Here is a 55,646-nt window from a genome sequence, read left to right as displayed (position 1 = left end):
ACGCTCATCACAGCGCTCCCATGATCTTGCCGTTGAAGCCGTAGACGATGCGCGCGCCGGCCAGCGCGACCAGTTCCACCGTGCGGCTCTGGCCCGGCTCGAAGCGCACGGCGGTGCCGGCGGCGATATTCAGCCGGAAACCGCGCGCGGCCTCGCGGTCGAAATCCAGTGCGGGGTTGGTCTCGTAGAAATGAAAATGCGAGCCGACCTGCACCGGGCGGTCACCGGTGTTGGCCACCGTCACGCTGACCGTGGCACGGCCGGCATTGAGTTCGATCTCGCCCTCTGCGGGCATCAGTTCACCGGGGATCATGCTGGGTTCCTTGTCGAGATCGAGATCAGGCGACCATCAGGCCAACGCCATACAGCGCCACACCGACGCCCGCCAGCCGTGCCAGCCAACCCGCCTGGCGGCGCAGCGCGCCGCCCAGGCCGATGCCCGCCAGATGCAGCGTCATGGTGGCGACCGTGAAGCCGCCCACATAGGCCAGCACCGCGGGCAAGGCGCCAGCCGTGGCCGGCAATTCGGCGCCATGCGCGTAGCCGTGGAAGACAGCGAAGCCACCGACGATGGCCATGCCGCCCCACGCCGGCAGCTTGGCGCGCAGCGCCACCAGCAAGCCGATTACCAGCAGCGAAGCGGCAATCATCGGCTCAACCAGCGGCAGGCCGAAACCGCCCAGCCCGAGCACCGCGCCGGCCAGCATCAGCGCCACAAACACGAAAGGCATGCACAATGCTTCGCGCGGCGAGCGCGCGCCCAGCGCGCTCCACACGCCCACGCCCGCCATGGCCAGCAAGTGGTCCATGCCGGTGAACGGATGCAGCAGGCCTGCCCACAGGCTGGCGCCTACCGTGCCGGCATCGTGGCCGGGGTGGGCGAAAGCCGCGGCGCTGGCAAGCGCCAGCGGGGCACCCATCATGGCGGCCCGGACGGCGCGCGAGCGATTGGATCGGTTCATGTCTTCACCTCGTGTTTTTCTGTTCGGCGGTTGGGAAGCGCTGGCGGGCGCAGGCAAGGCGCCCGCTCGTTTCAGACGATCGGATGGTGCACGGTGACCAGCTTGGTGCCATCGGGGAAGGTGGCTTCCACCTGGATCTCGGGGATCAGCTCGGCCACCCCGTCCATCACGTCTTCACGCGTGAGGACCGTGGTGCCTTCGTGCATCAGGTCGGCCACGGTGCGGCCATCGCGCGCGCCTTCCATGATGCTCGCGGTGATCAGCGCCACCGCCTCCGGATAGTTGAGCTTGAGCCCGCGCGCGCGGCGGCGTTCGGCCAGCAGCGCGGCGGTGAAGATCAACAGCTTGTCCTTCTCTCGCGGAGTCAGTTCCATCCTGGTATTCCCGTTGTTTCTTGTTTTGTACGTGCGGTAGGCGAACGACTGCGCTTACGTCGCCCACAGCCTCAGCGGCCGGGCGGCAACGCCATGGATGGGTTCGCGCAACGCGCTCCATGCCGCCACCATCAAATGCCTGACTGCCTCCATCTGCGCACCGAGCACCCGCAGCARCAGCATGGACTGTCCGTCCTGCTCGAAGCGCGTCACGCCGGCGCGCAGGTCCGGGCCATATGGCAATTGCCCCGCAAGCGCTTCGGCCAGGTCCTGCGTGGCGCCCTCGCCCACCGCCCACAGCGTGCCCATGACATTGAGCCCACCCAGCCCGGTCACCGCCTGGCGCAACGCGCTGCCCGCTTCCAGTTGCGCGCGCTCGATCCATAGTGGCCGCGTACCGCCGTTCACCACGGTATCCATTGCCAGCGACCCACGCGCCCAGGTCTCGCCGCTGGCCTGGCGGCCCAGCACCACGGCGTCCCAGCCGATCGCGCTGGCGCCGGGGGGCACCGTCACGGTGGTGGCAAGACGCCCATGCGCATCGTCGAATACGATGTTCTCCTGCGGCAGCCAGTCCACCCGCGCGCCGGCTTCCAGCGTCAGCGTGACCCGTTGCGCCGCCTCGCGGCCGAGCGACTTGTACCACTTGGTGGCGCCCGGTGTCGCCAGCACCGCATGTGCGCCCGCATCCACCGTCACGTCGATCTGGAGGCTGTCGCCACCGGCCACGCCGGCGGGCGGATGCAGGATCACCACATGGCAAATCGCACCGTCGGCACCCTCGGGATAGAGCGGCTTTTGCACCAGCAAGGGCCCGCGGTGGCGGCGTTCGATCAATACGCTGCGCTCGCCGCGCGCGGCAAACCGCAGGCGCAGGCTGGCTTCCCATGCGGGCGGCACGGCGAGGGTCGAAGGAAAGTCTGGATGACGCATGGAAATTGGGAGGACGGACGCCGCCAGTCTCCGGTGGAAGACCAAACCGGCGGCGCTTCATGATACCGCGCCTCTCGTGCCGGACAAAGCCGCAACCACGATCACACTGCGATCAACTCCCTCACCCCGTCCTCTTCCATCCTGGCCCCCTCGCCCCTCGCCACCACTTCGCCACGGCTCATCACGACATAGTGATCCGCCAGATGCCTGGCAAACTCGTAATACTGCTCGACCAGGAGCACCGTCATGCCGAATTCGTCCACCAGCATCCGCAGCGCGCGGCCAATGTCCTGGATGATCGAGGGCTGGATGCCTTCGGTCGGCTCGTCCAGGATCAGCAGTTCCGGCTCGCTCATCAACGCGCGGCCGATCGCCAGTTGCTGCTGCTGGCCGCCCGAGAGATCGCCGCCGCGGCGCTGGCGCATGCTGCGCAACACCGGGAACAACTGGTAGATCCGGTCCGGCACGCCGGTTGGGCGCTTCAGGCTGGCCGCGCCGATCAGCAGGTTCTCTTCCACCGTCAGGCGCGGAAAGATCTCGCGGCCCTGCGGGACATAGGCGAGGCCGGAAGCCACGCGCTCGTACGGCGGCTTGTTTTCCAGCGCCTGCCCCGCCCAGCTGATGCTGCCACTCTTGGTGGGCACCACGCCCATCAGGCACTTGAGCAAGGTACTCTTGCCCACGCCGTTGCGGCCCAGCAGGGTCGTCAGCTTGCCCTGCGCCACATCGAAGGTGACGTTGCGCAGGATGTGGCTGCCGCCGTAGAACTGGTTGAGTGCATTGACCTGCAACATAGTCTCGTTCCTCTTCTTTCTACCGGTGAGCGCTTATCGGCCGAGATAGGATTCGATCACGCGTTCCTCGCGCTTGACGGCGTCGAGCGTGCCCTCGGCCAGCACGCTGCCTTCAGCCAGCACCGTGACCTTGCCGGCATCGCCGGCCAGCGCCGCGACGAACTCCATATCGTGCTCGACCACCATCATCGAGCAGGTCCCGCGCAGGCTGTTCAGCAGCGTGGCCAGTTGCATGGTCTCTTCATCGGTCATGCCCGCCACCGGCTCGTCGAGCAGCAGCAGCTGCGGCTGCTGCATCAGCAGCATGCCGATCTCGAGCCGCTGCTTCTGCCCGTGCGACAGCAGCCCGGCGGGACGATAGGCTTCCTCCTCCAGCCCGGTCAGCGCCAGCGTTTCCTCGATGCGGCGATGCCCTTCGGCACCCAGGCGCGCCCGCAAGGAAGAGAACCAGCGCTTGTCGCCCTTCATCGCCAGCTCCAGGTTCTCCCACACCTCGTGCTGCTCGAACACGGTGGGCTTCTGGAACTTGCGGCCGATGCCGGTCTGCGCGATCCTGGGCTCGGTCATGCGCATCAGGTCGATGGTTTGCCCGAGGAACACGCGCCCGCTCACATTGGCATTGCGCGGCCCGGTCTTGCCGGTGATCACGTCCATCATGGTGGTCTTTCCCGCGCCGTTGGGGCCGATCACGCAGCGCAGTTCGCCATGGTCGATCGACAGCGTGAGCCGGTTGAGCGCGCGAAAGCCGTCGAATTGCACGGTGACGTCTTCGAGGTAAAGGATGGGACCGTGCGAGACATCGATGACGCCCGGCTCCATCACGTGGCCGAGACCGGTGGTGCCTCCGCTTTCCGCTTGTTGTGCTCCCAGTGCCGCGTTCATGCCTTGCCTCCGCTGCGGGTGACGGGCGCCGGCGCGTTCGCCTGTGCAACCGGTTCCGAAGCCTGCCTGCGCAGCTCGCGCGCGCGCTTGATCAGGCCGATCACGCCGTCCGGCAGGTACAGTGTGACCAGCACGAACATCGCGCCCAGCAGGAACAGCCAGTACTCGGCGAAATATGCCGTGAACATGGTCTTGGCGCCGTTGACGAGGAAGGCGCCGATGATCGGGCCGATCAGCGTGCCACGGCCGCCCACGGCCACCCACACCGCCATCTCGATGGAGTTGGCCGGCGACATCTCGCCCGGGTTGATGATGCCGACCTGCGGCACGTAGAGCGCGCCGGCAATACCGCACAGCACAGCCGAGAACGTCCACACGAACAGCTTGTAGCCAAGCGGGTTGTAGCCCGAGAACATCACGCGCATCTCGGCATCGCGCACCGCCGTCACCACGCGGCCGAGCTTGGACGTGACGATGTAGCGGCAGGCGATATAGCCGGCCAGCAAGGCCAGGAAAGTCAGCACGAACAATGCGGTACGGGTCTCTGGCGCAGCCACGGCAAAGCCGGCGATGCGCTTGAAATCGGTAAAGCCGTTATTGCCGCCGAAGCCGGTCTCGTTACGGAAGAACAGCAGCATCGCGGCATAGGTCATGGCCTGCGTGATGATGGACAGGTACACGCCCTTGATGCGCGAGCGGAAGGCGAAGAAGCCGAACAGCCATGCCAGCAGGCCGGGCACCAGCACCACCAGCAGCATGGCGTAGCCAAGATGCCCGGTGCCATGCCAGAACCACGGCATCTCCTTCCAGTCGAGGAAGACCATGAAGTCCGGCAGGTCGCTCTTGTAGACGCCTTCGCGACCGATGGCGCGCATCAGGTACATGCCCATGGCGTAGCCGCCGAGCGCGAAGAACACCCCGTGGCCCAGGCTGAGGATGCCGCAATAGCCCCACACCAGGTCCAGCGCGATCGCGGCCAGCGCGAAGCACATGATCTTGCCGACCAGCGTCAGCGCGTAGGCCGACAGATGCAGCGGATGGCCTTCGGGCAGCAGCAGCGCGCACACCGGCACGCCCACGCCCACGATCAAGGCGATCGCCAGCAGCGCCGCCCAGCTGCGGCCCGAGAACAGCGGCTGGCGTTCCGGCACGTTCAGCCGGAATCCCGTCGCGGATGGTTTCGAGGATTTCGAAGGGGAAGTCTGCATCATGCCTCCGCGCTGCGCCCTTTGAGCGCGAACAGTCCTTGCGGGCGCTTCTGGATGAAGAGCACGATCAGTACCAGGACAAGGATCTTGGCCAGCACCGCGCCGTAGAACGGCTCGATGAACTTGTTGATCAGGCCCAGCCCGAAGGCGCCGATGATGGTGCCCGCCAGCTGCCCCACGCCGCCCAGCACCACCACCATGAAGGAATCGATGATATAGGCCTGGCCGAGGTCCGGCCCGACATTGCCGATCTGCGACAGCGCGCAGCCACCCAGGCCGGCAATGCCCGCGCCGAAGGCGAACGCGTAGCTATCCACTTTCCAGGTGCGCACGCCCACGCAGGCGGCCATGGTGCGGTTCTGCGTGGTGGCCCGCACGAACAGGCCGAGCCGGGTGCGGTTGAGCACGGCCCACGCCACCGCCACCACGGCCAGCGCGAACACGATGATGATCATGCGGTTGTAGGGCAGCACCATGCCCGGCAGAAACTCCACGCCGCCGCTCATCCACGAAGGATTGGCCACTTCCACGTTCTGCGCGCCGAACAGCGTGCGCACCGCCTGCATCAGCAACAAGCTGACGCCGAAGGTAGCCAGCAGCGTTTCCAGCGGACGGCCGTAGAGGTGGCGCAGCACCAGCCGCTCCAGCACGAAGCCGACCACCGCGGAGGCCAGGAACGAAGCAGGCAGTGCGAACAGCAGATACCAGTCGAAGGCGCTGGCGAAATGCGCGCGGAATACGCCCTGCACCATATACGTGGCGTACGCGCCGATCATCAGGAATTCACCGTGCGCCATATTGATGACGCCGATCAGGCCGTAGGTGATGGCCAGGCCCAGCGCGGCGAGCAGCAGCACGCTGCCCAGGCTCAGGCCGGCAAAGAGATTGCCGAAGAGTTCCGCGCGGCGCTGGTCGCCGCGCAGCGCGTCGAGCGCCTGCTGGGCGGCGCGGCGCAGTTCGGCATCGGGCTCGCGGTAGTTGCCGGCGGCATCGCGCTCCAGCAGCGGCTGCAGCTTCTGCCGGCTCTGCGGGTTGCTGTCGCGGCCAAGGATGCGGATGGCTTCGAGCCGGTCGTCGCGGCTGCCCTCGGCCAGCACGATATTGGCCCAGATCACATCGAGCTTGGTGCGCAGTTCCGCATCGGCCTCGGCCTTGCGGGCGGCTTCCACCACCTCGCGCGAGGCGCTGCCGGGCTGGTCCAGCAGCGTGTTGACGGCCTGCGTGCGCACCGCCGCGTCGGGCGATTGCAGCAGCGTGCTGCTGGCAGCACTGTCCACCATCGCGCGCAGGCTGTTGTTCAGGGTGAGGGCTTCAAGCGCATCGGGCTTGGCCGTGACCGGATTGCCGCTGATGGCGTCCACCAGCTTGTCGCCGTCCTGGCGCACCATGCCGACGCCGGGCGCGTATTGCAGCGCATCGTCCTGCAGCGCCTTGAGGATGGGGCCCGCCTGCGCCACCGGCGCCTTGGTGATCGCCGTGATGGCGGCAGTCTTGGCGTCGAAGTCGTCTTCGGCGAGCGGCTTGAGGTCGGCCTGCGTCAGCGGCGCGGCCCACAGCGGGCACGCGGCGAGCAGCAGCAACGCTGCCAGCATGGCGCGCAACCTCGAAGCGAAAAAAAGCGAAAAGGGTCGGTGCATAAGGTTTGCGACCGTGCGCAGGAAGCGCGCGACCACCTTGATCGGCGGGGTTTTGCTTTCCACCGCGGCACGAAACGCCTGCCGGCGGCAATGGAAAATGGAACGATGATGGCTGGCTCCCCTCTTGCGCATGCGGGAGAGGGAAGCCAACAGCGGACAGCTTGCGGGCAAAGCCTGCTCAATGCTGCCTGCAGGCCGGCCCGCAGGCCAACCCGCAGTCCGTCTTACATCACCTTGTCCGGCTTGCCTGCATTACCCGCGATGTACGGGCTCCACGGCTGCGCGCGCACGGCCGCCGGGGTCTTCCACACCACCGTGAACTGGCCGTCGCCCTTGACCTCGCCGATCATCACCGGCTTGTACAGGTGGTGGTTCTCGCCCATGGTCAGCGTAAAACCGTCCGGCGCCTTGAAGGTCTGGCCGTACATCGCGGCGCGCACCTTGTCGGTATCGGTGGTGCCGGCCTTCTTCACGGCCTGCGCCCACATATGGATGCCGACGTAGGTGGCTTCCATCGGGTCGTTGGTCACGCGCTTGTCGCCGCCCGGCAGGTTGTTGGCCTTGACCCACGCTGCCCATTGCTTCTTGAAGGCTTCGTTCTGCGGGTTCTTGACCGACATGAAGTAGTTCCAKGCGGCCAGGTGRCCSACCAGCGGCTTGGTGTCGATSCCGCGCAGYTCTTCCTCGCCSACSGAGAASGCCACCACCGGCACGTCCTTGGCCTTCAGGCCGGCGTTRCCCAGCTCCTTGTAGAAGGGCACGTTGGAGTCGCCGTTGATGGTGGAAATCACCGCGGTCTTGCCGCCTTGCGAGAACTTCTTGATATTGGCGACGATGGTCTGGTAGTCGCTGTGGCCGAACGGCGTGTAGACCTCTTCGATATCCTTGTCCGCCACGCCCTTGCTCTTCAGGAAGGCGCGCAGGATCTTGTTGGTGGTGCGCGGGTAGACATAGTCGGTGCCCAGCAGGAAGAAACGCTTGGCGCCGCCGCCCTCCTTGCTCATCAGGTATTCCACGGCGGGAATGGCCTGCTGGTTGGGTGCCGCACCGGTATAGAACACGTTCTTGGACATCTCCTCGCCTTCATACTGCACCGGGTAGAACAGCAGCGAGTTCAGCTCTTCGTAGACGGGCAGCACCGACTTGCGCGAGACCGAGGTCCAGCAGCCGAAGGTGACGGCGACCTTGTCCTTGGTGATCAGCTGGCGCGCCTTCTCGGCGAACAGCGGCCAGTTGGAAGCGGGATCGACCACAACCGGCTCGAGCTTGCGGCCAAGCACGCCGCCGCTCTTGTTGATCTCGTCGATGGTCATCAGCGCCACGTCCTTGAGCGAAGTCTCGGAAATGGCCATGGTGCCGGACAGCGAATGCAGGATACCGACCTTGATCGGCTCCTTGGACTGCGCCAATGCCAGCGGGCTCACACCTGCCGTTGCGAAGAGTGCCGCGGCGGCTACCGCCGACAACTTCAGCATGTCACGTCTTTTCATTGCAGCTCCCAGATTTGTCGTGTTTGATAAGGAACAACGCTCCCGGGGGAATACTTCTGCAACTAGCGTGCCATGGCATACAAGCTTGTATACATGCCGGCGTACACCACTTGGCGAGCCTCTGACGGCAGACATGCAGCCCATCGCACCACGATAGTGCGCATCTGTCACGCACCAAGCCTGTGCGGCGCCGGTGCCTGATTCACATTGGGGCATCGGACAGCGCGCAGCGCGCATGCTGCACCGTGACTTGCCCGAATCCGGAATCGGCCCTATGGTGGCCTATCGCTTGCGCCATGCCATCGCGGCATCCTTCTTGCAATCTGCATGCCCTCCGGCAAACCGATGAACACCCTTCCGTCCTACCAGCCGCGCAGCGCCTGGGCCATGGCCTCGATGCTGACCTGGCTCTCGCTGATCAATTTCCTCGACAAGATCGTGCTTGGCATGGTCGCCGTGCCGCTGATGGCGGACCTCAAGATGCCGCCGGCGCAGTTCGGCCTGATCGCCAGCAGCTTCTTCTGGCTGTTTTCGCTATCCACCGTACTGGTGGGATTTCTCTCCAATCGGGTGGCCACGCGCTGGCTGCTGCTGGCGATGGGCCTCGCGTGGGCCTTGCTGCAGATACCGCTGGCACTGGCCGGTTCCGCACTGACCATCCTGATGTGCCGCATGCTGCTAGGCGCGGCCGAGGGCCCGGCCTTCCCGATCTCGGTGCATGCGCTGTTCAAATGGTTTCCCGACCAGGAGCGCAATTTGCCGGTGGCGATGCTCAACCAGGGCGCGACGGTGGGCCTGCTGCTGGCGGGACTGACGATCCCGCTGGTGACGATGCACTGGGGGTGGCGCGCGAATTTCGTGATGCTCGCCGCCATCGGCGCGGTCTGGAGCGTCATGTGGCTATGCGTGGGACGCGAGGGGCCGCTGGCCAATACACCCGCCCAGGGATCCGGCACCGCCGCGGCAATGCCCGCGCGCCTGCCCTACCGCCGCATCTTTCTCGATCCGACCGTGCTGGCATGCCTGGCCATTGGCTTCTGCGCCTACTGGGCGTTGGCGCTGGGGCTGACCTGGTTGCCGGCCTACCTCGAACAGGGCCTGGGCTTCGATCCGGTCACCACGGGGCGCTGGTATGCCGCCATCGTGGCCTCCGCCATGCCCGTCACGCTGATCCTGAGCTGGCTGTCGCAGCGGATGCTGCGCGGGGGCGCATCGTCGCGGCTGGCGCGCGGCGTGATCATCTCGATCGCCGCGCTGGTGGGTGGCATTGTGTACCTGGTGATTGCGTCGGTAGCGCTGCCGCCGGTACCGAAGACCCTGCTGATTGCCGTGGCGGCCTGTTTGCCGCCCGTGGCATTCGCGCTGACGCCGGCCATCCTGGCGCAGGTCGTACCGGAGGCCCAGCGCGGCAGCGTACTGTCCATCCAGACCGCGCTGGTCACGCTGGCGGGCATCCTGGCGCCCGCCGTGGTGGGGCAACTGGTACAGCGCCACGGCATGCATGCTGGCTTCGAGACGGGCTTCACGATCAACGCCCTGCTGCTGCTGCTGGGCGGCGTGATCGGCCTGTGCTGGCTGAATCCGGAGCGTTCGGCAAAGGCGCTGGCGGCGGCCACGCACGAAGTGGCGGCCGCGCGCTCGCCCGCCTGACTTACGAGTAACGGCGGCTGATCGATTCCGCGACGCACACGGGACGATCGCTGCCTTCGCGCTCGATGGTGACTTCCCAGCTGGATTGGGCGCCGACCAGCCCGGGCGCGTTTGGCATCGGCTCGAGGCGCTCCACCGACAGCAGCTTCACGCGGGCGCGCAGGCGGCTGCCCACCGGCACCGGCGCGGTAAAGCGCACGCGGTTGAGGCCATAGTTGACGCCCATCTTGACGCCCGGCATGTCGATTGCATTGCCCATGAAGACCGGCAGCAGCGACAGGGTCAGGAAGCCATGCGCCACCGGAGCGCCAAACGGCGATTCGCGGCGGGCACGCTCCACGTCCACGTGAATCCATTGATGATCGCCGGTGGCTTCGGCGAACAGGTTGACCTGCTGCTGGGTGATCTCGATCCAGTCGCTGACGGCCACTTCCTGGCCTTGCAGGCTTTCCAGTTCTTCGAGCGAAGCGATGGTACGCATGGCGTCTCCTTGTCGTTTTTTGTGGCCGGGATGGCCGGGATTCAGCTGGGGTGATGCACTGCCTCCCGCTTGCGGGAGAGCAGCCGGGGAAAAGAAACAGCCATCGTCATGGCAGACGGTTCTGGCGCATCCTGTCGGCTTCGACCGGCGCCTCAGGCCGGCCGGCGGCCATACATGCCCATGCCCTTGACGGTGCATACCAGTTCGCCACGCTGGTTGGTGGCTTCCCATTGCGTCTGCACCACGCCGCGGTCCGGCCTGGACGCCGATGCGCGCGCATCCAGCACCAGCAGCGATACGCTCAGCGTGTCGCCAGCGTAGACCGGCTTTAGCCAGCGGATTTCATCGACGCCGGGCGAGCCCATGCTGGCGGCCTTGGCGTTCATGTTGTCCACCACCAGCCGCATCATGATCGAGCAGGTCATCCAGCCGCTGGAGATCAGACCCTTGTAGATGCTCTTTTGCGCGGCTTCCTTGTCGATATGGAAGGGCTGGGGATCGTACTGGCGGGCAAAGGCGAGGATCTCTTCCTCGGTCACCAGGTGGGCGCCAAGGTCGCGCTTGCTGCCAACGGTGAAATCTTCGAAATACAGGGTGGACATGGATCGCTCCGTCAACGATGAATCGAGCTCGTTACATGACAAAAAACCGCGCCTGGAACAACCGGCGCGGTTCTTTGCATCAACCTGGATCAGACCGCTTCCAGGAAGCCGGGCTGTGTCGCGAAGCGGCCCAGGTGATGATCGACATCACCGAAGGTGGTGTTGATCAGCGTCAGGCGCTTGAACATGTGCGCGGCCGGCAGTTCGTCGGTGACGCCCATGCCGCCGTGGATCTGCACCGCTTCCTGGCCGACCGAGCGGGCCGCCTGGCCCACGCGGGCCTTGGCCGCGGAAGCGACGCGACGGCGCTCTTCCGGGCTGGCCTCGTCGAACCTGGCTGCGGCCAGCAGCGTGATCGAGCGCGACTGCTCGGCGTGGATGAACATCTCCACCATGCGGTGCTGCAGCACCTGGAAGCGCGCGATCGGCACGCCGAACTGCTGGCGCGTCTTGGCGTATTCCAGCGTGGCGGCGTTGAGCGTATCCATCACGCCAACGGCTTCCGAGCACAGCAGCACGGCGGCGTAGTCGGCCACCTGCTCGATCAGCGCGAAGGCTGCGCCGGCGGTGCCCAGCAGTTCGCCCTGTGCGTCCTTGAAGGTGATATCGGCCGCGCGCAGGTTATCGATGGTGCGGTAGTCGGTGATGCTGACGCCGGCAGCCTTCGGGTCCACCAGGAACAACGAAATGCCGTTGGTATCGGCGTCGGCACCGCTGGTGCGGGCCGAGACCACGAGCTTGCCGGCTTGCCCGCCGTGAATGACCACGACCTTGCGGCCATTGAGCTTGCCGTCCTTGGCGCTCACGCGCACGTCGTTGAGCGCATAGCGTGCATGCGGCTCGTTGAACGCAACGGCCAGCTTCAGTTCGCCGGTGGCGACCTGTTCCAGCAGCGCGTCCTGGCCGCCGGCCAGCTTGAGCGCGTAGGCGGCCACCACGGTGGCGAAGTACGGCTCGACCACCAGGCCACGGCCCAGCTCCTGCATCACCACCATCATGTCGATGGGCGTGCCCGAGAAACCGCCCTGCGATTCCGGTACCGGCAGCGCGGTCAGGCCGAGCTCGACCAGCGCGCCCCAGGCTGCATCGCTGTGGCCGGCAGGCGACCTGATACCCTTCTTGCGGGTTTCGAAGTCGTAGTCCTTGTCGATGAAGCGGTGGACGGCGTCAGCCAGTTGCTTCTGTTCGTCGCTGAGATTGAAGTTCATATCGCGTATCTCCTCACAGCCCCAGGATCATCTGGCTGATGATGTTCTTCTGAATTTCGTTGGACCCGCCATAGATGGAGGTCTTGCGATAGTTGAAGTAGTATGCGGCCAGCGGCGCGGCATCGTCGTAGCCGGTCACGGCGTGCTCGTGTTCGCATTCCAGGTAGGCGGTGTCGAACGGCTGCGCATAGGGACCAACGGCCTCCACCATCAGCTCGGTCAGCATCTGCTGGATTTCCGTGCCCTTGATCTTGAGCATCGAAGCCTCGGGGCCGGGGCCCTTGCCGGCGCTCTCGCTCGACACCACGCGCAGCACGGTGAGTTCCAGCGCCATCAGCTCGATCTCCAGTGCGGCAACCTTGGCGCCGAACAGCGGGTCTTCCAGCAGCGGGCGGCCGTTCTTCTGCTGTTGCCTGGCAACGCGCTTGAGGAAGCCAAGTTCACGCTTGGAATTGCCCACGCGGGCGATGCCGGTACGCTCGTGGCCGAGCAGGTACTTGGCGTAGGTCCAGCCGCGATTCTCTTCGCCCACGCGGTTTTCCACCGGCACCTGGACGTTGTCGAAGAAGACTTCGTTCACTTCATGGTCTTCGTCGAGCATGATGATCGGGCGCACGGTGATGCCCGGCGTCTTCATGTCGATCAGCAGGAAGGAGATGCCCTCCTGCTTCTTGGCTTCGGGATCGGTGCGGACCAGGCAGAAGATCATGTCGGCGTGCTGGCCGAGCGTGGTCCAGGTCTTCTGGCCATTGACGATGTAGTGCTTGCCGTCCATGGTCAGTTCGGCGCGGGTCTTCACCGATGCCAGGTCGGAACCCGAGCCAGGCTCGGAATAGCCCTGGCACCACCAGTCGGTGCAATCCAGGATGCGCGGCAGGTAATAATGCTTCTGCTCTTCGCTGCCGTACTTCATGATCACGGGCGCGACCATGGCCACGCCGAAAGGCAGCACGCCGGGCGCGCCGACGCGGGCATTTTCCTCGTCCCAGATATGGCGCTGCGTGGCGTTCCAGCCCGTGCCGCCGTACTGGACCGGCCAGTGCGGCGCGGACCAGCCGTGGCCCGCGAGCAGCTTGTGCCAGCGCACCAGGTCGTCGCGGCTGGGGCGGCGGTGATTGAGAATCTTGCTGCTGATTTCGGCCGGCAGATTGGCCTCCAGCCAGCCGCGCACTTCGGCGCGGAAAGCATCGTCGGACGCCGAATAGTTGAGATCCATGCCCGTCTCCAGTGATGCCGGCGTGAGACCGGCAGATGTTCTAGCTAGCGCGTCATGCACCGGCAAGAACTCTGCCTTGGGCACAAGACGCTATTCAGTGAGCCGTCTGCTTGAGCGCATCCGGCACCACGAGCTGGAAAGTATCGATGCCTTCCTCGGCAAGCGCCTGCACCTCTTCCGGCGAAGCCGTCCCGCGGATTCCGCGTTCCGGCGCTTCGTCGTAATGCATGCGCCTGGCCTCTTCGGCAAAGCGTTCACCCACGTCCTCGGTCCGCGCCAGCACCTGCTTGACCGCCTTCAGGTAAAGCGACTGCAGCGTTGCCGGCGCCGGGGCTTTCGCCTCGGCTGGCTTGCCTGCCGGCGCGGCGGCCGCTCCCGAAATATTCAGGCGCGGCGCGCTGGGCAGCCGGGTGATGGCATGGTCCTCGCAAACCGGACATTGGACGAGATTCCGCGAAATCTGCGATTGCGCATCGTCCTCCGAAGCAAACCAGCCCTCGAAACGATGGTCTTGCGCACAGCGCAGGTCGAGCACCTTCATGATGTTTCCAGCCCGTCGAAAGCTATAGTATCCGCGAAACGGAATTTTGTGAACGGTCGTGCTAATTTTTTTGCAGCCTTACCGTCCCCGGCTGGCGTAGCCGCTGCGTCCGGGGGAAATGGAGGTATGGCCGCGATCACACGGCTAAGAATAGGGATTCTACGCGCTCGGCCGGCAGCACGCTGGCGGCGGGTCGACAGCCGGACACGGCCGGGGTAGCTACGCGCCGGCCTTGCTGGCGGCGAGATTGACTCAGCCCTGCCCAGGAAGTACCTGTTCGCCGGCTTGCCAGGTGCCCGCTATGATCTTTTCCAGCCAGAAAGCCCCGATGATGGTCTTGACGTCGGTAATCCGCCCAGCCCGTACCCAATCGATCACCTGCCCCGCCGGCACGATAAACGTTTCCAGGAATTCACCCTCGTCAAGCTGCGCCGGCCCGGCGCTCAAGTCGCGCGCCAGGAAGATATCGATGAACTCGGTGGAATAGGAAATGACAGGATGGATGCGCGTGAGGTAATCCCAACGCCGCGCGCTGTAGCCGGTTTCCTCGCGCAACTCGCGCTCGCCGCAGCGCTGCGCTCCCTCCTGGGGATCCAGCTTCCCCGCGGGAAACTCAAGCATCACTTCGCCAACGGGATAGCGATACTGCCGCTCCAGCAGCACGGTGCCATCGTCGAACAGCGGGATCATCATCACTGCACCGGGATGCAGCACGTATTCGCGCCCGGCATGCTTGCCATCGGGCAGCTTGACGATGTCTTGCTTGAGCGTGAGGAATTTGCCTGTGTGCAGCGTGGCGGATGCCACGCAGGTTTCTTTCAGGCCTTGATCGTCGCCTGGGGCGATTTCGCTGGCGTCCAGCGTGTCAATCTTGTCGCTCATGAAAGCTCCGGGTCCGGACGCGGCCGGCCCGGGTGCCTTCGCTACCCGGCCTCAGGCCGCGCGATGTTTGACGAGATATTGCCAGGTGAAGCCGGGGAAGGCGAACACCAGCATCATGCAACCGGTGATGGCGTAGAACTGCCAGCCCTGCGGGAAGGCGTTGCCCAGCCCCGCCTCGATGGCGAAGCCGGCCAGGCCGGCCCCCACATACCAGGCGAACAGTTCGGCCGCCCTGATCCACAGCGGTTTCTTGACAAAGCGCAGCGGGATCAGCGCGAACAATCGCTGGTTGATAAACGGCAGGTTGGCACAGGCCAATGCCAGCAAGATGACAAACCAGCCCGCCGTGGATGAAGTCATGCCGCTACGCTGCCGTGATGCATCAGGACGCCAGCGAGGCGCGGATGGCCTGGTAGCAAAGGTTCATCAGCGCTGCCGGGAACAGGCCCAGGGCGATGATGACCGCGCCGTTCAGGGTCAGCATCGAACGCATGCCGAAGCTCGACTCCAGCTCGCGCTCGTCGGCCGGTGCATCGAAGTACATCAGCTTGACCACGCGCAGGTAGTAGAACGCGCCGATCAGCGAGAACAGCACCGCCACCACGGCCAGCCAGGTCATGCCGCTATGGACCACCGCCTCGAGCACGGCCAGCTTGGCGTAGAAGCCCATGGTCGGCGGAATGCCGGCCAGCGAGAACATCATCACCAGCATCAGCAGCGCGTACCAGGGATTCTTGCGCGACAGGCCCCTGAGGTCGTCCAGGGTCTCGGCCTCGAAGTCCTTGCCGGCGCGCAGCAGCACGATGCCGAAGGTGCCCAGCGTGGTGATCACATAGGTCACCGCGTAGAACATCGACGAACCGTAGGCGCTGGCGGCGCCGTCGGCCTTGCCGTCGGCCACGCCCGACAGCAGGCCCAGCAGCAGGAAGCCCATGTGCGAGATGGTGGAGTAAGCCAGCATCCGCTTCAGGTTGGTCTGCACGATGGCGGTCAGGTTACCGATGGCCAGGGAGGCCACGGACAGGACTACCAGCATGGTTTGCCAGTCCACCGCCAGCGGCAGCAGGCCTTCCACCAGCAGGCGCAGCGCCATGGCGAATGCGGCCAGCTTGGGTGCGCCGGCGATCAGCAGCGTCACCGCGGTCGGCGAGCCCTGGTAGATGTCCGGAATCCACATATGGAACGGCGCGGCGCCCATCTTGAACGCAATGCCCGCCACCAGGAAGACCACACCGAACGCCAGCATGGTGGTGTTGACACGGCCCGATTCCACGACGCGCAACACCTGGCCGAGGTTGAGCGACCCGGTAGCACCGTAGAGCATGGACATGCCATACAGCAGGAAGCCCGAAGCCAGCGCGCCCAGCACGAAGTACTTGATGGCCGATTCGGACGTCACGCGACTGTCGCGGCGCAGGGCCACCAGCGCGTAGGACGCCAGCGACAGCAGTTCCAGGCCCAGGTACAGGGTCAGGAAGTTGTTGCCGGTGATCATCACGATCTGGCCGCCCAGCGTGAACAGCGCGAGCATGTAGAACTCGCCGGTGAACAAGTCGCGGTCAGCCACATAGCCACGCGTATAGACCAGCGTGACGAGCAGTGCACCGGACGCGAAGGCCGACAGCACATTGGCCATCGGGTCCACCACCACCAGGTTGGAGAAGGCGTAGTGCGTATCGCCGGCCGCCGCGTTCAGCCCGAACCACACGGTCAGCACCAGCGTGGTCAGCAGCGACAGCGGATAGGCCACGCTGGTGCGGTTCCTGCCACGGGCAAGATCGATCCAGTTGACCGCGGCGATGGCGATCGCCAGGAAAATAATTGGCGCCACAGGTGCCAATGTCGAGGACGGTTGCATGTTTGTTTCTCTCCCCGATTACAGCTTCGACTGCGCCACGTGCGACAGCAGGTTCACAACGGACGCGTGCATCACATCGGTGAAGGGTTTCGGATACAGGCCCATATAGAGCGTCATGATCGCCAGCAGGCCGAGCATGAGGAACTCGCGCTTGTTCAGGTCGACCAGCTCGGCCACATGCTTGTGCACGATGTCGCCAAAGATCACGCGCTTGACCATCCACAGCGAATAGGCAGCGCCCAGGATCAGTGCGGTGGCGGCCAGCAGGCCGATCCAGAAGTTGAACTTGACCGCGCCCAGGATCACCATGAACTCGCCGACGAAACCCGAGGTGGCCGGCAGGCCGCAGTTGGCCATGGCGAAGAACACCGACAGCGCCGCGAACTTCGGCATGGTGTTCACCACACCGCCGTAATCGGCGATCTGGCGCGAATGCATGCGGTCGTACAGCACCCCGATGCAAAGGAACATGGCGCCCGAGATAAAGCCGTGCGAGATCATCTGGATGATGCCGCCCTCGATGCCGATCTCGCTGAAGATGAAGAAACCGAGCGTGACGAAGCCCATGTGGGCGATCGACGAGTACGCCACCAGCTTCTTCATGTCGGCCTGCACCATCGCGACCAGGCCGATATAGATCACCGCGATCAGCGAGATGGTGATGATGAAAGCGGCCATGCTATGGCTGGCGTCCGGCGCGATCGGCAGCGAGAACCGCAGGAAACCGTAGGCACCCAGCTTCAGCATGATGGCGGCCAGCACGACCGAGCCGCCGGTCGGCGCTTCCACGTGCGCGTCGGGCAGCCAGGTGTGGACCGGCCACATCGGCACCTTGACCGCGAAGGCCAGGAAGAACGCGATGAACAGTGCGATCTGCTCGTTCATCGACAGCTTGGCCTGGTGCCATTCGAGGATGTCGAAGGTACCGGTCTTGCTGTACAGGTACAGCAGCGCAACCAGCGTCAGCAGCGAGCCGAGCAGCGTGTAGAGGAAGAACTTGAAGGCCGCGTACACACGGTTCGGGCCGCCCCAGACGCCGATGATGATGTACATCGGGATCAGCGTGGCTTCAAAGAACACGTAGAACAGCATGCCGTTGAGCGCGCTGAACACACCGACCATCAAGCCCGACAGGATCAGGAACGAGGCCATGTACTCGGCCACGCGCTCGGTGATCACTTCCCAGGCGGAGATCACCACGATCACCGTGATGAAGGCGGTCAGCACCACGAACCACATCGAGATGCCGTCGACACCCAGGTGGTAGTCGATCTTGAAACGCTCGATCCAGGCCGCCTTCTCCACGAACTGCATCGCTGCGGTGGAACGGTCGAAGTGGAGGACCAGCGGCAGCGTCACGATGAAGCTGGCGATCGAGCCGAACAGCGACATCCAGCGGACATAGCCGGCGCTACGGTCGGAACCCGAGGCAAGGACCAGCAGGCCGAAAAAGATCGGCAGCCAGATAGCGAAAGACAGAACCATTTTCTTGTTTTCCTTACTTGGCGCTCACCGTGGCGAATGGGGTGCCGAACACCGTCATCGTCAGCAGGATCAGCATGCCCAGGATCATGGCGAATGCGTAGTGATAGATGTAGCCGGATTGCAGGTAACGGCTCACCGAAGCGAACCAGGCCACCACGCGCGCGGCGCCGTTGACCACCAGGCCATCGATCAGGCCCTGGTCGCCGCCCTTCCACAGGCCGGCGCCGAGCAGACGGCCACCGCGGGCAAACACGGCGTCGTTGATTGCGTCCATGTAGTACTTGTTGTCCAGCAGTGTGTACAAGCCCGAGAAGCGCTGCTTGATTGCCGCGGGGATATCCGGACGCTTCATGTAGAAGAACCAGGGCAGCGCCACGCCGGCGATCGCCAGCCACAGCACCGGGGTCGTCACCGAATGCAGGGCCATCTCCAGCCAGCCGGGGAAGGCTTCGGCCAGTTCTTTCATGGCATGGTGGTTCTCGCCGACGTAGATCACGTCCTTGAAGGCCACGCCGTGCTTGAAGAAGTCGCCGAACAGCAACGGCTTGATCGTGATGGCGCCGATCACCACCGACGGGATCGCCAGCAGCACCAGGGGCAGCGTGACAACCCAGGGCGACTCGTGCGGCTTCTCGCCCGGCGCCAGGCCGTGATGGTGGTCGGCGGTGACTTCCTCGTCCTCATGGTTGCCCGCGTGATGCGCGCCGTGATCCTTGCCGAAACGCTCTTCGCCGTGGAACACCAGGAAGTACATGCGGAAGGAGTAGAACGCGGTGACGAACACGCTGGACAGCACCGCGAAGTAAGCGAAGCCGGAGCCCGCGATATGCGATTCGGCCACTGCCTCGATGATCGAGTCCTTGGAGTAGAAGCCCGCGAAGAACGGCGTGCCGATCAGCGCCAGCGAACCCACCAGCGACGTGATCCAGGTAATCGGCATGTACTTGCGCAGGCCGCCCATATTGCGGATGTCCTGGTCATGGTGCAGGCCGATGATGACCGAACCGGCCGCCAGGAACAGCAGTGCCTTGAAGAACGCGTGCGTCATCAGGTGGAACACCGCCACCGAGTAGGCCGACGCGCCCAGCGCGACCGTCATGTAGCCCAACTGCGACAGCGTGGAGTAAGCCACCACGCGCTTGATGTCGTTCTGGATCATGCCCAGGAAGCCCATGAACAGCGCGGTAATGGCGCCGATCACCAGCACGAACGACAGCGCGGTATCCGACAGTTCGAACAGCGGCGACATGCGCGTGACCATGAAGATGCCGGCCGTCACCATGGTGGCGGCGTGGATCAGCGCGGAGATCGGGGTCGGGCCTTCCATCGAATCGGGCAGCCACGTGTGCAGCGGGAACTGGGCCGACTTGCCCATCGCGCCGATGAACAGGCAGATGCAGGCGACCGTGATCATCATCCAGTCGGTGCCCGGGAAGATCACCGTGGCGAGCTGGTCGCGCGCGGCGAAGACGTCGGTGTAGTTCATGCTGCCGCTGTAGGCCAGCAGCAGGCCGATGCCGAGGACAAAGCCGAAGTCACCGACGCGGTTGACCAGGAAGGCCTTCAGGTTGGCGTAGATGGCGGTCGGGCGGGTGTACCAGAAGCCGATCAGCAGGTACGACACCAGGCCCACGGCTTCCCAGCCGAAGAACAGCTGCAGGAAGTTGTTGCTCATCACCAGCATCAGCATCGAGAAGGTGAACAGCGAGATGTAGGCGAAGAAGCGGTTGTAGCCGGGGTCGCCGGTCATGTAGCCGACGGTGTAGATGTGCACCATCAGCGAGACGAAGGTCACCACCACCATCATCATCGCGGTCAGCGAGTCGACCAGGAAGCCCACTTCCATCTTGAGCTCGCCGATCTTCATCCACTCGTACACGGTGGCATTGAAGCTCGCGCCGTTCATGACGTCCATCAGCACGATGATCGACAGCAGGCAGGAGATCGCCACGCCGAGGATCGTCACGGTGTGGGCCAGCGTGCGGCCGGCGCGCGTCTCCGAGGAGAACGTGCTGAAGAACTTGGTGCCGAACAGGCCGGCGATCGCTGCACCGGCGAGCGGTGCGAGCGGAATCGCCAGTAGCAGGTTGGGGTCGAGCGTGGTTGCCATAGGACGCTTAGTGGTGTGCGGTCGGAGAACGGTCTTGGTTCATAACGTAGTGACGGGGATCAGCCCTTGAGGGTATCCATGTCGTCCACGTTGATCGTGTCCAGGTTGCGGAACAGCACGACCAGAATTGCAAGGCCGATTGCCGATTCGGCCGCAGCCACCGTGAGGATGAAGAAAACGAAAACCTGTCCTGCCAGGTCGCCCAGATAGTGCGAGAAGGCGACGAAGTTCATATTGACCGCAAGCAGCATCAGTTCGATCGCCATCAGCAGCACGATGACGTTCTTGCGGTTCAGGAAAATACCAACGATGCTGATGGCGAACAGGATCGCACCGAGCACGAGGAAATGGGCGAGAGAGAGCACAGCGTTTCTCCGGGCTTTAGTTCTTGTTGGCGGCAGCCGCGGCATCCGGGCTGGCTTGGGTGCCGGCACGGGCTTCGCTGGGCATCGTGACCAGGCGCACGCGGTCCTGGCGGCGGGTACGCAGCTGCTCGCCCACGTCCTGCGCCTTGGTGTCCTTGCGGTGGCGCAGCGTCAGCGCAACCGCGGCGATGATGGCCACCAGCAGGATGATGCCGGCCACTTCAAAGGCGTAGTTGTAGTCGGTGTAGATCAGCTTGCCGAGCTCGGCGGTATTCGAGTAGTCCGGGCCGCGCACGACGTTGTTCAGCGGCGTGACCGTGCCGATGAAATTGCGCACCAGCACGGTGGCCATTTCGGCAATGATCAGCGCGCCAACCACCGAAGCCAGCGGCACATAGGTCCAGAAGTCCCGTCGCAGGTGCTCGATGTCGATATCGATCATCATCACCACGAACAGGAACAGCACCATCACGGCGCCCACGTACACCAGCACCAGCAGGATGGCGAGGAATTCGGCCTTCAGCAGCATCCAGATCGCGGCTGCCGTAAAAAACGACAGCACGAGGAACAGTGCGGAGTGCACCGGGTTCTTCGCAGTGATGACTTTCAGTGCGGAGAGCACCAGCACCAGCGCAAAGACATAGAAGATGGTGGTCGTGAGTTCCATGGTCCTCGTCGAGCCTTCCGGCACAAGCCACCCCTGGTGGCCTGACCTTGCGGCATCCTTTTCGTTAGCCCCGCACGGGGCCCGATTCACTATTCATTGGCAGCGTCCGCCAGACTCGGCGGACACACCCTGTATTGCGCCGTATTAACGGTACTTGGCGTCCGCGGCCTTGGCCGCGGCGATTTGCGGTTCGTAGCGGTCGCCCACGGCCAGCAGCATGTCCTTGGTGAAGTACAGGTCGCCGCGCTTCTCGCCGTGGTATTCGAGGATATGCGTCTCGACGATGGCGTCCACCGGGCAGGCTTCCTCGCAGAAACCGCAGAAAATGCACTTGGTCAGGTCGATGTCATAGCGCGTGGTACGGCGGGTGCCGTCGACGCGGGCATCGGACTCGATGGTGATGGCCAGTGCCGGGCAAACCGCTTCGCACAGCTTGCAGGCGATGCAGCGCTCTTCGCCGTTGGGATAACGGCGCAGCGCGTGCAGGCCGCGAAAACGCGGCGACATCGGCGTTTTCTCTTCGGGGAACTGGACTGTGATCTTGCGCGCGAAGAGATAGCGCCCGGTCAGAGCCATGCCCTTGAAGAGTTCCTTCAGGAGCAGGCTGTTGAAGAAGTCCTTGATGGCGAGCAGCATGACAATTGCTTCCTAATGATTCCACAGGGCGCCGCCGAATGCGGCTGCGCCCTTGCTTTGGCCGTTCAGTGCCAGATATTCCAGGGCGACCGGATCCAGATCGCCACGATGATCAGCCAGCCCACCGTCAGCGGGATGAAGATCTTCCAGCCCAGGCGCATGATCTGGTCATAGCGGTAGCGCGGGAACGAGGCACGGATCCAGATAAACACCGACAGCAGCAGGAATACCTTGATCAGCAGCCAGAAGAAGCCCGGGACCGCGTTCGTGATGAAGCTTTCGAACGGCGGCGCCCAGCCTCCCAGGAACATCAACGCGGTCATCGTGGAGATGACGATCATGTTGATGTACTCGGCCAGGAAGAACAGCGCGAAGCCCATGCCCGAGTACTCGATCATGTGGCCGGCCACGATTTCCGATTCGCCTTCCACCACGTCGAACGGGTGGCGGTTGGTTTCGGCCACGCCGGAGATGAAGTACACGCCGAACATGGGCAGCAGCGGCAGCCAGTTCCACGACAGTACGTTGATCCCCATATTGGCGAAGTAGCCGGTGTTCTGCGAGTTGACGATGGCCGACAGGTTCAGGCTGCCCGACACCATCAGCACCGTCACCAGGGCGAAGCCCATGGCGATTTCATACGACACCATCTGCGCCGCGGCGCGCATGGCGCCGATGAAGGCGTACTTGGAGTTGGAGGCCCAGCCGGCCAGGATCACGCCGTACACGCCGACCGAGCTGATCGCCATCACATACAGCAGGCCGGCGTTGACGTTGGCCATCACCACTTCGGCCTGGAACGGAATCACCGCCCAGATCGCCACGGCGGGCATCAGCACCATCAGCGGGGCAACCAGGTACATGCCCCGGCTGACCTGCGTGGGCATCATCACTTCCTTGAGCAGCAGCTTGAGCACGTCGGCGATCGGCTGCAGCAGACCCAGCGGGCCGACCCGGTTCGGGCCGATACGCACGTGCATCCAGCCGATGAGCTTGCGCTCCCACAGGATCAGGTAGGCCACGCACAACAGCAGCGGCACCACAATGACCACGGCGCGAATCAGGATCCACAGCGGCGTCCAGGCGCCACCGAAGAGATTCTGTCCTTGCGAGGTAATCCAATCGATCATCTTTCTTTCTCGCTCTTCTTATGCCGTGGCAGCCGACTCGGCCGCACCCTTCGCGGCGGTAGCCAGGTCGATGGCTTTCTCTACGGTGACGGTGCCGGACGCCACGTCCAGGCTGGCTGCTGCCACGGTGCCGGCGGACACGCGCACGGTACCGGCTGGCAGTGCGGCTTCGAGCGCGGCCGGCAGTACCACGCTGCCCTGCCCTTGCGTCACGCGCACCGGGTCGCCCGCCTGCACGCCCAGCGAGGCGAACAGGTCGGCCGACAGGCCGGCTTGCATGGCGCGGCGCGCGGCCGCGGTGAGTTGCAGCGAATCGGCACGGCGCACGATCGGGTCGGCGTGGTAGATCGGCACATCGGCGATGCGTTCGATGCCACCCACGGCGGCGCTCACACGGATGGCCGCGTCGGTGCCGTTGTTCAGTTGCGGTGCAACCGGCTTGGCCAGCACTTCGTCGCGCACGTTTTCGGCGGTCTCGTAGTCGAAGCCAGGCAGGTCCAGCAGATTGCCCAGCACGCGCAGCACCTTCCAGGCCGGACGCGAATCGCCCAGCGCGCGGACGACGCCGTTGAAGCTTTGCGGCAGGCCTTCGCAGTTCACGAACGTACCGGCGGTCTCGGTGAACGGGGTCACCGGCAGGATCACGTCGGCGTATTGCAGCGCGGCTTCCGATCGGAACGGCGACAACACCACCACGGTGCCGGCCTGGGCCAGCGCGGCCAGGGCCTGGCGCGGGTTGGCGGCATCGAACTCGGGTTCCGTGTTCAGCAGCACATAGGCGCGGCGCGGCGTGTCGAACATGGCCTGCGCGTTGGCGCCGCTGTTCTGCGGCAGCGCGCCGGCGATATGCCCGCCGACGGTGTTCGCGGCTTCGGTCAGGAAGCCCAGCGTGGCGCCGGTTTCCGTGGCGATCCACTGTGCCAGCGCGTGCAGCGCGGCGAATTGCGGGTGACGCACGGCCTCGTTGCCGAGGAACACGGCGCGGCGCTCGCCCGACAGCAGCGCATCGGCCACCAGCCTGGCCTTGTCGTCGCCGTCGAAGCCTTCGGTGCCCGCCGGCGCGGCCACGCCCTTGGCGGCGGCGACGGCACGGGCCACGCCGGCCAGGGCCGCGGTCCAGCCCGACGGTGCGGCGTCGATGCGTGCGGCCAGCGGCATCAGCAGGTCGTCGGCGCTGGCGCCGAGCACGGCCACGCGGGCGCCCTTCTTGCCGGCCTGGCGCAGACGCGCGGCCAGCAGCGGATGATCCTTGCGCAGCGACGAACCGATCACCAGCACGCGTTGCAGCGTGGAGACGTCGGCGATCGGCAGGCCCAGCCACGGCGCGCCCTTGATGGCGGCCGAGAAATCGGTCTGGCGCTGGCGGAAGTCGACGTTATCGCTGCCCAGGCCGCGTACCAGCCTGGCCAGCAGGTGGAGTTCTTCCAGCGTGCTGTGCGGGCTGGCCAGCGCGGCGATCTGGTCGGCGCCGTGGTCGCGCTTGATGCTGGCGAGGCCGTTGGCCACGTATTCCAGCGCGGTCTGCCAGTCGGTTTCCATCCACTCGCCGCCCTGCTTGAGCAGCGGCCTGGTGAGACGGTCGGCGCTGTTCAGGCCTTCGTACGAGAAACGGTCCTTGTCGGACAGCCAGCATTCGTTGACGGCTTCGTTGTCCAGCGGCAGCACGCGCATCACGCGCTGGTTCTTGGTCTGCACAACCAGGTTCGCGCCCAGGCCATCGTGCGGCGACACCGACTTGCGGCGGGCCAGTTCCCAGGTACGGGCCGAGTAGCGGAACGGCTTGCTGGTCAGCGCACCGACCGGGCACAGGTCGATCATGTTGCCGGACAGTTCCGAATCCACGGTCTGGCCGACGAAGGTGGTGATCTCGGAGTGCTCGCCGCGTCCCAGCATGCCCAGCTCCATCACGCCGGCCACTTCCTGGCCAAAGCGCACGCAGCGGGTGCAATGGATGCAGCGGCTCATCTCTTCCATGGAGATCAGCGGGCCCACGTTTTTGTGGAAGACGACGCGCTTTTCTTCCTTGTAGCGCGATTCCGATGCGCCGTAGCCCACGGCCAGATCCTGCAGCTGGCACTCGCCGCCCTGATCGCAGATCGGGCAATCCAGCGGGTGGTTGATCAGCAGGAATTCCATCACCGACTTCTGGGCCTTGACCGCCTTCTCCGAATTGGTGAAGACCTTCATGCCAGGGGTGACCGGCGTGGCGCAGGCGGGCAGCGCCTTGGGCGCTTTCTCAACCTCAACCAGGCACATGCGGCAGTTCGCCGCGATGGACAATTTACGGTGGTAGCAGAAGTGCGGGATGTAGGTGCCCAACTGGCGGGCGGCTTCCATCACCAGGCTGCCTTCAGCAACCTCAACCTTCTTGCCGTCGATCTCGAGTTCAACCATGTTCTGCCACGCTTAAGAGTAGGCCGGAACCATGCACTGCTTGTGTTCGACGTGATATTCGAACTCTTTCCAGTAGTGCTTGAGCATGCCGCGGACCGGCATCGCTGCCGCATCACCGAGCGCGCAGATGGTGCGGCCCATGATGTTTTCAGCGACGTTATTGAGCAGGTCCAGGTCTTCCTGGCGCCCTTCTCCGTGTTCGATGCGATTCACCATGCGATAGAGCCAGCCGGTGCCTTCGCGGCACGGCGTGCACTGGCCGCACGATTCCTCAAAGTAGAAATACGACAGGCGCAGCAGCGAGCGAACCATGCAGCGCGTCTCGTCCATCACGATCACCGCGCCCGAGCCCAGCATCGAGCCGGCCTTGGCGATCGAGTCGTAGTCCATGTCGGACGCCATCATCATGTCGCCCGGCACCACCGGCGCCGACGAGCCGCCCGGGATCACTGCCTTGATGCGCTTGCCGCCGCGCATGCCGCCAGCCAGTTCCAGCAGGGTCGCAAACGGCGTGCCCAGCGGGATCTCGTAGTTGCCGGGGCGCTCGATGTCGCCGGAGATCGAGAAGATCTTGGAGCCGCCGTTGTTCGGCTTGCCCATCTTCAGGTAGTTTTCCGGACCCATCGACAGCAGGAACGGCACCGCGGCAAACGTCTCGGTGTTGTTGATGGTGGTCGGCTTGCCGTACAGGCCGAAACTGGCCGGGAACGGCGGCTTGAAGCGCGGCTGGCCTTTCTTGCCTTCCAGCGATTCGAGCAGCGCGGTTTCCTCGCCGCAGATGTAGGCACCATAGCCGTGGTGCGCGTGCAACTGGAAGTTGAAGCCCGAATCCAGGATGTTGTCACCCAGGAAGCCGGCGGCACGCGCCTCTTCGAGCGCTTGCTCGAAGATCTTGTATTCGTTCCAGATCTCGCCGTGGATGTAGTTGTAGCCCACGGTGATGCCCATCGCGTACGCACCGATGGCCATGCCTTCGATCAGCGCGTGCGGGTTGTAGCGGATGATGTCGCGGTCCTTGAAGGTACCGGGCTCGCCCTCGTCGGTGTTGCAGACCAGGTACTTCTGGCCGGGGAACTGACGCGGCATGAAGCTCCACTTCAGGCCGGTGGGGAAGCCCGCGCCGCCACGGCCGCGCAGGCCGGAGGCCTTGACGTCCGCGATCACCTGCTCGGGCGTGATCTTCTCGGTCAGGATGCGCTTGAGCTGCTGATAGCCGCCGCGCTTGACGTAGTCTTCGAGGTGCCAGTTGGCGCCATCGAGGCCGGCCAGGATCAGCGGCTTGATGTGGCGGTCATGCAGAGAGGTCATGTTACTTGTCCCCCTTGGCGGTACCCTTGAACTCGTCCAACAGCGCGTCCAGCCTGGCGTCGCTCATGAAGCTGCACATGCGGGTATTGTTGACGATCATCACCGGTGCGTCGCCGCAGGCACCCATGCACTCGCCTTCCTTGAGCGTGAAGGTGCCGCACGGGGTGGTTTCGTTGTAGTCGATGCCAAGCTTTTGCTTGAGATAGTCGCCAGCCCGCTCGCCGCCCGACAGGGCGCACGGCAGGTTGGTGCAGACGGTGAGCTTGTACTTGCCGACCGGCTTGGTGTCGTACATGTTGTAGAAGGTTGCAACCTCCTCGACCCATACCGGCGGCATGTCGAGGTAGCTGGCAACGAACTGCATGACTTCCGGGGAGACCCAGCCCACTTCGCCCTGCGCCACGGCCAGCGCCGCCATCACGGCCGACTGCTTCTGGTCAGCCGGATACTTGGCGATCGCGCGATCGATTTCCTTGAGAGCTTCTGCTGATAGCATGGTCGTTGCTGTAATACGCCGAGTCATTTGCGGACATTGCGCCGCCACGTGGCGCGCATCATCCGCAGGTTTGCAGCCGTCGCTGCCGTTGCGGCCCGCATGCCTGTGCATGCAGGGCCCACCGCGGGTTTCCCGTGGCCGGACACCGCTGTTCCGGGTCCTTGCCAGGGGCGTCCGGATCGTCGTCCGGGGCCGGCGGTACTAGGTACTGGTCAGCGGTCGATCTCGCCGAAGACGATGTCCTGGGTACCGATAATCGTCACCGCGTCCGCAATCATGTGGCCCTTGGCCATTTCGTCCAGGGCGGCCAGATGGGCGAAGCCCGGGGCCCTGATCTTCAGGCGATACGGCTTGTTCGCGCCGTCGGAGATCGCATAGATGCCGAACTCGCCCTTCGGGTGCTCCACCGCCGCGTAGGTCTCGCCTTCCGGCACGTGAAGGCCTTCGGTAAAGAGCTTGAAGTGGTGGATCAGCTCTTCCATGTTGGACTTCATGTCCACGCGCGACGGCGGCGTCACCTTGTGGTTGTCGCTGATCACCGGGCCGGGGTTGCGGCGCAGCCAGTCGATGCACTGCCTGATGATGCCGTTGGACTGGCGCATCTCTTCGACCCGCACCAGGTAGCGCGCGTAGCAATCGCCGCCCACGCCCACCGGGACCTGGAAGTCCATGCGGTCATACACTTCGTAGGGCTGCTTCTTGCGCAGGTCCCACTCGATGCCGGAGCCGCGCAGCATCGGGCCGGTAAAGCCCATCTGCAGCGCACGCTCGGGACTCACCACGCCGATGCCCACCAGGCGCTGCTTCCAGATCCGGTTGTCCGTCAGCAGCGTCTCGTATTCGTCGACGTACTTCGGGAAACGGTTGGTGAAGTCCTCGATGAAGTCCAGCAGCGAGCCCGAACGCGCTTCGTTCATGGCCTTGATGGCACGCTCGTTGTGGATCTTCGACGCCTTGTATTGCGGCATTGTGTCCGGCAGGTCGCGATACACGCCGCCCGGACGGTAATAGGCGGCGTGCATGCGCGCGCCCGATACCGCCTCGTACATGTCGAACATGTCCTCGCGTTCGCGGAAGGCGTACAGGAACACCGCCATCGCGCCGACGTCGAGCGCGTGCGAACCGATCCACATCAGGTGGTTCAGCAGGCGCGTGATCTCGTCGAACATCACGCGGATGTATTGCGCGCGGATCGGCACTTCGAGATCGAGTAGTTTCTCGATGGCCATCACGTAAGCATGCTCGTTGACCATCATCGACACGTAGTCGAGACGGTCCATGTACGGCACGCTCTGGATCCAGGTCTTCTGCTCGGCCAGCTTTTCGGTGGCACGGTGCAGCAGGCCGATATGGGGGTCGGCGCGCTGGATGACTTCGCCGTCCAGCTCCAGCACCAGGCGCAGCACGCCGTGTGCCGCAGGGTGCTGTGGGCCGAAGTTCAGGGTGTAGTTCTTGATATCTGCCATTGCGCGTTCTCAGTGCTGCAAGCCGCCGTAATTCTCTTCGCGGATGATGCGCGGCGTCACCTCGCGCGGCTCGATCGTGACGGGCTGGTAGATCACCCGCTTCTGCTCGGGGTCGTAGCGCATCTCGACATAGCCAGAGACCGGGAAATCCTTGCGGAACGGGTGGCCGACAAAGCCGTAGTCGGTCAGCAGGCGACGCAGGTCGTTATGGCCTTCGAACACGATACCGTAGAAGTCGAACGCTTCGCGCTCGAACCAGTTGGCCGAGTTCCAGACGTCGTTCAGCGACGGCACCACGGGCACGTCGTCGTCCGGCGCGAACACGCGCACGCGCACGCGCCAGTTGTGCGTCACCGACAACAGGTGCGTCACGGCAGCAAAACGGGGACCGTTCCAGGCGCCATCGCCGTAGGAAGAATAGTCGACGCCGCAGACGTCGATCAGCTGCTCGAAGCGCAGCGACGGATCGTCGCGCAGCATCAGCGCGGCTTCGAGGGAGTCTTCGGCATTGATGATAAGGGTAAGCTCGCCTACCGCTTCCACCAGTTTCTGGATACGCTTGCCCAGTACCTTTTCGAGCGCGGCCTTCAGAGTATCGAGGTTCGACATGTCAGCCCTTGCGCGCGATGGTGTTGGTGCGGCGGATCTTGTTCTGCAGCTGGATGATGCCGTAGATCAGCGCTTCCGCCGTCGGGGGGCAGCCAGGCACATAGATATCCACCGGCACGATCCGGTCGCAACCACGCACCACCGAATACGAGTAGTGATAGTAGCCACCGCCATTTGCGCACGAACCCATCGAGATCACCCAACGCGGCTCCGCCATCTGGTCGTAGACCTTGCGCAGCGCGGGGGCCATCTTGTTGCACAGCGTGCCGGCCACGATCATCACGTCCGACTGGCGTGGCGACGGACGGAAAATCACGCCGAAGCGGTCCATGTCGTAGCGCGCGGCGCCAGCATGCATCATTTCCACAGCACAGCACGCCAGGCCAAAGGTCATCGGCCAGAGCGACCCGGTGCGGGTCCAGTTGATCAGCTTGTCAGCGGTAGTCGTGACGAAGCCTTCATTGAGAACGCCTTCGATTGCCATATCACATCACTCCCAATCGAGCGCGCCCTTTTTCCAGATGTAGACGAAGCCCACGATGAATTCCAGCAGAAACACGCCCATGGCGAAGAAACCCTGCCAGCCGATATCCCGCAGGGCTACACCCCAGGGAAACAGGAAGGCGGTTTCGAGATCGAACAGGATAAAAAGAATAGCGATGAGGTAGTAGCGCACATCGAACTTCATGCGCGCGTCCTCGAACGCTTCGAAGCCGCACTCGTAGGGAGAGAGCTTCGCGGAATCAGGTTTGTTTGGACCGAGAATTCGGCCGATCGACATCAGGGCAATGCCGAGCACGACACCGAAGATGATGAAGATGAGGACGGGGAAGTAGGCTTCGAGATTCAAGGTACGGCCAGCCTTATCTGGAATGTTGTCAACAGCACCAGCGGTAAGCGGCGTCCTGTTGCCCACCCCAAGCGCCATTCCGTAGAAATTCCGACGCCGCCTTGCGGACTGGCCGGGGCATGCATCCAGAATAAGCTACGGATGCATGCCCCGATCAAGTTGTTTGGTGCCGACGGCGAGACTCGAACTCGCACAGCTTTCGCCACTACCCCCTCAAGATAGCGTGTCTACCAATTTCACCACGTCGGCTGGGGGAGAAACAATATTGCCTCGCGCCGGGCTTTTCAGGGCCCTGGGTTTTTACACCCTTCGGAACTCTGGCTGGGATACCTTATCCTGGCTGGAGCCCCGTCGCTGGGAGATCGTTTCAAGCCTCGTATTCTATCCTAGGATTCTCGTATTGTTCAATGCACAACTGCAAAAATCTTCAAGAATCGGACACAAGGCTCGTTGATTATTTCGGTACGGCAGGCGCAGACGGACCCGAGGCGGCAGCAGCCGCTGCAGCAGGCGCGGAAGCACCCGCCACTGCCGGCGCCACCGCAGGCGCTGAGCCCATCACGCCCAGCGAAGCCGCCGGCCGATAGTTACCCATCAGCGTCAGGCTCAGCGTGCAGACAAAGAACAGTGTAGCCAGCACGGCAGTGGTACGCGACAGGAAGTTGGCCGAGCCGCTGGCGCCGAACAGGCTGCCCGAGGCCCCCGAGCCGAACGCGGCGCCAACATCGGCGCCCTTGCCATGCTGCAGCAGCACCAGGCCAATCACGCCAAGCGCGGACAGTACCTGCGCCACTACCAACAAAGTTTTGAAAATTGCCATTTGGTTCGATTCGCTTGCCTGATCAGACCATGTAAGCGGCCGGCATTCAGGCGTTGCCGATCGCGAGGAAATCGTCCGACTTCAGCGACGCGCCTCCGATCAGGCCCCCGTCGATGTCGGGCATGGAAAATAGTTCTGCCGCGTTGTCCGGCTTGACGCTACCGCCGTACAACATGGCCATGCGAGCCGCCACGCCTGCATCGTGCGCCGCCACCTGGCCGCGCAGGAAGGCGTGCACGGCCTGGGCCTGCTCGCTGCTGGCGGTCTTGCCCGTGCCGATCGCCCACACCGGCTCATAAGCCAGCACGATACGCCCAAGCTGCTCCCGCGACAGTGCTTCGAGCACGGCGCCGAGCTGACGGCCAACCACCGCCTCGGTTTCGCCAGCCTCGCGCTGCGCCAGGGTTTCGCCCACGCACACCACCGGGACGATGCCGAATTCGAGCGCGCGCAGCGCCTTGGCCGCCACCGTGGCATCGCTCTCGCCATGGTAGCAGCGGCGTTCCGAATGCCCCGCCAGGGCGTACGAAACACCAAACTCCGCCAGCATGGATGCCGCCACTTCGCCCGTAAAGGCGCCGCGTGCCTCGGCGGATACGTCTTGCGCGCCCCAGGCCACGCTGGAGCCAGCCAGCAAAGACTGGCACTGCGCCAGGTAAGGGAACGGCGCACACACCGCAAGGCGGGCACGTGCCGGCACAGCCTTGATACCTTCCAGCAAAGCCGCATTCGCGGCCAGGCTGCCGTGCATCTTCCAGTTACCGATGACGAGCTTTTCTCTCACAGGGCGCCCTCTCAATCAAACCCGGCATTGTAACGCGGGCCAGGGCTCGACGCCACCGAAGGTGCCGAAATCGGCCGGGGCGCGGGGCCTCGGCCGCACCTGGTTACCAGGTCAGGACGATCTTGCCAATGTGCTCGCTGGATTCCATCAGCCGATGCGCATCGGCGGCCTGGGCGGCCGGGAAGACCTGGTGGATCACCGGCTTGATCTTGCCCGCGGCCAGCAGCGGCCAGACGTGCTGGTGCAGCGCCTGCGCGATCTCACCCTTGAACGAGACGGGCCGGGGCCGCAGTGTCGAACCGGTCACGGTGATGCGGCGGCGCAGGATGTCGCTCAACGGAATCTCCGCCTTGGCGCCGCCCAGCAGCGCAATGAGCACGATGCGGCCGTCGTCGGCCACGCAGGATAGCTCGCGCGCCAGGTAGGGGCCGGCCACCATGTCGAGGATGACGTCCGCGCCACGGCCACCGGTCAGGGCCTTGACCTCGGCGACGAAGTCCTCGGTCTTGTAGTTGATGGCGCGGTCGGCGCCCAGTTCCTCGCAGGCACGGCATTTTTCCGCGCTGCCCGCCGTCACGAACACCTTGTGGCCCAGTCCCTTGGCGATCTGGATGGCGGTCGTGCCAATGCCGCTGGAGCCGCCCTGGATCAGCAGCGTCTCGTCCTTGCCCAACGGGCCGCGGCCCAGGTAGCCGCGATCGAACACATTGCTCCACACCGTGAAGAAGGTCTCGGGCAATGCGGCGGCCTCGATATCCGACAGGCCTGCCGGTACCGGCAGGCATTGCGCCACCGGCGCCGCGCACAGCTCGGCATAGCCGCCGCCCTGCACCAGCGCGCAGACGCGATCGCCCAGCTTCAGGCCAAAGCGGTTGTCCGCATGCGCCAGGTCGCCGCCGGCCACCACGCCAGCCACTTCCAGGCCCGGCAGGTCGGAAGCGCCGGGAGGCACCGGATAGTTGCCCATGCGCTGGAACACGTCGGGGCGGTTGATGCCGGCCGCGGCCACGCGGATCAGTATCTCGCCGGCCTTGGGCACGGGATCGGGGCGTTGCGCCAGTTGCAGGACTTCGGGGGCGCCGTACTCGCGGATTTCAATGACTTGCATTGCTGCTCCTTGCTATGCCATGCGGCGGGCTCGCGCGCACGGCGGGGGATCAATCTGCGCATCCGCCACGCAGCGGTAGCCGGCTGCATCAGGCGGGACTGGCGGCAGTGTAAACAAAAAAACGGCTGGACATCGCCAGCCGCTTTTTCTGCTACGGATACTACGGATACCGCGAAACGCTTACTGCTGCTGATCCGGCGACGGCGTCGTCGGTGCAGCCGGCGCTGCCGGCGCTGCCGGTGCAGCCGGAGCCGGTGCAGCCGATGCGGCCGGTGCTTCGCCGGTGTTGGCGATCGGGCTGATGCTGCCGCCCTCTTCGGCCAGCGCGGCCTTCAGGGACAGGCGCAGGCGGCCCTTCTCGTCAGCCTGGATCAGCTTCACGCGAACGTGCTGGCCTTCCTTGAGCCAATCCTTGATGTCCTTGACACGCTCGTTGACGATCTCGGAAATATGCAGCAGGCCGTCCTTGCCCGGCAGGATATTCACGATGGCGCCAAAGTCCAGCAGCTTGAGCACGGTGCCGGCGTAGATCTTGCCCACTTCGGCTTCCGCGGTGATGCCTTCGATGCGGCGCTTGGCTTCGGCCATGCCTTCGGTCGAGGTCGAGGCGATGGTGATGGTGCCGTCTTCCTGGATGTCGATGGTGGTGCCGGTTTCCTTGGTGAGCGCCTGGATGGTCGAGCCGCCCTTGCCGATCACTTCGCGGATCTTGTCCGGATGGATCTTCATGGTGATCATGCGCGGTGCGTGCTCCGACAGTTCGGTGCGCGCATGGCCCATCGCACCCTGCATCTTGCCCAGGATATGCAAGCGGCCTTCCTTGGCTTGCGCCAGCGCGACCTGCATGATTTCCTTGGTGATGCCCTGGACCTTGATGTCCATCTGCAGCGCGGTGATGCCGGTGTCGGTACCCGCGACCTTGAAGTCCATGTCGCCGAGGTGATCCTCGTCGCCGAGGATGTCGGTCAGCACGGCGAACTTGTTGCCTTCCAGGATCAGGCCCATGGCCACGCCGGCCACGTGCGCCTTGATCGGCACACCGGCGTCCATCAGTGCCAGGCAGCCGCCGCACACCGATGCCATCGACGACGAGCCGTTGGATTCGGTGATTTCCGACACCAGGCGAATGGTGTAGGCGAATTCATCGTCCTTCGGCAGGACCGGGATCAGCGCGCGCTTGGCCAGGCGGCCGTGACCGATTTCGCGGCGCTTCGGGCTGCCCACGCGGCCGGTTTCGCCGGTGGCGAACGGAGGCATGTTGTAGTGGAGCATGAAGCGGTCGCGGTATTCGCCGGCAAGCGCGTCGATGATCTGCTCGTCGCCCTTGGTGCCCAGCGTGGCAATCACCAGCGCCTGGGTTTCACCACGGGTGAAGATGGCCGAGCCGTGGGCGCGCGGCAGCACCGACGAGCGGATCTCGATCGGGCGCACGGTGCGGGTGTCGCGGCCGTCGATGCGCGGCTCGCCCGACAGCACCTGGCCGCGCACGATCCTGGCTTCGATGTCGAACAGCACGTTGCCCACTTCGACCTTGTCGGCTTCGACGCCGGCTTCGGCCAGCTGGGCCGTCACGGTGGCGTAGACTTCCTTCAGCTTCTGGCTGCGGGCCGACTTCTGGCGCAGCTGGTAAGCGTCCTGCAGCAGCGGCAAGGCGATCTCGCCAACCTTGGCGATCAGCGCTTCGTTCTTCGGTGCCGCGGTCCAGTCCCACTCCGGCTTGCCGCCGTCGCGCACCAGGTCATGGATGGCGTTGATGGCGGTCTGCATCTGCTCGTGGCCATAGACCACCGCGCCCAGCATCACTTCTTCCGACAGCTGGCGGGCCTCCGATTCCACCATCAGCACGGCGCGCTCGGTACCTGCAACCACGAGATCCAGTTCCGAAGCGGCGATCTGCGAACGGGTCGGGTTCAGCAGGTACTGGCCATCCTTGTAGCCGATGCGGGCAGCGCCCACCGGGCCGCTGAACGGAATGCCCGACACTGCCAGGGCAGCCGAGGCGCCGATCAGGGCGGGGATGTCGGCCGGTACTTCCGGATTCAGCGACAGCACGTGGATGACCACCTGCACTTCGTTATAGAAGCCTTCCGGGAACAGCGGCCGCAGCGGACGGTCGATCAGGCGCGAGGTCAGCGTCTCGTTTTCCGAGGGACGGCCTTCACGCTTGAAGAAGCCACCGGGGATCTTGCCGGCAGCGTAGGTCTTTTCGATGTAGTCGACGGTCAGCGGGAAGAAGTCCTGGCCGGCCTTGGGCGACTTGGCTGCGACGACGGTGGCGAGCACCACGGTGTCTTCAATGTCGACGATCACGGCACCACCAGCCTGGCGGGCAATTTCGCCAGTTTCCAGGCGCACCTTGTGCTGACCCCACTGGAATTCCTTGACGATCTTGTTGAACATGGTCATGAGCGTTCCTTTAATTCGCGCTTGCACGCTTGTGCAACGCCCGCGTTAGCAGCCGCGGGCGAACTGCCGGATCATCGCCGGTCGCAGTTACAGGGAAGTGCTATGCCATTCCAGCGCGGCACCTGTCAGGCCTGCCTGGCAGATACCGCGCTGGAATGACACAAAGCCCTGTTTCCTTGCCCGACTCCGGTATGGATTACGGTAAAAGAGCTAAAAAGGCTAAAGAACGAAGTAACTTACTCCGTTGCACGTCTTGGCGCAACGGGCGCCATCCCGGGGGGCATGGCGCCATCAACTGAAATAAAAATCACCCGAAGCGTTTCGAGCATGGACCTCCCGGCCGCAAAAACAAAATGCCTGCATCAGCGGGGCTGACACAGGCATTCGTGGCTCACGCGAAGGCGTGCAGTGCATCCATTCGTGCTGCCATCCGGACGATCCTGGCTGCTTACTTACGCAGGCCGAGCTTCTCGATCAGCGAACGATAACGATCGGCGTCGTTGGCCTTGAGGTAGTCCAGCAGGCGACGACGACGGCTCACCATGCGCAGCAGGCCGCGGCGGCTGTGGTGATCCTTCATGTTGGCCTTGAAGTGGGGGGTCAGTTCGTTGATGCGGTTGGTCAGCAGGGCGACCTGGACTTCCGGGCTGCCGGTGTCGTTGGCTGCACGTGCGAACTGCTTGATGACTTCGGTCTTGCTATTGATTTCGGCGACTGCCATGGTGATTTCCTTTTCACTTGCGAACGCTACAGCGCGGAATGTGCCGTATGCGTCGTGCCCTTGCGGTTGCTGTCAGGCAATTTTCTGTCCTGGCCAGGGTCGGTTGGAGAACCGGTTGGCTGCGACAGGCGGCGATTATAGCGGAAATCGGGAATGGCGGAGCTGGAGTTTGGGTGGCGCCGGTCTTTGGCAGGGTCTCCCCCTAAAGCCTCTCCATCTTGCAAGTAGTAGGCAAAGTAGTCTGCGCAGCCTTCAACTTCCTGACGGTCCGGAATCCATACCCCGACCCTTCGTTATCAAACCGCACATCCCCACCCTGCCGCGCCATCACGGAAACGTAAAGCGGCTGCAGCACCTGATGGTCATCGGCGCGAATCGTCGCATCATGGAAATCGTTGACATACCGCATGCCCTCCAGCGCCCGCGCCACCTTGATCGCGTCCGTGGACCCCGCCGTCTCGATCGCCCTGGCCAGCATCTCCACCATCATCTGCATGCGCAGGTGCACATAGTCGTCCTTTGGTTCCGGGTAGCGCGTCCGGAAGGCCTGATAGAACGCATCCGACGCAGCGCCGCCAACATTCGGATGCCATTCGGCCACCGCCAGCACCCGCCCTACCCCGGCGTCGCCCATGGCCGCCGGGGCGCCCAGGCCATTCCCATAGAATGTGTAGAACCTGGCCGTCAACCCACCCTCGCGCGCAGCCTTGACCATCAGTGTGAGATCGTTGCCCCAGTTGCCCGTAATCACGGCGTCCGCGCCACTGGCCTTGATCTTGGCGATATACGGGGCGAAGTCCTTGATCTTGCCGATCGGGTGGAATTCATCACCCACAATGCGCAGCCCAGGACGCTTGGCGGCCAGCATCTCGCGCGCCGAGCGGGCCACCTGATGGCCGAAACTGTAATCCTGGTCGATCAGGTAGACGCGCCGCACGCTGGTGTCGGCGCGGATCACCTCGGTCAGCGCCTGCATGCGCATGTCGGCGCTGGCATCGAAGCGGAAATGCCAGAAGCTGCAGCCTTCGTTGGTCAGCACGGGATCGACCGCGGAATAGTTGAGGAACAGCACGCGCGCGTCGGGCTGGCGCGCGTTGTGCCGGTTGATGGCACCCACCAGCGCGCCAGCCACCGCCGAGCTGTTGCCTTGCAGGACAAAGGGGATGTGGCGGTCGACCAGGCCGCGCAACTGGATCAGGCTCTCGTCGACATTGCCCTTGCTGTCGAAAGTGACGAGTTCGAAGGAACGCGGCCCCTCCGCGGTCTTGACGCCGCCACGCGCATTGACGCGGTCGATGGCGATGCGCAGGTTGCGCACAACGGCATCGCCCGCGTTGGCGAAGGGGCCGGACAAGCCCTCGATCATGCCAAGACGGATCGGCTCCTGCGCGCCGGCGCTTGCCGCTATCGCCAGCAAACAGCCGGCCAGCCATCGTTTAACCCACATCTGCGCTTCTCCCGCCAAAGCGCTGCATGGTAAGCCACGGGCCAGACGGAGGCAAATGGCACCGCCATGCGTCAAAGCCAGGCGTTGAGCGAGGATGCCGACCCGAACACAGGTGCAGTCCGATGACCGAAAGGACACTAGCGCCAGATCTAGCGCCAGATCTGGCGCACGCGCTTTTGCCAGAGTTTTTTCCAGTTGAAATGCAACCGTTGCACAAGGCGGTCGCGGGCAACGGGCTCGAGCGTGTTACGAAACACGCCGTTCTTGCTGCCCTGCTCCACCACCGGATTCTCGAACCAGAGGATGGCGATACCCAGCTCCTGATCCATTTTGTCGAATGCGAGGTCGATCGGCAGTTCAGTCGGGTTGCGCGCCATCCAGCCGAGCCTGAGGCCGGCCTCCCTGGTACCGATCAGATAGGAATCGGTAAGGCGGCCGCGGGTATTGAAGTACAGGTGCTGCCCTGCCACCCGCTTGCTGCGCGGCGTGTATTGGTTCGCACCGCACCCCAGATAGATCACATGCGGGCTCGCGTGGGCAGCGGCCTCGTTCAGCGCTTGCGCCAGGCCGGCCACGAAGTCGTCGGACAGCACCGCGTCGTCTTCCAGCACCAGGGCGCGCCGCCATCCGCGCTCCTGGATGCGCTTGAGCGCGACGGCGTGCTTGAGCGAGCAGGACTTCTGCCCGGGGCGCAGCCCTGTGCCCCTGAAATAAGCGCGATCGGTGTCCGGGTCAACATCTTCGGCATCGAACTCGTGGACGAAGTCGCCTGCCAGGCCGAAGCGGGCAAGTTGCGCCTCGATATGCTTGCGCCGTTCCACGAAGGAACGGACGTTGATGATCAGGATACCGTCGAGCCCAAGCCTTTGAAGCTCGGGTGGGACTATGGATTTGCCATGCATGGGAGTGGATTCGCGAAGGCGCCGGTCATGGCGCGGGTGCAACAACATGGATATCGGCGCTCTTTTAGTGCTCTTTTTTATGACGTGCCGCGAATCTATCATACGTTTGTGACTAGAGAATCAGAGCGAGTGGACCGCGCACAACTTTTTGCGCACAGCTACACTCTTGATCCTTATCGCAGTCAATGATTCGAGGCACGACGCATGAAAACCCCATTGCCAGGTGCTGTCAGATGCATCGCGCTCGCGGCAGCCTCTGCCGCGCTGGCGGCCTGCTCCGTACTGCAGCCCGTGCAGGAAGGCGAGAAGATGGCGGGCGCGCCGGAAGCGGCCGTACAGGCCCGCTTCGGCACGCCGACCGATACGTATCGGCTAGCCGATGGCACGCAGCGCTGGATCTATTCGAAGCAGCCTTTCGGGCAGCAGGCCTATGCGGCGGATTTCGACCGCAGCGGCCATCTCACCGCGTTCCGCCAGATGCTGCAGACCAGCGAACTCTATAAGGCCAAGGTCGATGTCTGGACCAGGCTGGATGTGGAGCAGCACTTCGGCAAGCCCCGCGAGCCCACGCAGTATTTCCCGCTGATGAAGCGCGAGGTGTGGTCTTACCGCTTCCGTCATGAGGACACCTGGCCGTCGATGTTCAATTTCTATTTCGACGACGGTGGCGTGCTGCGCCAGACCCAGATCACACCGGACCCGCTCGCCGACCCTGACAGACGGCGTCGCTGAAGCGCGGACGCGGCAGGATCGAAGGGCGAGCGCGGAGAACGCAAAACGCCCGCCGTCGTCCTCGTGGGAACGCGGCGGGCCGATTCAAAGCCGGCGGCGGGATAGGCCGCGGGCTTACCGGTCAGATCGGGATCAGATCTGCGGGTTGATCTTCTGCACGGCCTTGTCGTGCAGCTTGTTCAATGCGGCCAGGTAGGCCTTGGCCGAAGCGGCCACGATATCGGGATCGGTGCCCACGCCGTTGACGATGCGCCCGCCCTTGGACAAACGGACCGTGACTTCCCCCTGGGCCTGCGTGCCGGCGGTGATGGCATTGACCGAATACAGCACCAGTTCGGCGCCGCTCGCGACCTTGCCCTCGATGGCATGCAGCGTGGCATCGACCGGGCCGTTGCCCTCCCCTTCGCCGGTCAGCTCGTTTCCGTCCATGTTGAACACGACCCGCGCATGCGGACGTTCGCCGGTTTCGGAGTGCTGCGACAGCGAGATAAAGCGGAAGTGCTCGTTGACGTCGTGCGCTTCGTCGGAAACGATGGCCATGATGTCTTCGTCGAAGATCTCGGACTTCTGGTCGGCCAGTTCCTTGAAGCGGGTGAACGCGGCATTGACCTCGCTCTCGCTTTCCAGCTCGATGCCGAGTTCCTGCAAGCGCTGCTTGAAAGCATTGCGGCCCGAGAGCTTGCCCAGCACGATCTTGTTGGCGGTCCAGCCCACGTCTTCGGCGCGCATGATCTCGTAGGTATCGCGCGCCTTGAGCACGCCATCCTGGTGGATGCCGGACGCATGGGCGAACGCGTTGGCGCCGACCACGGCCTTGTTGGGCTGCACCACGAAGCCGGTGATCTGCGATACCAGCTTGGAGGCCGGCACGATCTGCGTGGTGTCCACCCCGACGTCCATGTCGAAGTAGTCGCGGCGCGTCTTCACTGCCATGACCACTTCTTCCAGGCTGGTATTGCCGGCGCGTTCGCCGAGGCCGTTGATGGTGCACTCGATCTGGCGCGCGCCGCCGAGCTTGACCGCCGCCAGCGAATTGGCCACGGCCATGCCGAGGTCATTATGGCAATGCACGGACCAGATGGCCTTGTCGGAATTGGGGATGCGCTCACGCACCGAGCGGATCAGCCCGGCGTAGCCTTCCGGCACGGCGTAACCCACCGTATCCGGCAGGTTAATGGTGGTAGCCCCTTCCCGGATCACGCCTTCGAGCACGCGGCACAGGAAATCCATGTCCGAGCGGCTGCCGTCTTCGGGCGAAAACTCGATATCGTCGGTGAACTGGCGCGCAAAACGCACGGCGAGGACGGYCTGTTCATAGACCTGGTCCGGCGTCATGCGCAACTTCTTTTCCATATGCAGCGCCGAGGTGGCGATAAAGGTATGGATGCGGAAGGCATTGGCGGGCTTCAGCGCCTCGGCAGCGCGCGCGATATCGCGGTCGTTGGCGCGTGCCAGCGAGCAGATGGTCGAATCCTTGACGACCTGGGCAATGGAGCGGATCGCTTCGAAGTCGCCGTTGGAGCTGGCCGCGAAGCCGGCTTCGATCACGTCGACCTTCAGGCGCTCCAGCTGGCGCGCGATGCGGACTTTTTCATCGCGGGTCATGGAGGCGCCGGGCGACTGTTCGCCGTCGCGCAAGGTGGTGTCGAAAATAATGAGTTTGTCGGACATGGGTGAGGCTCCTGGGCTTATCTTTGTACTTGGCGAATCAAGTTGCTGTCTCGGCCTTCGCCGTCTTGTTTTCTGCCGCGCTGAATGCAAAACGCCCCGGCGTGCAGTGATGCAGGCCGGGGCGTTTATAAATCCTGTGTGACTTTGCGCGAGGGTCTTGGCTTCCCTCAGCGCGAACGCGTCCCGACCTGATGGCCTAGTAGGCCACCTAGAATGGTGCGGGCGAGTAGGGCTTGGCGCGAAATCATGTGAGCGACTATAGCCGAGATGCCGGGCGTGTGCAATATGGACGCGTCAATCGGTTCGATAGCCGGAAAGGAAGGCCCAGGGGCGCCATGCCCCCGGCTACCGGATGGCAACGGACGTCAGGGCTTGGGCGGGATGCGCAGCTTCTGGCCGGGATAGATCTTGTCCGGATGCGACAACATGGGCTGGTTGGCCTCGAAGATGACGGTGTACAACGCGCCGTTGCCGTAGGCCGCCTGGGAAATCGCCCACAGCGTATCGCCCTTGACCACGGTCTGCCATGTCGACTCGACCGAGTCAACATTGACCGACATCTTGTCCTCGACCTTTTCCACGCCCTGCACATTGCCGCAACACAGAATGATCTTCTCGCGGGTGGCCTGGTCCGGCGCCACGCCGAATACCGTCACCAGTCCCTGCGCGCCGTCCACCTGCACCATCAGCCCGGTGGCATCCAGGTTCATCTGCTTGATGTAGCCCTCGATGGCATCGCCGGCGGCGCGGTTGGCCGCGTCGACGTCCGCCGACGGCGCGGCATCCGGAGCCGGCGCAGCCTGGGCTGCGCTACCGCCAAACAGTTTCTCTCCTGCTTCCTTGATGAAATCGAGCATGCCCATGAGAACCTCCAGTTGGTCAGTGAAAAGTGGACAACAACGGACAACAACGGACAACACAAAAACAAAAAGTAAAAAGGCGCCGCAGCGCCTTTTTACCTACCAGCCATCAGGAACGTTCGTTCCCGCCGTCGCGCACCTTGCGGATGCTTTCCGGCTTGCCATGCAGCGCATGCCAGCCCCACAGCAGGTAGCCGGAAATCGCATAGGCCACGAACAACCCGAACAGCGCAACTGGCGGGTCCGTCGAAACCACCACGAACAGCACCAGTACCAGCACCATCATGCCGAAGGGCACGCGGTAGCGCACATCGAGCGCCTTGCCGCTGTAGAACGGCGCGTTGGACACCATCGACAGCCCCGCGTACAGCGTGATACCGAAGGCTACCCACGGCATCCACAGCTCCTTCACCGGCAGCTTGTTGTCGATCACAAGCCACACGAAGCCGGCTACCAGCGCCGCCGCCGCGGGGCTGGGCAGCCCCTGGAAGAAGCGCTTGTCGACCACGCCGATATTGGCGTTGAAACGCGCCAGCCGCAGCGCCGCGCATGTGCAGTAGACAAAGGCGGCAATCCACCCCCATTTGCCCAGGTCGTGCAGGATCCACTCGTACATCACCAGTGCGGGCGCAACCCCGAACGACGTCATGTCCGAGAGCGAATCGTATTGCTCGCCGAACGCGCTCTGCGTATTGGTGATGCGCGCCACGCGGCCGTCCATGCCATCCAGCACCATGGCGGCGAAGATGGCGATGGCCGCGGTGTCGAAGCGCATGTTCATGGCCTGCACGATGGCGAAGAAGCCGGCGAACAGCGCTGCCGTGGTGAACGCGTTGGGCAGCAGGTAGATGCCGCGCCGGCGCGGGCGCACGTATTCGATATCGTGATCGTCGCCGGCTTCGTCGTCGAAGTCGGCGGGATCATTGCCGCGCAGCTGGTTGTGGCGGAAAGGACGCAAGTTCGTCACATTGCTATTGCTAGCACGCTTGTTGCGTCGGTTGAAAGCACCCATGCCTGTTCTCCATTGGGTCCGGTGGTTTCCGGCGTGGCCGGATCAGTCCAGCTCGGCCAGGATGGTCGACGAGGCCGACACTTTTTCGCCGATGGTGACGCGCGGACGCGCATCCACCGGCAAGTAGACGTCGACGCGCGAGCCGAAGCGGATGAAACCGTAGCGCTGGCCACGCGACAGCGTCTCGCCAACCCGGGTGTAGCAGAGGATGCGGCGGGCCACCAGGCCGGCCACCTGTACCAGTGTCACCACCTTGCCGTCAGCGGCACGGTGGATGACCACGGCGTTGCGTTCGTTTTCCAGCGAGGCCTTGTCGAGGTCGGCGTTGACGAACTTGCCGGGAAAATACTCGACCTTCTCGACCTTGCCGTCCACGGACACCCGGTTGGAGTGTACGTTGAACACGTTCATGAAGACGCTGATCTTCAGCGCCTCGCGCCCCGCGTAGGGATCCATGGTCTTCTCGACCACCACGATACGGCCGTCGGCCGGGGCCAGCACGGCGTTCGGCTGGGCCGGGATCGGCCGCGGCGGGTCGCGGAAAAACTGCAGCACGAACAGCGTAATGATCCACAGCGGCAAGGCCCACCAGAAGCTGGCGCTGACCTGCACCAGCAGCGAGATGACAAAGGCGCCGGCCAGGAACGGCCAGCCTTCACGGGCGATCAGCGGATGAGGATAGTTCATGCAGTGCTTGCTAGGTGGATAGAGTCTGACAAGGATAACAAAAAGCCGTTCAGCCTCCGCCCGAATAACCCCTCGAAGCGGGGAATCGTGCGGGAAACTGAACGGCCGCGGCCCGCGCCGTCAGCCGCGGCAGGCCGTAGGACTGCGGTACAGCTTAGTTCTTCGACTGGTCGACCAGCTTGTTCTTGGCGATCCAGGGCATCATGGCGCGCAGCTTGGCACCCACTTCCTCGATCTGGTGCTCGGCCGTCAGGCGGCGGCGCGAGATCAGGGTCGGGGCGCCGGCCTTGTTTTCCAGCAGGAAGCTCTTGGCGTATTCGCCGGTCTGGATGTCGGTCAGGCACTGCTTCATGGCCTTCTTGGTCTCCTCGGTCACGACGCGCGGGCCGGTGACGTATTCGCCGTATTCGGCGTTGTTGGAGATCGAGTAGTTCATGTTGGCAATGCCGCCTTCATAGATCAGGTCGACGATCAGCTTGAGTTCGTGCAGGCACTCGAAGTAAGCCATTTCCGGCGCGTAGCCGGCTTCCACCAGCGTTTCGAAGCCAGCCTTGATCAGTTCCACGGTACCGCCGCACAGCACGGCCTGCTCGCCGAACAGGTCGGTTTCGGTTTCTTCGCGGAAGTTGGTCTCGATGATGCCGGCACGGCCGCCGCCGTTGGCGGTGGCGTACGACAGGGCGATGTCACGGGCGGCGCCGGACTTGTCCTGGTGCACGGCGATCAGGTGGGGCACGCCGCCGCCTTGTGCGTAGGTCGAACGCACCGTGTGGCCCGGGGCCTTCGGGGCGATCATGATCACGTCCAGGTCGGCGCGCGGGATCACGGCACCGTAGTGCACGTTGAAACCGTGGGCGAAGGCCAGCGCTGCGCCTTGCTTGATGTTGTCGTGCACTTCGTTCTTGTACACGTCGGCGATCTGCTCGTCCGGCAGCAGGATCATGACCACGTCGGCGTCCTTGACGGCGTCGGCCACTTCCTTGACTTGCAGGCCGGCGTTGACCGCCTTGTTCCACGATGCGCCGCTCTTGCGCAGGCCGACCGTGACCTTGACGCCGGAGTCGTTCAGGTTCTGTGCGTGAGCATGGCCTTGCGAGCCGTAGCCGATGATGGTGACGTTCTTGCCCTTGATCAGGGAGAGGTCGGCGTCCTTGTCGTAAAACACTTTCATGATGATTCCTTCGATCTTTCGTTTTCGTGTGTTGGGTTGGCGGCTACCACCCGGCTAGCGCCGGCACCGGTGCCGCCTCTGGATACTGCAATCAGGTTCAGACCTTCAGGATGCGCTCGCCGCGGCCAATGCCCGAGCCGCCGGTACGGACGGTCTCGAGGATGGCAGCGCGGTCGATCGCGTCCAGGAAGGCATCCAGCTTGACGCCGTTGCCGGTCAGCTCAATGGTGTAGGTCTTCTCGGTGACGTCGATGATGCGGCCGCGGAAGATGTCAGCGGTGCGCTTCATTTCCTCGCGCTCCTTGCCCACCGCGCGCACCTTGACGAGCATCAGCTCGCGCTCGATGTGCGCGCCTTCGGTCAGGTCCACCACCTTGACCACTTCCACCAGGCGGTTCAGGTGCTTGGTGATCTGCTCGATCACGTCGTCCGACCCGCTGGTGACGATGGTCATGCGCGACAGCGAGGCGTCTTCGGTGGGGGCCACCGTCAGCGTCTCGATGTTGTAGCCGCGCGCCGAGAACAGACCAACCACGCGCGACAGCGCACCGGGTTCATTTTCCAGCAGGACCGAAATGATATGTCGCATTACAGGTCCTCCGCGCCAAGCAGCATTTCGGAGATACCCTTGCCGGACTGCACCATCGGCCACACGTTTTCAGTCGGGTCGGTCTGGAAGTCGAGGAACACGGTACGGTCCTTCAGGCGGAAGGCTTCGCGCAGCGCGGGCTCGACGTCGGCCGTCTTCTCGATGCGCATGCCGATGTGGCCATAGGCCTCGGCCAGCTTGACGAAGTCGGGCAGCGCGTCCATGTAGGAATGCGAGTAGCGGTTGTCGTACTCGATCTCCTGCCACTGGCGCACCATGCCGAGGTAGCGGTTGTTGAGCGCGCAGATCTTCACCGGGGTGTCGTACTGCAGGCAGGTCGACAGTTCCTGGATGTTCATCTGGATCGAGCCTTCGCCGGTGATGGTCACCACTTCCTTCTCGGGGAAGGCTTTCTTGATGCCCATCGCATACGGCAGGCCCACGCCCATCGTGCCCAGGCCACCGGAATTGATCCAGCGGCGCGGCTCGTTGAACTTGTAGAACTGCGCGGCCCACATCTGGTGCTGGCCCACGTCGGAGCAGACAAAGGCATCGCCGTGGGTCAGTTCCCAGATCTTTTCCACCACGTACTGCGGCTTGATGATCTCGGATTCGCGATCGTACTTGAGGCAGTCCACCGAACGCCACTGCTCGATCTGTTCCCACCACTTGGCCAGGGCCTCGCGCTTGGGCTTGACGTCGCTGGCCTGCAGCTGCGCAATCAGCTCCTGCAGCACATCCCTGACGTGGCCCACGATGGGAATGTCGACCTTGACGCGCTTCGAGATGGAAGACGGATCGATGTCGATATGGATGATCTTGCGCGGCTGCGAGGTGAAGTGCGCCGGATTGCCGATCACGCGGTCGTCGAAACGGGCGCCGATGGCAATCAGCACGTCGCAGTGCTGCATGGCCATGTTGGCTTCATACGTGCCGTGCATGCCAAGCATGCCGACGAACTGCTTGCTGGTGCCGGGGAACGAGCCCAGGCCCATCAGCGTGTTGGTGACCGGATGGCCGGTCAGCGCGGCCAGCTGGCGCAACTCCTCGCTGGCATTGGCCAGCACCACCCCGCCGCCTGCGTAGATGTACGGGCGTTCGGCACCCTGCAACAGCGCAAGCGCCTTGCGGATCTGGCCCGAATGGCCCTTGTTCACCGGGCTGTACGAGCGCATGTCGATCGACTTGGGGTACTCGTACTTGCAGGAATTGCGGGAGACGTCCTTGGGAATATCGACGACAACCGGGCCGGGGCGGCCGGTCGCGGCGATATAGAACGCCTTCTTGATGGTCGAAGCGAGATCGCGGACGTCCTTGACCAGGAAGTTGTGCTTGACGATGGGGCGGGTAATGCCGACCGTGTCGCATTCCTGGAAAGCATCCTGCCCGATCGCGTGCGTCGGCACGTTACCGGTGATGATCACCATCGGGATCGAGTCCAGGTAGGCCGTGGCAATGCCCGTCACCGCATTGGTGACGCCGGGACCGGAGGTCACCAGGGCGCAGCCCACCTTGCCGGTCGCACGTGCATAGCCGTCTGCGGCGTGAACCGCGGCCTGCTCGTGGCGCACCAGGATGTGCTCGATCTTCTTTTGCTTGTAAAACTCGTCGTAGATATACAGCACTGCGCCGCCGGGGTAGCCCCAGACGTACTCGACGCCTTCTTCGGCAAGTGCGTGAACGAGAATTTCCGCCCCGATCATTTCGGGTGCGGCGGATGAATTGCTGTCTGCGTGGAATTCCGCGCTGGGCATGTTCATATTAGTCCTTTGCAATTTTCGGCAAAAAATTGTTCGGATGCTCTCTGCCGGGCTTGTGGCACGGGTTCAAGCGGTGCGCGTCTGCATGATAGACCGCCTCATAAGCGGCCGAATGAGACAACCACTGATGTCGTGTGAACCAGCGATGATACTGCATTGCATCAGAGTGGTCTACGGCCATATTGCATCCCGGGCGCTTCGCACCAGATCGGCAGCATCCTGCCCATCGCGCGCCTGAATGACCACAAGAGAGAACAAGGATGGTCACAGGGGGGGTTATTTGCTAGCATCCCAGCATTTTGGACGTGCAAGAAGCCGTTTTCTGCACATCCGTCGGCCAAGGCCCCACCGTCCGTACCCCGCCTGCATGGCTACCGATCAGGAACTATCCGACTTTCTCGCCAGCGTCGAGCGGCGTGCCTTCAAACAGGCCGTATTTGCGGTGCGCGACGACGAAGCTGCCCTGGACATTGTCCAGGACGCAATGATCAAGCTCGCCGAAAAATACGGCGACAAGAGCGCCGCGGAGCTTGCGCCGCTTTTTCAGCGCATCCTGCAGAACACGATCCACGACTGGTTCCGCCGCCAGAAAGTACGCAATACCTGGGTCACGCTGTTTTCCAACCTGCGCGACGACCGTGAAGGCGAGGACAATGACCTGCTCGACACTTTCGAGGCCGAAATCGGCACCGAATCGGCCGAGAGCAGCGCCGACAAGGTGGAGCGCGCCCAGACCATGCACATCATCGAACAGGAAATACAGCGCCTGCCGGCACGTCAACGCGAAGCCTTCCTGATGCGTTACTGGGAGGATATGGACGTCGCGGAAACCGCTGCTGTCATGGGATGCTCCGAAGGCAGCGTCAAGACGCACTGTTCCCGCGCCACGCACACACTGGCGCAGGCATTGCGAGCGCGGGGGGTCCGATTATGAGCACGAGAAACGAAAAAGAAATCAACGAACGCCGCCTGGCACATGAGATTCGCACGGCACTGGATGCCTCTGCCCATGCGTTGCCGGACAATGTAACCGATCGGCTTTCCGCCGCGCGGCGGATTGCGCTGGCCCGCAAGAAGGCGCAAGCCGCTGTCACCGTGCCGCAACTGGCCGCGGCCGGGATGCACACGGTCTACTTCGACGAGGATGACACGCCACTGCATCGCGCGGGCGCGTGGCTTCGCCGTCTCGGGCTGGTTTGGACGCTGGTGGCCCTGGCCGCCGGGCTGTTCGGCATCTACCACTGGCAACAGCAGCAGCGCGTCGATGAACTCGCTGACGTGGATGCCGCCATGCTGCTCGACGACCTCCCGCCCACAGCCTATGCCGACCAAGGCTTCCACGTGTTCCTGAAACGCGGCCAGTAGCATGACCAGCGCCAACTTCAACCCCGACGCGCAGCGCCGGCGGCTGGCAGCCTTGCTGCTGTCCGCGGTGGCTGCCGCCACGACCTTTCTCGTGGCGCCGCTGGCGTGCCAGGCGCAAGGCGACACCCGCGCGCCTGCCGCCGTGAACGCGAACGCCCGCCCCACCTGGGATGAACTCACCCCCGTGCAGCAGCGGATTCTCGCGCCGCTCTCGGGTGAGTGGAACAATTTCCCCGAACTGAACCGGCGGAAATGGCTGCAGATCGCCGAGCGTTATCCGAAGTTCTCGCCCGCGGATCAGGCACGCCTGCAGACCCGCATGTCCGAATGGGTCAAGCTGACGCCCCAGCAGCGCCGCGTGGCGCGCGAAAACTACCAGATCACGCGATCGCTGCCGGCCAAGAAGAAGGCCGAGGCCTGGGACGAATACCAGCAGTTGCCGGAAGAGCAGAAGAAGAACCTGGCGGCGGCCGAGAAAGTGCCGCGCCGCCCGGGCGCCGTCAGCGCACTGCCCTCGGGCAAGCGCCTGCCCGCCGAAACCACGCGCCAGCTGCACCCGGAAAAGAAGGCGCCGGCCACGGGCGCTGCCGCGGCCAAGCGCACGCCGGCACCGGCCTCCGCACCGGCGCCCGAGCCCCAGGCTGCCCCAGCCACCGCGCCCGCGGCGCTGCCTGCGCCGCGCGAAGCCGCCACCGAAGCGACTGCCAGCAGCCCCGCCAATCCCGACGACGCGGTGCGCCGCTGAACGCCTGCTGTGCCGCTGTCCCGGGTTGCCATACCCGGACGATCCCGGCTTTGGCATAATGCCGCTTGTGCTGGCCCAGCCGCGCTTGTCAGCTGCCTCGCGGCCGGTTGCCGCCCGGCCTCGCGGCGGACGCCGCTGCCGCGCATGACAGGGATACCACGGGATTGCCGTCAGGCCCTCTCATCTGGCAGCCTTATTTACCTGGCGGCCCGCCGTCCGCTCCGGCATGACCACCGTGCCGGCGCCCGGACCTCGCCGCTTTCCCGTCTGATCGCCATGCCTGCCGCCTCCACGACCCAATCCAAAGCCAAGCCGGCCCTATCCGCCGCGCCAGCCAGTCCCGCGGCGCCAGCCAGTCCCGCGGCGCCGACGCTGCGCCGCCGCCTTGCCTGCATGCTGTACGAGGGCGTGCTGCTGTTCGGCGTGCTGAGCGCCTCCACCGGGCTCTACCTGCTGGCGCGCCCGGGCCTGCAGCAACTGGGCCTGGATGGCCGCTTCACCATGCAATGCTGGAGCTTCCTGGTGCTGGGCTGCTATTTCGTCTGGTTCTGGCAGCGCAACGGCCAGACCCTGGCCATGCAGACCTGGCGCATGCGCGTGGAGACGGCGGCGGGCACGCCCCCGCGCTGGCCGCAGGCCGCGCTGCGCTACGTGCTGGCATGGCTGTGGCTGCCGCCCGCGGCAGCGGCCGGCCACCTGCTCGGCCTTGCCAAGGGGCCCTTCGTTGGCGTGCTGTGTGCCGGGCTGCTGATCTGGTTCATGCTGGCCTGGCTGGACCCCAGGCGCCAGTTCCTGCACGACCGGCTCGCCCGCACCCGCCTTACCGATCTGCGCGATCTTCGCGATCTTCGCGACCTGCGACCGCCCAAGCCATGAACCTGTCGGCCGCCGCCCTGCGCCGCATCGCGGTGGCATTGCAGGCCGCCGCCGCGCTCGGCTGCGCCGCCGCGCTCCACGCCTGGTGTGGCTGGCCTCTGGCCCTGCTGGCCGGCACAGGGGCGGTGCTGGCAGCGCTGGGACTCTCCGTCGCCGGCGCCTTTGCCATCTCCCTGCGCGGTCTTGGCGAACCCGCCGAGACCCGCCCCCCGTTTCCGCCCGCCTTGCAGGCCACCCGGCCTGCGTCGCTCACGCTGCCCCAGGCGCTGGCCTGCTACCTGCGCGAATACGCTGCCGTGTTCCGCATGTTCAACTGGCTGCAGCCGTTCTGTTCGCACCGGCGCTTGCATCCGGCCAAGGCGCCGAGTTCGCGCCCGCCGCTGCTGCTGGTGCACGGCTACGGCTGCAACCATGCGGTGTGGCTCGATATGCAGCCGGCCCTGGCCGCGGCCGGCTATCACTGCGAGGCGATCGACCTGGAGCCGGTCTTCGGCGACATCGATCAATACGCCCTCGAAGTACGCGCCGCCGTGGCGCGCATCGCCGCCACCACCGGTCAGCCTCCGCTGCTGCTCTGCCACAGCATGGGCGGCCTGGCTGCGCGCGCCGCGCTGGCCGGCAGGGGCGCGCCGCCACCCTGCCGCGGCATCGTCACGCTGGGCACCCCGCACCACGGCTGCGTGCTGGCGCGCTATGGCAGCGGCTTCAACGCACGCCAGATGCGCTGCGGCAGTGCCTGGCTGCGCGCGCTGGCCGCACGGGAAACGCCTCGCCAGCGCGCCGCCCTGGTGTCGATCTTCAGCTGGCACGACTCCATCGCCGGGCCGGTCGGCACCGCATGGCTGGAAGGCACCCACCACGTCCCCCTGGCCGGCATCGGCCATGTCGGTTTGCTGCGACACCCGCTGGCCGTGCAGGCCGCGCTGCTCGCGCTGGCGCAGTTGTCGGCGGTGGCGCCCGCGGCCTGAGCGCATCGCCGCAAGCATGGCGGCGACGCAACGGTCATATGACATTCATGTTTCTGTCACGGCTCCGTCACGCGCCACAGGCCCAATGCAGCCATCGTCGCTACTGGGGCCGCCATGGTTCAAGCTCTTCGTTCTGCTTGCGGACGTCTGGCCAAGGCCATGCATCTGCTGCGCAGCCGCACCGCCGGGTCGCAATCCCTGCCTCGCCCCTTGTCCTTGTCCGCCGCGCTGGCCGCGTTCATGCCACCGGCCAGCCCTTTGCAGCCTCCAGCGCGGTCCGCCAACCCTCCCGGCCCCGCCAATCCTGCCGGTCACGCCCCGCCGGACGCCACCGTCCAAACCCCGCATTCCGCCCATCCGGCACGCCACTACCGCGCCATCTGGCTGTCCGACATCCACCTCGGCACGCCTGGGTGCGAGGCCGACTACCTGCTCGACTTCCTCAAGCACAATGAATCGGACCAGCTTTACCTGGTCGGCGACATCATCGATGGCTGGCAACTGCGCCGCGGCTGGTACTGGCCGCAGAGCCACAACGACGTGGTGCAGAAGCTGCTGCGCAAGGCGCGCAAGGGCACCGAGGTGATCTACGTGCCGGGCAACCATGATGAAGCCGCGCGCCAGTTCGACGGCCTCGCCTTCGGCGACATCACGGTGCGCGAAGACACCATCCACGTCACCGCCGCCGGCCGGCGCCTGTGGGTAGTGCACGGCGACCTGTTCGACGGCGTGGTGCAGCACGCGCGCTGGCTCGCCTACCTGGGCGACTCGCTGTACACCGTGATCCTGGCCATCAACCGCCACTTCAACCGCATTCGTGCCCGCCTCGGCTTCCCCTACTGGTCGCTTTCGCAGTACCTGAAGCACCAGGTCAAGAACGCCGTCAACTACATCAACTCCTTCGAGCACGCGATGGTGGACGAAGCGCGCCGGCGCGGCTGCGACGGCGTGGTCTGCGGCCATATCCACAAGGCCGAGATCCGTGAGGTGGACGGCCAGCTCTATTGCAACGACGGGGACTGGGTGGAAAGCCTGTCCGCCCTGGTGGAAACCCAGGAAGGCGAGCTGCAGATCGTGTACTGGACCACCATGCTCGACGCGCCGGCCACGGCCAGCCGCCGCGCTACAGCCACCGCCTGACCAGGGGCGGGATGCCGTCACCGTCGCCGATCGCCACGATCGCCCTGGCGTCGCCGACGCCGGTCACCCACGCGGCCCCGGCCGCAAGGAGCATGCATGAAGATCCTGATCGTCACCGATGCCTGGGAGCCGCAAGTCAATGGCGTGGTGCGCACGCTCAAGTCGACCCGCCGCGAGCTGATGGCGATGGGGCACACGGTGGAACTGATCACGCCGCAGGAATTCCGCACCATTCCCTGCCCGACCTACCCCGAAATCGCGCTATCGCTGTTCGCCGGCGCCAAGGTCAGGGAGCGCATCCGTGCCTTCGCGCCGGATGCGCTGCATATCGCCACCGAGGGGCCGCTCGGGCTGGCGGCACGCCGCTTCGCGATCCGCGAGCAACTGCCGTTCACCACGGCGTACCACACGCGTTTCCCCGAGTACGTGCAGGCGCGCTTCGGCATCCCGCTGGCGTGGACCTACCGCTTCCTGCACTGGTTCCACGGCCCGGCGCGCGCGGTGATGGCGCCCACGCCCGTGGTGCTGAAGGACCTGGCCCACTTCGGCATCACGCACGGCGTGCTGTGGACCCGCGGCGTCGACCTCGATGTATTTACCGCGCAGCAGGCCAACGTGCTTAACACGGCGCACCCGATCTTTCTCTACGTTGGCCGTGTTGCCGTGGAGAAGAACGTCGAAGCCTTCCTCGCACTGGACCTGCCGGGCTCCAAATGGGTGGTGGGCGACGGGCCGGCGCTGGCGTCACTGCGCGCGCGCTATCCGGGCGTCAGCTACCTGGGCGTGCTGACCCAGCCGGAACTGGCCAAGGTGTATGCTTCAGCAGACGTCTTCGTATTCCCCAGCCGCACCGACACGTTCGGTCTGGTCTTGCTCGAAGCCCTGGCCAGCGGCCTGCCGGTGGCGGCCTATCCGGTGACCGGGCCGATCGATGTGCTCGGCGGCAGTGACGCCGGGGTGATGCACGAAGACTTGCGCGAAGCTTGCCTGGAAGCGCTGCGCATCGACCGCGCCACCGCGCGTGCCCATGCCGAGCGGTTCTCGTGGCGTGCCGCCTCCGAGCAGTTCCTGACTCACCTGCAGCCGCTGCCAGCCGTATGCGCGGCTCCGGACGGCACCGCTGCCCGCACCTCATCCGAACATGCCGACTCCGCATCTCAAGCCGTCCGACCCTCACCGCCCAGCGCCGCAGATCTCGGCGCCGGCCCCGGACTCGCCGAACAGCGACTACACGATTGAGCAGAATCCTCACAAAGGCAACCGCGGCCTGGCGCGGGCCTGGCATGCCGGCATCAATTCGCTGTCCGGCCTGCGCTACGCGGTACTGGAAGAAAGCGCATTCCGCCAGGAGCTGACGCTGGTCGCGATCCTGACGCCCTGCGCCCTGCTGCTGCCGGTTGGCATCGTGGAGCGCATCCTGCTGCTGGGCACCTTGCTGCTGGTGCTGATCGTGGAACTGCTCAACTCCAGCGTGGAAGCCGCGGTCGATCGCATCTCGCTGGAGCGCCATAGCCTGTCCAAGCGCGCCAAGGATTTCGGCAGCGCCGCGGTCATGCTGGCGCTGGTGCTGTGCGCCGGCACCTGGCTCGCCATTGCCGGACCGATCGTGACGGGCTGGCTGTGGGCGCTGGCAGCCTGACCAACACGATCGGTCCGTTTCGAACGGACTCAAACCGCTCAAGCCGGGCGTCCAGGGCCGATGCGGCATGGCGGCTGACGGCGATTGCTTATAATCGCCGTCAACATACCGAATTGCCGCTCGCCCGGTCGCCCATGGAACTCAAACAGCAAACCGGCCCCCGCCGCACCCGGGACCGCATCCTAGACGCTTCGCTCCGCCTGTTCAACGAACTGGGCGAACCCAACGTCACGACCACGACCATTGCGGAAGCCATGGCGATCAGTCCCGGCAATCTCTACTATCACTTCCGCAACAAGGACGACATCATCAGCTCCATCTTCGTGCTGTTCGAGCAGGAGATGGAGCGCCGCCTCAAGATGCCCGCAAACCGCAAGGCCACGCTGGACGAAAGCTGGGGCTACATGCAGTACATGGCGGAGTTCATGTGGACCTACCGCTTCCTGTACCGCGACATCAACGACCTGCTGGCGCGCAACCGCATGCTGGAGACCAACTTCAAGCGCATCGTCGAGCAGAAGAAGCGCTTTGCGATGGAGATCTGCCGGCAGTTCCAGGAAGACGGCGAGATGGAAGCCACGCCCGAGCAGGTGGATGTCATCTGTACCAATATGGTGGTGGTAGCCACTTACTGGCTGTCTTTCCAGTTCGTCCAGCATCCGCGCCAGTACAACGATGCCGAACAGATCCGCGGCTACCTGCACGGCGCCAGCCATCATATCTTCTCGATCCTGGCCCCTTACCTGCGCGGCTCGGCCCGCCATGCGTTCGACGTGCTGGCCCAGGAATACGCCGCCAAGGGGACGCAGACAGCAAAGGAAATAAAATGAAGTCAGTTTGCATCTATTGCGGCTCCAGCCCCGGCAACCGCCCCGAATACGCCGCCGCGGCGCGCACCATGGGCAAGCTCCTGGCCGAGCGCGGCCTGGCGCTGGTCTACGGCGGGGGCAAGGTCGGGCTGATGGGCATCGTGGCCGATGCCGTGCTGGCGCACGGCGGCACCGCCATCGGCATCATTCCGGATGCGCTGATGCAGAAGGAAGTCGGCCACCGCGGCCTGACCGAGCTGCACGTGGTGCGCAACATGCACGAGCGCAAGCAGATGATGGCCGACCGCGCCGATGCCTTTATCGCCATGCCGGGCGGGGTCGGCACCTTCGAGGAGCTGTTCGAGACCTTCACCTGGCTGCAGCTGGGCTATCACGCCAAGCCGGTGGGGCTGCTCAATGTGGCCGGTTTCTACGACGGCATGCGGGGCTTCCTGCAGCATGCGGTGGATGAAGGCTTCCTGAAGCAGGTTCACAACGAACTGCTGATGACGGATGCCACGCCCGAAGGCATCCTCGACAAGCTCGCCAAAGCGCCGCGCGTGCTGGTGGACAAATGGCAGGAAAAGCGCGCGGAAACCTGATCGCGCTCCCGGCCGGCGCGGTTCAGAACGACGAGCCGGGTTCCCGCAGGAAAGCGCTCTCTTGCGCCGTATTCGGCCGCCCCAGCACGGCATTGCGGTGCGGAAAGCGCCCGAAGCGCTCGATCACCAAGCGGTGCCTGACCGCCCACTCGACGTCGTCCACCCTGCCCCCGCTTTCGTCGCGCAGTGCCGTCATCAGACGTACGGCCTCGTCCTGGTCGGCAAGCGCTTCCGAATGCTCGAACGGCATGTAGCAGAACTTGCGGTGGTATGGCGTAGGCAGCAGGCGCTCCGCACCGCTCCGCACGACCTGCCGGGCCGCCGCCAGCGCCTGCGCGTCGGAGGCGAAGCTGCGCGGCTCGTTGCGAAAGATGTTGCGCGGCATCTGGTCGAGCAGCACGATGCGCGCGCAGGCGCCCTCGGGACTTTGCTCCCAGTCGGCGTTGGCGCCTGCTTGCGTGGCTTCCCACAGCGGCAGGAAGGCCGCGCGCACGGCGGCGTCAAAGCCATCCGACTTGGTGAACCACTCCCGGCGTGAATTGTTCCACGCCGGTGAGCCGGGCGCGCCGAACCAGAAATCGAGGACACGCCGGGCGTC

At 64.4% G+C, this 55,646-nt stretch carries 58 protein-coding genes and 1 tRNA gene (2 of these 59 cut by a window edge); 12 read left to right on the top strand and 47 right to left on the bottom strand.

Annotation, left to right across the window (positions count from 1 at the left end):
• The 10 genes from ureC to urtA form a co-directional block, all read right to left on the bottom strand.
• Positions 1–8, bottom strand: partial view of an urease subunit alpha gene (ureC, locus tag AC1DQ3_RS03110; RefSeq protein WP_477118701.1) — the 5' end (the start) only. It extends 1,711 nt beyond the left edge of the window; the window shows 8 of its 1,719 coding nt (coding positions 1–8); its start codon is at positions 6–8; its stop codon lies beyond the left edge, outside the window.
• Complete coding sequence (locus AC1DQ3_RS03105; protein WP_477118700.1) at positions 8–313, bottom strand: urease subunit beta; 306 nt, start codon at positions 311–313, stop codon at positions 8–10. Before AC1DQ3_RS03105 ends, ureC begins: the two co-directional genes overlap by 1 nt.
• A 25-nt stretch (positions 314–338) precedes the next feature.
• Entirely contained in the window at positions 339–962 is a 624-nt protein-coding gene (locus AC1DQ3_RS03100; protein ID WP_477118699.1) for a HupE/UreJ family protein, read from the bottom strand.
• A gap of 71 nt (positions 963–1,033) precedes the next feature.
• Positions 1,034–1,336: an urease subunit gamma gene (locus AC1DQ3_RS03095; RefSeq protein ID WP_477118698.1), complete on the bottom strand. Its 303-nt coding sequence runs from the start codon at positions 1,334–1,336 to the stop codon at positions 1,034–1,036.
• A 54-nt stretch (positions 1,337–1,390) separates the two neighbouring features.
• Entirely contained in the window at positions 1,391–2,269 is an 879-nt protein-coding gene (locus AC1DQ3_RS03090) for an urease accessory protein UreD (protein ID WP_477118697.1), read from the bottom strand.
• Between the two features lie 101 nt (positions 2,270–2,370).
• On the bottom strand, positions 2,371–3,063 hold the full coding sequence (gene urtE, locus AC1DQ3_RS03085) for an urea ABC transporter ATP-binding subunit UrtE (protein WP_477118696.1): 693 nt from the start codon (positions 3,061–3,063) through the stop codon (positions 2,371–2,373).
• A 33-nt stretch (positions 3,064–3,096) separates the two neighbouring features.
• Positions 3,097–3,945 carry an urea ABC transporter ATP-binding protein UrtD gene (gene urtD, locus AC1DQ3_RS03080; RefSeq protein ID WP_477118695.1) on the bottom strand — a complete coding sequence of 283 codons (849 nt, stop codon included), beginning with the start codon at positions 3,943–3,945 and terminating at the stop codon, positions 3,097–3,099.
• Complete coding sequence (gene urtC / locus AC1DQ3_RS03075; protein ID WP_477118694.1) at positions 3,942–5,156, bottom strand: urea ABC transporter permease subunit UrtC; 1,215 nt, start codon at positions 5,154–5,156, stop codon at positions 3,942–3,944. The genes urtD and urtC overlap by 4 nt, the downstream gene beginning before the upstream one ends.
• Positions 5,153–6,790 (bottom strand): urea ABC transporter permease subunit UrtB, encoded by a 1,638-nt coding sequence (urtB, locus tag AC1DQ3_RS03070; RefSeq protein ID WP_477118693.1) that lies wholly within the window; start codon positions 6,788–6,790, stop codon positions 5,153–5,155. Before urtB ends, urtC begins: the two co-directional genes overlap by 4 nt.
• A gap of 224 nt (positions 6,791–7,014) precedes the next feature.
• Positions 7,015–8,280, bottom strand: coding sequence for an urea ABC transporter substrate-binding protein (gene urtA, locus AC1DQ3_RS03065; RefSeq protein WP_477118692.1), 1,266 nt, complete (start codon positions 8,278–8,280; stop codon positions 7,015–7,017).
• 345 nt (positions 8,281–8,625) lie between these two features.
• Between urtA and AC1DQ3_RS03060 the strand changes: the two genes are divergently transcribed.
• Positions 8,626–9,930, top strand: a complete 1,305-nt coding sequence (locus tag AC1DQ3_RS03060; RefSeq protein ID WP_477118691.1) for an MFS transporter — start codon at positions 8,626–8,628, stop codon at positions 9,928–9,930.
• A gap of 1 nt (position 9,931) precedes the next feature.
• Here AC1DQ3_RS03060 and AC1DQ3_RS03055 read toward each other — a convergent pair whose 3' ends face one another.
• From AC1DQ3_RS03055 to AC1DQ3_RS02915, 29 genes are all read right to left on the bottom strand, one after another.
• Positions 9,932–10,411, bottom strand: coding sequence for a MaoC family dehydratase (locus tag AC1DQ3_RS03055; RefSeq protein WP_477118690.1), 480 nt, complete (start codon positions 10,409–10,411; stop codon positions 9,932–9,934).
• A 152-nt stretch (positions 10,412–10,563) separates the two neighbouring features.
• Positions 10,564–11,013 carry a MaoC family dehydratase gene (locus tag AC1DQ3_RS03050; RefSeq protein WP_477118689.1) on the bottom strand — a complete coding sequence of 150 codons (450 nt, stop codon included), beginning with the start codon at positions 11,011–11,013 and terminating at the stop codon, positions 10,564–10,566.
• 89 nt (positions 11,014–11,102) lie between these two features.
• Positions 11,103–12,221, bottom strand: coding sequence for an acyl-CoA dehydrogenase family protein (locus AC1DQ3_RS03045; RefSeq protein ID WP_477118688.1), 1,119 nt, complete (start codon positions 12,219–12,221; stop codon positions 11,103–11,105).
• Between the two features lie 13 nt (positions 12,222–12,234).
• Positions 12,235–13,437, bottom strand: coding sequence for an acyl-CoA dehydrogenase family protein (locus tag AC1DQ3_RS03040; RefSeq protein ID WP_477118687.1), 1,203 nt, complete (start codon positions 13,435–13,437; stop codon positions 12,235–12,237).
• Between the two features lie 94 nt (positions 13,438–13,531).
• Positions 13,532–13,978, bottom strand: coding sequence for a DUF1178 family protein (locus AC1DQ3_RS03035; protein WP_477118686.1), 447 nt, complete (start codon positions 13,976–13,978; stop codon positions 13,532–13,534).
• Positions 13,979–14,230: 252 nt separating this feature from the next.
• Entirely contained in the window at positions 14,231–14,860 is a 630-nt protein-coding gene (locus tag AC1DQ3_RS03030; protein ID WP_477118685.1) for an NUDIX domain-containing protein, read from the bottom strand.
• A gap of 51 nt (positions 14,861–14,911) precedes the next feature.
• On the bottom strand, positions 14,912–15,220 hold the full coding sequence (locus tag AC1DQ3_RS03025) for a DUF2818 family protein (protein WP_477118684.1): 309 nt from the start codon (positions 15,218–15,220) through the stop codon (positions 14,912–14,914).
• Between the two features lie 22 nt (positions 15,221–15,242).
• The gene (nuoN, locus tag AC1DQ3_RS03020; RefSeq protein WP_477118683.1) at positions 15,243–16,718 is read right to left on the bottom strand and encodes an NADH-quinone oxidoreductase subunit NuoN; all 1,476 of its coding nucleotides are present in this window, start codon (positions 16,716–16,718) and stop codon (positions 15,243–15,245) included.
• Positions 16,719–16,736: 18 nt separating this feature from the next.
• On the bottom strand, positions 16,737–18,203 hold the full coding sequence (locus tag AC1DQ3_RS03015; RefSeq protein ID WP_477118682.1) for an NADH-quinone oxidoreductase subunit M: 1,467 nt from the start codon (positions 18,201–18,203) through the stop codon (positions 16,737–16,739).
• Positions 18,204–18,216: 13 nt separating this feature from the next.
• Positions 18,217–20,313, bottom strand: a complete 2,097-nt coding sequence (gene nuoL / locus AC1DQ3_RS03010; RefSeq protein WP_477118681.1) for an NADH-quinone oxidoreductase subunit L — start codon at positions 20,311–20,313, stop codon at positions 18,217–18,219.
• Positions 20,314–20,372: 59 nt separating this feature from the next.
• Positions 20,373–20,678, bottom strand: coding sequence for an NADH-quinone oxidoreductase subunit NuoK (gene nuoK, locus AC1DQ3_RS03005; protein ID WP_006156828.1), 306 nt, complete (start codon positions 20,676–20,678; stop codon positions 20,373–20,375).
• Positions 20,679–20,694: 16 nt separating this feature from the next.
• Positions 20,695–21,345, bottom strand: coding sequence for an NADH-quinone oxidoreductase subunit J (locus AC1DQ3_RS03000; RefSeq protein ID WP_477118680.1), 651 nt, complete (start codon positions 21,343–21,345; stop codon positions 20,695–20,697).
• A gap of 144 nt (positions 21,346–21,489) precedes the next feature.
• The gene (gene nuoI / locus AC1DQ3_RS02995) at positions 21,490–21,981 is read right to left on the bottom strand and encodes an NADH-quinone oxidoreductase subunit NuoI (protein ID WP_017224316.1); all 492 of its coding nucleotides are present in this window, start codon (positions 21,979–21,981) and stop codon (positions 21,490–21,492) included.
• A 65-nt stretch (positions 21,982–22,046) separates the two neighbouring features.
• Positions 22,047–23,111 carry an NADH-quinone oxidoreductase subunit NuoH gene (gene nuoH, locus AC1DQ3_RS02990; RefSeq protein WP_267606000.1) on the bottom strand — a complete coding sequence of 355 codons (1,065 nt, stop codon included), beginning with the start codon at positions 23,109–23,111 and terminating at the stop codon, positions 22,047–22,049.
• An 18-nt stretch (positions 23,112–23,129) separates the two neighbouring features.
• Positions 23,130–25,505, bottom strand: a complete 2,376-nt coding sequence (nuoG, locus tag AC1DQ3_RS02985) for an NADH-quinone oxidoreductase subunit NuoG (protein ID WP_477118679.1) — start codon at positions 25,503–25,505, stop codon at positions 23,130–23,132.
• 12 nt (positions 25,506–25,517) lie between these two features.
• Positions 25,518–26,813: an NADH-quinone oxidoreductase subunit NuoF gene (gene nuoF, locus AC1DQ3_RS02980; RefSeq protein WP_477118678.1), complete on the bottom strand. Its 1,296-nt coding sequence runs from the start codon at positions 26,811–26,813 to the stop codon at positions 25,518–25,520.
• Between the two features lies 1 nt (position 26,814).
• The gene (gene nuoE, locus AC1DQ3_RS02975; RefSeq protein ID WP_477118677.1) at positions 26,815–27,309 is read right to left on the bottom strand and encodes an NADH-quinone oxidoreductase subunit NuoE; all 495 of its coding nucleotides are present in this window, start codon (positions 27,307–27,309) and stop codon (positions 26,815–26,817) included.
• Positions 27,310–27,521: 212 nt separating this feature from the next.
• Positions 27,522–28,775, bottom strand: a complete 1,254-nt coding sequence (locus tag AC1DQ3_RS02970; protein WP_477118676.1) for an NADH-quinone oxidoreductase subunit D — start codon at positions 28,773–28,775, stop codon at positions 27,522–27,524.
• A gap of 9 nt (positions 28,776–28,784) precedes the next feature.
• Positions 28,785–29,384, bottom strand: coding sequence for an NADH-quinone oxidoreductase subunit C (locus AC1DQ3_RS02965; protein WP_477118675.1), 600 nt, complete (start codon positions 29,382–29,384; stop codon positions 28,785–28,787).
• A 1-nt stretch (position 29,385) separates the two neighbouring features.
• Positions 29,386–29,868, bottom strand: coding sequence for a NuoB/complex I 20 kDa subunit family protein (locus AC1DQ3_RS02960; RefSeq protein WP_006156837.1), 483 nt, complete (start codon positions 29,866–29,868; stop codon positions 29,386–29,388).
• Positions 29,869–29,874: 6 nt separating this feature from the next.
• Positions 29,875–30,234 (bottom strand): NADH-quinone oxidoreductase subunit A, encoded by a 360-nt coding sequence (locus tag AC1DQ3_RS02955; protein WP_017228180.1) that lies wholly within the window; start codon positions 30,232–30,234, stop codon positions 29,875–29,877.
• A gap of 164 nt (positions 30,235–30,398) precedes the next feature.
• Positions 30,399–30,483 (bottom strand) — tRNA-Leu (locus tag AC1DQ3_RS02950).
• Positions 30,484–30,688: 205 nt separating this feature from the next.
• Positions 30,689–31,054, bottom strand: a complete 366-nt coding sequence (gene secG, locus AC1DQ3_RS02945; protein WP_477118674.1) for a preprotein translocase subunit SecG — start codon at positions 31,052–31,054, stop codon at positions 30,689–30,691.
• A 46-nt stretch (positions 31,055–31,100) separates the two neighbouring features.
• The gene (gene tpiA, locus AC1DQ3_RS02940) at positions 31,101–31,838 is read right to left on the bottom strand and encodes a triose-phosphate isomerase (RefSeq protein ID WP_477118673.1); all 738 of its coding nucleotides are present in this window, start codon (positions 31,836–31,838) and stop codon (positions 31,101–31,103) included.
• 103 nt (positions 31,839–31,941) lie between these two features.
• Entirely contained in the window at positions 31,942–32,946 is a 1,005-nt protein-coding gene (locus AC1DQ3_RS02935) for an NAD(P)H-quinone oxidoreductase (protein WP_477118672.1), read from the bottom strand.
• Between the two features lie 180 nt (positions 32,947–33,126).
• Positions 33,127–35,352 carry a polyribonucleotide nucleotidyltransferase gene (gene pnp, locus AC1DQ3_RS02930; RefSeq protein WP_477118671.1) on the bottom strand — a complete coding sequence of 742 codons (2,226 nt, stop codon included), beginning with the start codon at positions 35,350–35,352 and terminating at the stop codon, positions 33,127–33,129.
• Between the two features lie 448 nt (positions 35,353–35,800).
• Positions 35,801–36,073 (bottom strand): 30S ribosomal protein S15, encoded by a 273-nt coding sequence (rpsO, locus tag AC1DQ3_RS02925; protein ID WP_035868720.1) that lies wholly within the window; start codon positions 36,071–36,073, stop codon positions 35,801–35,803.
• 202 nt (positions 36,074–36,275) lie between these two features.
• Complete coding sequence (locus AC1DQ3_RS02920) at positions 36,276–37,520, bottom strand: branched-chain amino acid ABC transporter substrate-binding protein (RefSeq protein ID WP_477118670.1); 1,245 nt, start codon at positions 37,518–37,520, stop codon at positions 36,276–36,278.
• Between the two features lie 149 nt (positions 37,521–37,669).
• Positions 37,670–38,422: a glycosyltransferase family 25 protein gene (locus tag AC1DQ3_RS02915; protein WP_477118669.1), complete on the bottom strand. Its 753-nt coding sequence runs from the start codon at positions 38,420–38,422 to the stop codon at positions 37,670–37,672.
• A 204-nt stretch (positions 38,423–38,626) separates the two neighbouring features.
• Between AC1DQ3_RS02915 and AC1DQ3_RS02910 the strand changes: the two genes are divergently transcribed.
• On the top strand, positions 38,627–39,154 hold the full coding sequence (locus tag AC1DQ3_RS02910; protein ID WP_477118668.1) for a hypothetical protein: 528 nt from the start codon (positions 38,627–38,629) through the stop codon (positions 39,152–39,154).
• A 132-nt stretch (positions 39,155–39,286) separates the two neighbouring features.
• On the opposite strand, the gene AC1DQ3_RS02905 is transcribed toward AC1DQ3_RS02910, so the two are convergent.
• From AC1DQ3_RS02905 to AC1DQ3_RS02875, 7 genes are all read right to left on the bottom strand, one after another.
• Positions 39,287–40,825 carry a 2-isopropylmalate synthase gene (locus AC1DQ3_RS02905; protein ID WP_477118667.1) on the bottom strand — a complete coding sequence of 513 codons (1,539 nt, stop codon included), beginning with the start codon at positions 40,823–40,825 and terminating at the stop codon, positions 39,287–39,289.
• 365 nt (positions 40,826–41,190) lie between these two features.
• Complete coding sequence (lysM, locus tag AC1DQ3_RS02900) at positions 41,191–41,688, bottom strand: peptidoglycan-binding protein LysM (RefSeq protein WP_477118666.1); 498 nt, start codon at positions 41,686–41,688, stop codon at positions 41,191–41,193.
• Between the two features lie 106 nt (positions 41,689–41,794).
• On the bottom strand, positions 41,795–42,697 hold the full coding sequence (gene pssA / locus AC1DQ3_RS02895) for a CDP-diacylglycerol--serine O-phosphatidyltransferase (RefSeq protein WP_477118665.1): 903 nt from the start codon (positions 42,695–42,697) through the stop codon (positions 41,795–41,797).
• Between the two features lie 42 nt (positions 42,698–42,739).
• Entirely contained in the window at positions 42,740–43,384 is a 645-nt protein-coding gene (locus AC1DQ3_RS02890; RefSeq protein WP_477118664.1) for a phosphatidylserine decarboxylase, read from the bottom strand.
• 154 nt (positions 43,385–43,538) lie between these two features.
• Positions 43,539–44,555 carry a ketol-acid reductoisomerase gene (ilvC, locus tag AC1DQ3_RS02885; RefSeq protein ID WP_043344720.1) on the bottom strand — a complete coding sequence of 339 codons (1,017 nt, stop codon included), beginning with the start codon at positions 44,553–44,555 and terminating at the stop codon, positions 43,539–43,541.
• Between the two features lie 97 nt (positions 44,556–44,652).
• A complete protein-coding gene (ilvN, locus tag AC1DQ3_RS02880; protein WP_020203618.1) occupies positions 44,653–45,144 on the bottom strand; it encodes an acetolactate synthase small subunit in 492 nt (163 codons plus the stop codon).
• Entirely contained in the window at positions 45,144–46,904 is a 1,761-nt protein-coding gene (locus tag AC1DQ3_RS02875; protein WP_477118663.1) for an acetolactate synthase 3 catalytic subunit, read from the bottom strand. Before AC1DQ3_RS02875 ends, ilvN begins: the two co-directional genes overlap by 1 nt.
• A gap of 367 nt (positions 46,905–47,271) precedes the next feature.
• Between AC1DQ3_RS02875 and AC1DQ3_RS02870 the strand changes: the two genes are divergently transcribed.
• From AC1DQ3_RS02870 to AC1DQ3_RS02825, 10 genes are all read left to right on the top strand, one after another.
• Complete coding sequence (locus tag AC1DQ3_RS02870; RefSeq protein WP_477118911.1) at positions 47,272–47,838, top strand: RNA polymerase sigma factor; 567 nt, start codon at positions 47,272–47,274, stop codon at positions 47,836–47,838.
• Positions 47,835–48,269, top strand: a complete 435-nt coding sequence (locus AC1DQ3_RS02865) for a DUF3619 family protein (protein ID WP_477118662.1) — start codon at positions 47,835–47,837, stop codon at positions 48,267–48,269. The genes AC1DQ3_RS02870 and AC1DQ3_RS02865 overlap by 4 nt, the downstream gene beginning before the upstream one ends.
• 1 nt (position 48,270) lies before the next feature.
• Complete coding sequence (locus AC1DQ3_RS02860; RefSeq protein WP_477118661.1) at positions 48,271–49,014, top strand: DUF3106 domain-containing protein; 744 nt, start codon at positions 48,271–48,273, stop codon at positions 49,012–49,014.
• A gap of 276 nt (positions 49,015–49,290) precedes the next feature.
• Positions 49,291–49,890: an RDD family protein gene (locus AC1DQ3_RS02855; RefSeq protein ID WP_477118660.1), complete on the top strand. Its 600-nt coding sequence runs from the start codon at positions 49,291–49,293 to the stop codon at positions 49,888–49,890.
• Positions 49,887–50,858, top strand: a complete 972-nt coding sequence (locus AC1DQ3_RS02850; RefSeq protein WP_477118659.1) for an esterase/lipase family protein — start codon at positions 49,887–49,889, stop codon at positions 50,856–50,858. Before AC1DQ3_RS02855 ends, AC1DQ3_RS02850 begins: the two co-directional genes overlap by 4 nt.
• Positions 50,859–51,098: 240 nt before the next feature.
• Complete coding sequence (locus AC1DQ3_RS02845; RefSeq protein WP_477118910.1) at positions 51,099–51,998, top strand: UDP-2,3-diacylglucosamine diphosphatase; 900 nt, start codon at positions 51,099–51,101, stop codon at positions 51,996–51,998.
• A gap of 96 nt (positions 51,999–52,094) precedes the next feature.
• Complete coding sequence (locus AC1DQ3_RS02840) at positions 52,095–53,237, top strand: glycosyltransferase family 4 protein (RefSeq protein ID WP_477118658.1); 1,143 nt, start codon at positions 52,095–52,097, stop codon at positions 53,235–53,237.
• Complete coding sequence (locus tag AC1DQ3_RS02835; RefSeq protein ID WP_477118657.1) at positions 53,140–53,637, top strand: diacylglycerol kinase; 498 nt, start codon at positions 53,140–53,142, stop codon at positions 53,635–53,637. The genes AC1DQ3_RS02840 and AC1DQ3_RS02835 overlap by 98 nt, the downstream gene beginning before the upstream one ends.
• Before the next feature lie 134 nt (positions 53,638–53,771).
• On the top strand, positions 53,772–54,467 hold the full coding sequence (locus AC1DQ3_RS02830) for a TetR/AcrR family transcriptional regulator (protein WP_477118656.1): 696 nt from the start codon (positions 53,772–53,774) through the stop codon (positions 54,465–54,467).
• Complete coding sequence (locus AC1DQ3_RS02825) at positions 54,464–55,048, top strand: LOG family protein (RefSeq protein WP_477118655.1); 585 nt, start codon at positions 54,464–54,466, stop codon at positions 55,046–55,048. The genes AC1DQ3_RS02830 and AC1DQ3_RS02825 overlap by 4 nt, the downstream gene beginning before the upstream one ends.
• Before the next feature lie 22 nt (positions 55,049–55,070).
• On the opposite strand, the gene AC1DQ3_RS02820 is transcribed toward AC1DQ3_RS02825, so the two are convergent.
• Positions 55,071–55,646 carry the 3' portion of a DUF924 family protein gene (locus tag AC1DQ3_RS02820; RefSeq protein ID WP_477118654.1) on the bottom strand. Its footprint extends 42 nt past the window's final position, so 576 of the gene's 618 nt are visible here — the last part of the coding sequence; the start codon falls outside the window, past its right edge; the stop codon is at positions 55,071–55,073.

The sequence above is a fragment of the Cupriavidus sp. 01T418 genome (genome assembly GCF_056398885.1).
This window is presented reverse-complemented; position numbering and strand designations above follow the sequence as displayed.

Excerpts from the sequence above, each read along its gene's own strand:
- AC1DQ3_RS03105 (WP_477118700.1), bottom strand. The coding sequence starts at position 313 with ATGATCCCCGGTGAACTGATGCCCGCAGAGGGCGAGATCGAACTCAAT.
- AC1DQ3_RS03100 (WP_477118699.1), bottom strand. The coding sequence starts at position 962 with ATGAACCGATCCAATCGCTCGCGCGCCGTCCGGGCCGCCATGATGGGT.
- AC1DQ3_RS03095 (WP_477118698.1), bottom strand. The coding sequence starts at position 1,336 with ATGGAACTGACTCCGCGAGAGAAGGACAAGCTGTTGATCTTCACCGCC.
- urtE (WP_477118696.1), bottom strand. The coding sequence starts at position 3,063 with ATGTTGCAGGTCAATGCACTCAACCAGTTCTACGGCGGCAGCCACATC.
- urtD (WP_477118695.1), bottom strand. The coding sequence starts at position 3,945 with ATGAACGCGGCACTGGGAGCACAACAAGCGGAAAGCGGAGGCACCACC.
- urtC (WP_477118694.1), bottom strand. The coding sequence starts at position 5,156 with ATGATGCAGACTTCCCCTTCGAAATCCTCGAAACCATCCGCGACGGGA.
- urtB (WP_477118693.1), bottom strand. The coding sequence starts at position 6,790 with ATGCACCGACCCTTTTCGCTTTTTTTCGCTTCGAGGTTGCGCGCCATG.
- AC1DQ3_RS03060 (WP_477118691.1), top strand. The coding sequence starts at position 8,626 with ATGAACACCCTTCCGTCCTACCAGCCGCGCAGCGCCTGGGCCATGGCC.
- AC1DQ3_RS03055 (WP_477118690.1), bottom strand. The coding sequence starts at position 10,411 with ATGCGTACCATCGCTTCGCTCGAAGAACTGGAAAGCCTGCAAGGCCAG.
- AC1DQ3_RS03050 (WP_477118689.1), bottom strand. The coding sequence starts at position 11,013 with ATGTCCACCCTGTATTTCGAAGATTTCACCGTTGGCAGCAAGCGCGAC.
- AC1DQ3_RS03045 (WP_477118688.1), bottom strand. The coding sequence starts at position 12,221 with ATGAACTTCAATCTCAGCGACGAACAGAAGCAACTGGCTGACGCCGTC.
- AC1DQ3_RS03040 (WP_477118687.1), bottom strand. The coding sequence starts at position 13,437 with ATGGATCTCAACTATTCGGCGTCCGACGATGCTTTCCGCGCCGAAGTG.
- AC1DQ3_RS03035 (WP_477118686.1), bottom strand. The coding sequence starts at position 13,978 with ATGAAGGTGCTCGACCTGCGCTGTGCGCAAGACCATCGTTTCGAGGGC.
- AC1DQ3_RS03030 (WP_477118685.1), bottom strand. The coding sequence starts at position 14,860 with ATGAGCGACAAGATTGACACGCTGGACGCCAGCGAAATCGCCCCAGGC.
- AC1DQ3_RS03025 (WP_477118684.1), bottom strand. The coding sequence starts at position 15,220 with ATGACTTCATCCACGGCGGGCTGGTTTGTCATCTTGCTGGCATTGGCC.
- nuoN (WP_477118683.1), bottom strand. The coding sequence starts at position 16,718 with ATGCAACCGTCCTCGACATTGGCACCTGTGGCGCCAATTATTTTCCTG.
- AC1DQ3_RS03015 (WP_477118682.1), bottom strand. The coding sequence starts at position 18,203 with ATGGTTCTGTCTTTCGCTATCTGGCTGCCGATCTTTTTCGGCCTGCTG.
- nuoL (WP_477118681.1), bottom strand. The coding sequence starts at position 20,313 with ATGGCAACCACGCTCGACCCCAACCTGCTACTGGCGATTCCGCTCGCA.
- AC1DQ3_RS03000 (WP_477118680.1), bottom strand. The coding sequence starts at position 21,345 with ATGGAACTCACGACCACCATCTTCTATGTCTTTGCGCTGGTGCTGGTG.
- nuoI (WP_017224316.1), bottom strand. The coding sequence starts at position 21,981 with ATGCTGCTCGCCATCAAGGACTTCTTCAACAGCCTGCTCCTGAAGGAA.
- nuoH (WP_267606000.1), bottom strand. The coding sequence starts at position 23,111 with ATGATCGATTGGATTACCTCGCAAGGACAGAATCTCTTCGGTGGCGCC.
- nuoG (WP_477118679.1), bottom strand. The coding sequence starts at position 25,505 with ATGGTTGAACTCGAGATCGACGGCAAGAAGGTTGAGGTTGCTGAAGGC.
- nuoF (WP_477118678.1), bottom strand. The coding sequence starts at position 26,813 with ATGACCTCTCTGCATGACCGCCACATCAAGCCGCTGATCCTGGCCGGC.
- nuoE (WP_477118677.1), bottom strand. The coding sequence starts at position 27,309 with ATGCTATCAGCAGAAGCTCTCAAGGAAATCGATCGCGCGATCGCCAAG.
- AC1DQ3_RS02970 (WP_477118676.1), bottom strand. The coding sequence starts at position 28,775 with ATGGCAGATATCAAGAACTACACCCTGAACTTCGGCCCACAGCACCCT.
- AC1DQ3_RS02965 (WP_477118675.1), bottom strand. The coding sequence starts at position 29,384 with ATGTCGAACCTCGATACTCTGAAGGCCGCGCTCGAAAAGGTACTGGGC.
- AC1DQ3_RS02960 (WP_006156837.1), bottom strand. The coding sequence starts at position 29,868 with ATGGCAATCGAAGGCGTTCTCAATGAAGGCTTCGTCACGACTACCGCT.
- secG (WP_477118674.1), bottom strand. The coding sequence starts at position 31,054 with ATGGCAATTTTCAAAACTTTGTTGGTAGTGGCGCAGGTACTGTCCGCG.
- AC1DQ3_RS02935 (WP_477118672.1), bottom strand. The coding sequence starts at position 32,946 with ATGCAAGTCATTGAAATCCGCGAGTACGGCGCCCCCGAAGTCCTGCAA.
- pnp (WP_477118671.1), bottom strand. The coding sequence starts at position 35,352 with ATGACCATGTTCAACAAGATCGTCAAGGAATTCCAGTGGGGTCAGCAC.
- rpsO (WP_035868720.1), bottom strand. The coding sequence starts at position 36,073 with ATGGCAGTCGCCGAAATCAATAGCAAGACCGAAGTCATCAAGCAGTTC.
- AC1DQ3_RS02920 (WP_477118670.1), bottom strand. The coding sequence starts at position 37,520 with ATGTGGGTTAAACGATGGCTGGCCGGCTGTTTGCTGGCGATAGCGGCA.
- AC1DQ3_RS02915 (WP_477118669.1), bottom strand. The coding sequence starts at position 38,422 with ATGCATGGCAAATCCATAGTCCCACCCGAGCTTCAAAGGCTTGGGCTC.
- AC1DQ3_RS02910 (WP_477118668.1), top strand. The coding sequence starts at position 38,627 with ATGAAAACCCCATTGCCAGGTGCTGTCAGATGCATCGCGCTCGCGGCA.
- lysM (WP_477118666.1), bottom strand. The coding sequence starts at position 41,688 with ATGGGCATGCTCGATTTCATCAAGGAAGCAGGAGAGAAACTGTTTGGC.
- pssA (WP_477118665.1), bottom strand. The coding sequence starts at position 42,697 with ATGGGTGCTTTCAACCGACGCAACAAGCGTGCTAGCAATAGCAATGTG.
- AC1DQ3_RS02890 (WP_477118664.1), bottom strand. The coding sequence starts at position 43,384 with ATGAACTATCCTCATCCGCTGATCGCCCGTGAAGGCTGGCCGTTCCTG.
- ilvC (WP_043344720.1), bottom strand. The coding sequence starts at position 44,555 with ATGAAAGTGTTTTACGACAAGGACGCCGACCTCTCCCTGATCAAGGGC.
- ilvN (WP_020203618.1), bottom strand. The coding sequence starts at position 45,144 with ATGCGACATATCATTTCGGTCCTGCTGGAAAATGAACCCGGTGCGCTG.
- AC1DQ3_RS02875 (WP_477118663.1), bottom strand. The coding sequence starts at position 46,904 with ATGAACATGCCCAGCGCGGAATTCCACGCAGACAGCAATTCATCCGCC.
- AC1DQ3_RS02870 (WP_477118911.1), top strand. The coding sequence starts at position 47,272 with ATGGCTACCGATCAGGAACTATCCGACTTTCTCGCCAGCGTCGAGCGG.
- AC1DQ3_RS02865 (WP_477118662.1), top strand. The coding sequence starts at position 47,835 with ATGAGCACGAGAAACGAAAAAGAAATCAACGAACGCCGCCTGGCACAT.
- AC1DQ3_RS02860 (WP_477118661.1), top strand. The coding sequence starts at position 48,271 with ATGACCAGCGCCAACTTCAACCCCGACGCGCAGCGCCGGCGGCTGGCA.
- AC1DQ3_RS02855 (WP_477118660.1), top strand. The coding sequence starts at position 49,291 with ATGCCTGCCGCCTCCACGACCCAATCCAAAGCCAAGCCGGCCCTATCC.
- AC1DQ3_RS02850 (WP_477118659.1), top strand. The coding sequence starts at position 49,887 with ATGAACCTGTCGGCCGCCGCCCTGCGCCGCATCGCGGTGGCATTGCAG.
- AC1DQ3_RS02845 (WP_477118910.1), top strand. The coding sequence starts at position 51,099 with ATGCCACCGGCCAGCCCTTTGCAGCCTCCAGCGCGGTCCGCCAACCCT.
- AC1DQ3_RS02840 (WP_477118658.1), top strand. The coding sequence starts at position 52,095 with ATGAAGATCCTGATCGTCACCGATGCCTGGGAGCCGCAAGTCAATGGC.
- AC1DQ3_RS02835 (WP_477118657.1), top strand. The coding sequence starts at position 53,140 with ATGCCGACTCCGCATCTCAAGCCGTCCGACCCTCACCGCCCAGCGCCG.
- AC1DQ3_RS02830 (WP_477118656.1), top strand. The coding sequence starts at position 53,772 with ATGGAACTCAAACAGCAAACCGGCCCCCGCCGCACCCGGGACCGCATC.
- AC1DQ3_RS02825 (WP_477118655.1), top strand. The coding sequence starts at position 54,464 with ATGAAGTCAGTTTGCATCTATTGCGGCTCCAGCCCCGGCAACCGCCCC.